Origin of the sequence: Oceanicella sp. SM1341 (assembly GCF_003448965.1) — a bacterium.
In the GTDB taxonomy this organism is placed as follows: domain Bacteria; phylum Pseudomonadota; class Alphaproteobacteria; order Rhodobacterales; family Rhodobacteraceae; genus Paroceanicella.
Genome location: NZ_QRGC01000024.1, coordinates 1 through 55,098 on the forward strand (window position 1 = coordinate 1; position 55,098 = coordinate 55,098).

The 55,098-nt window shown below is 70.0% G+C and carries 55 protein-coding genes and 1 tRNA gene (1 of these 56 only partly in view); 28 read left to right on the forward strand and 28 right to left on the reverse strand.

Annotation, left to right across the window (positions count from 1 at the left end):
• Positions 1 to 301 (reverse strand): hypothetical protein (locus D3P35_RS18625; RefSeq protein ID WP_198670696.1); only part of this gene is annotated, 301 nt, incomplete at its 3' end.
• Positions 302 to 469: 168 nt separating this feature from the next.
• Here D3P35_RS18625 and D3P35_RS18630 point away from each other — a divergent pair.
• Complete coding sequence (locus D3P35_RS18630) at positions 470 to 844, forward strand: hypothetical protein (protein ID WP_118136629.1); 375 nt, start codon at positions 470 to 472, stop codon at positions 842 to 844.
• Positions 845 to 882: 38 nt separating this feature from the next.
• Here D3P35_RS18630 and rnd read toward each other — a convergent pair whose 3' ends face one another.
• Positions 883 to 2,055, reverse strand: a complete 1,173-nt coding sequence (gene rnd, locus D3P35_RS18635) for a ribonuclease D (RefSeq protein WP_118136631.1) — start codon at positions 2,053 to 2,055, stop codon at positions 883 to 885.
• 87 nt (positions 2,056 to 2,142) lie between these two features.
• Between rnd and D3P35_RS18640 the strand changes: the two genes are divergently transcribed.
• On the forward strand, positions 2,143 to 2,775 hold the full coding sequence (locus D3P35_RS18640; protein WP_118136633.1) for a ParA family protein: 633 nt from the start codon (positions 2,143 to 2,145) through the stop codon (positions 2,773 to 2,775).
• 7 nt (positions 2,776 to 2,782) lie between these two features.
• Here D3P35_RS18640 and D3P35_RS18645 read toward each other — a convergent pair whose 3' ends face one another.
• From D3P35_RS18645 to D3P35_RS26260, 4 genes are all read right to left on the reverse strand, one after another.
• On the reverse strand, positions 2,783 to 3,400 hold the full coding sequence (locus tag D3P35_RS18645; RefSeq protein ID WP_118136635.1) for a ferric reductase-like transmembrane domain-containing protein: 618 nt from the start codon (positions 3,398 to 3,400) through the stop codon (positions 2,783 to 2,785).
• Positions 3,401 to 3,419: 19 nt separating this feature from the next.
• Complete coding sequence (locus tag D3P35_RS18650) at positions 3,420 to 3,908, reverse strand: twin-arginine translocation pathway signal (protein WP_118136637.1); 489 nt, start codon at positions 3,906 to 3,908, stop codon at positions 3,420 to 3,422.
• A gap of 348 nt (positions 3,909 to 4,256) precedes the next feature.
• Positions 4,257 to 4,343, reverse strand: a tRNA-Leu gene (locus D3P35_RS18655).
• On the reverse strand, positions 4,308 to 4,529 hold the full coding sequence (locus D3P35_RS26260; RefSeq protein WP_157982209.1) for a hypothetical protein: 222 nt from the start codon (positions 4,527 to 4,529) through the stop codon (positions 4,308 to 4,310). Before D3P35_RS26260 ends, D3P35_RS18655 begins: the two co-directional genes overlap by 36 nt.
• Between D3P35_RS26260 and lipB the strand changes: the two genes are divergently transcribed.
• The 3 genes from lipB (at position 4,528) to D3P35_RS18670 (ending at position 7,662) form a co-directional block, all read left to right on the forward strand.
• The gene (lipB, locus tag D3P35_RS18660) at positions 4,528 to 5,220 is read left to right on the forward strand and encodes a lipoyl(octanoyl) transferase LipB (protein WP_118136639.1); all 693 of its coding nucleotides are present in this window, start codon (positions 4,528 to 4,530) and stop codon (positions 5,218 to 5,220) included. The genes D3P35_RS26260 and lipB overlap by 2 nt on opposite strands.
• 255 nt (positions 5,221 to 5,475) lie before the next feature.
• Positions 5,476 to 7,113, forward strand: coding sequence for a cytochrome c oxidase subunit I (ctaD, locus tag D3P35_RS18665; RefSeq protein WP_118136641.1), 1,638 nt, complete (start codon positions 5,476 to 5,478; stop codon positions 7,111 to 7,113).
• Between the two features lie 9 nt (positions 7,114 to 7,122).
• On the forward strand, positions 7,123 to 7,662 hold the full coding sequence (locus tag D3P35_RS18670; protein WP_118136643.1) for a DUF2244 domain-containing protein: 540 nt from the start codon (positions 7,123 to 7,125) through the stop codon (positions 7,660 to 7,662).
• 113 nt (positions 7,663 to 7,775) lie between these two features.
• On the opposite strand, the gene D3P35_RS18675 is transcribed toward D3P35_RS18670, so the two are convergent.
• Positions 7,776 to 8,231, reverse strand: coding sequence for a GatB/YqeY domain-containing protein (locus tag D3P35_RS18675; protein ID WP_118136645.1), 456 nt, complete (start codon positions 8,229 to 8,231; stop codon positions 7,776 to 7,778).
• A gap of 187 nt (positions 8,232 to 8,418) precedes the next feature.
• Between D3P35_RS18675 and carA the strand changes: the two genes are divergently transcribed.
• A complete protein-coding gene (gene carA / locus D3P35_RS18680; protein ID WP_198670697.1) occupies positions 8,419 to 9,573 on the forward strand; it encodes a glutamine-hydrolyzing carbamoyl-phosphate synthase small subunit in 1,155 nt (384 codons plus the stop codon).
• Positions 9,574 to 9,727: 154 nt separating this feature from the next.
• Positions 9,728 to 11,722 (forward strand): glycosyltransferase, encoded by a 1,995-nt coding sequence (locus D3P35_RS18685; RefSeq protein ID WP_118136649.1) that lies wholly within the window; start codon positions 9,728 to 9,730, stop codon positions 11,720 to 11,722.
• A 6-nt stretch (positions 11,723 to 11,728) separates the two neighbouring features.
• On the opposite strand, the gene D3P35_RS18690 is transcribed toward D3P35_RS18685, so the two are convergent.
• The 8 genes from D3P35_RS18690 to D3P35_RS18725 all read right to left on the reverse strand — a co-directional run bounded on the left by D3P35_RS18690 (position 11,729) and on the right by D3P35_RS18725 (position 19,511).
• Positions 11,729 to 12,487 (reverse strand): 2-keto-4-pentenoate hydratase, encoded by a 759-nt coding sequence (locus D3P35_RS18690; RefSeq protein ID WP_118136651.1) that lies wholly within the window; start codon positions 12,485 to 12,487, stop codon positions 11,729 to 11,731.
• A complete protein-coding gene (locus D3P35_RS18695; RefSeq protein WP_118136785.1) occupies positions 12,484 to 13,146 on the reverse strand; it encodes a GntR family transcriptional regulator in 663 nt (220 codons plus the stop codon). The genes D3P35_RS18690 and D3P35_RS18695 overlap by 4 nt, the downstream gene beginning before the upstream one ends.
• A 65-nt stretch (positions 13,147 to 13,211) precedes the next feature.
• Positions 13,212 to 13,670, reverse strand: a complete 459-nt coding sequence (gene hpaR / locus D3P35_RS18700) for a homoprotocatechuate degradation operon regulator HpaR (RefSeq protein WP_118136653.1) — start codon at positions 13,668 to 13,670, stop codon at positions 13,212 to 13,214.
• On the reverse strand, positions 13,667 to 14,065 hold the full coding sequence (locus D3P35_RS18705; protein WP_118136655.1) for a 5-carboxymethyl-2-hydroxymuconate Delta-isomerase: 399 nt from the start codon (positions 14,063 to 14,065) through the stop codon (positions 13,667 to 13,669). The genes hpaR and D3P35_RS18705 overlap by 4 nt, the downstream gene beginning before the upstream one ends.
• Before the next feature lie 121 nt (positions 14,066 to 14,186).
• Positions 14,187 to 14,942, reverse strand: coding sequence for a class II aldolase and adducin N-terminal domain-containing protein (locus D3P35_RS18710; RefSeq protein WP_118136657.1), 756 nt, complete (start codon positions 14,940 to 14,942; stop codon positions 14,187 to 14,189).
• A gap of 116 nt (positions 14,943 to 15,058) precedes the next feature.
• Positions 15,059 to 16,825, reverse strand: a complete 1,767-nt coding sequence (locus D3P35_RS18715) for an IlvD/Edd family dehydratase (RefSeq protein ID WP_232830557.1) — start codon at positions 16,823 to 16,825, stop codon at positions 15,059 to 15,061.
• An 84-nt stretch (positions 16,826 to 16,909) separates the two neighbouring features.
• A complete protein-coding gene (locus tag D3P35_RS18720) occupies positions 16,910 to 18,340 on the reverse strand; it encodes an aldehyde dehydrogenase family protein (protein WP_118136661.1) in 1,431 nt (476 codons plus the stop codon).
• A 13-nt stretch (positions 18,341 to 18,353) separates the two neighbouring features.
• Positions 18,354 to 19,511, reverse strand: coding sequence for a fumarylacetoacetate hydrolase family protein (locus D3P35_RS18725; RefSeq protein WP_118136663.1), 1,158 nt, complete (start codon positions 19,509 to 19,511; stop codon positions 18,354 to 18,356).
• 418 nt (positions 19,512 to 19,929) lie between these two features.
• Between D3P35_RS18725 and D3P35_RS18730 the strand changes: the two genes are divergently transcribed.
• Positions 19,930 to 21,180, forward strand: a complete 1,251-nt coding sequence (locus D3P35_RS18730) for an ROK family transcriptional regulator (RefSeq protein WP_198670698.1) — start codon at positions 19,930 to 19,932, stop codon at positions 21,178 to 21,180.
• A gap of 105 nt (positions 21,181 to 21,285) precedes the next feature.
• Here the strand turns inward: D3P35_RS18730 and D3P35_RS18735 are convergent, their stop codons facing one another.
• The 7 genes from D3P35_RS18735 to dksA all read right to left on the reverse strand — a co-directional run bounded on the left by D3P35_RS18735 (position 21,286) and on the right by dksA (position 27,958).
• A complete protein-coding gene (locus D3P35_RS18735) occupies positions 21,286 to 22,197 on the reverse strand; it encodes an ABC transporter permease (RefSeq protein WP_118136787.1) in 912 nt (303 codons plus the stop codon).
• A 5-nt stretch (positions 22,198 to 22,202) separates the two neighbouring features.
• Positions 22,203 to 23,456, reverse strand: coding sequence for an ABC transporter permease (locus D3P35_RS18740; RefSeq protein ID WP_118136667.1), 1,254 nt, complete (start codon positions 23,454 to 23,456; stop codon positions 22,203 to 22,205).
• Positions 23,457 to 23,545: 89 nt separating this feature from the next.
• Positions 23,546 to 24,628 carry an ABC transporter substrate-binding protein gene (locus tag D3P35_RS18745; RefSeq protein WP_118136669.1) on the reverse strand — a complete coding sequence of 361 codons (1,083 nt, stop codon included), beginning with the start codon at positions 24,626 to 24,628 and terminating at the stop codon, positions 23,546 to 23,548.
• A gap of 107 nt (positions 24,629 to 24,735) precedes the next feature.
• On the reverse strand, positions 24,736 to 25,842 hold the full coding sequence (locus tag D3P35_RS18750) for an ABC transporter ATP-binding protein (protein WP_118136671.1): 1,107 nt from the start codon (positions 25,840 to 25,842) through the stop codon (positions 24,736 to 24,738).
• Positions 25,843 to 26,105: 263 nt separating this feature from the next.
• Positions 26,106 to 26,876, reverse strand: a complete 771-nt coding sequence (locus D3P35_RS18755; protein WP_118136790.1) for an SDR family NAD(P)-dependent oxidoreductase — start codon at positions 26,874 to 26,876, stop codon at positions 26,106 to 26,108.
• Between the two features lie 31 nt (positions 26,877 to 26,907).
• On the reverse strand, positions 26,908 to 27,312 hold the full coding sequence (locus D3P35_RS18760) for a rhodanese-like domain-containing protein (protein WP_118136673.1): 405 nt from the start codon (positions 27,310 to 27,312) through the stop codon (positions 26,908 to 26,910).
• A 223-nt stretch (positions 27,313 to 27,535) separates the two neighbouring features.
• Positions 27,536 to 27,958, reverse strand: a complete 423-nt coding sequence (gene dksA / locus D3P35_RS18765; protein ID WP_118136675.1) for an RNA polymerase-binding protein DksA — start codon at positions 27,956 to 27,958, stop codon at positions 27,536 to 27,538.
• Between the two features lie 204 nt (positions 27,959 to 28,162).
• On the opposite strand from dksA, the gene D3P35_RS18770 reads away from it, so the two are divergent.
• The 11 genes from D3P35_RS18770 to D3P35_RS18815 all read left to right on the forward strand — a co-directional run bounded on the left by D3P35_RS18770 (position 28,163) and on the right by D3P35_RS18815 (position 38,808).
• A complete protein-coding gene (locus D3P35_RS18770; protein WP_118136792.1) occupies positions 28,163 to 29,002 on the forward strand; it encodes a MoxR family ATPase in 840 nt (279 codons plus the stop codon).
• A complete protein-coding gene (locus tag D3P35_RS18775) occupies positions 28,999 to 29,436 on the forward strand; it encodes a GNAT family N-acetyltransferase (protein WP_118136677.1) in 438 nt (145 codons plus the stop codon). The genes D3P35_RS18770 and D3P35_RS18775 overlap by 4 nt, the downstream gene beginning before the upstream one ends.
• Before the next feature lie 2 nt (positions 29,437 to 29,438).
• The gene (locus tag D3P35_RS18780; RefSeq protein ID WP_118136680.1) at positions 29,439 to 30,803 is read left to right on the forward strand and encodes a DUF2927 domain-containing protein; all 1,365 of its coding nucleotides are present in this window, start codon (positions 29,439 to 29,441) and stop codon (positions 30,801 to 30,803) included.
• Positions 30,804 to 30,823: 20 nt separating this feature from the next.
• Positions 30,824 to 30,994, forward strand: coding sequence for a hypothetical protein (locus tag D3P35_RS26265; protein WP_157982210.1), 171 nt, complete (start codon positions 30,824 to 30,826; stop codon positions 30,992 to 30,994).
• A 3-nt stretch (positions 30,995 to 30,997) separates the two neighbouring features.
• Entirely contained in the window at positions 30,998 to 32,182 is a 1,185-nt protein-coding gene (locus D3P35_RS18785; protein ID WP_118136682.1) for a VWA domain-containing protein, read from the forward strand.
• 300 nt (positions 32,183 to 32,482) lie between these two features.
• A complete protein-coding gene (locus tag D3P35_RS18790) occupies positions 32,483 to 33,193 on the forward strand; it encodes a M48 family metallopeptidase (protein ID WP_118136684.1) in 711 nt (236 codons plus the stop codon).
• 361 nt (positions 33,194 to 33,554) lie between these two features.
• Positions 33,555 to 35,147: an FMN-binding glutamate synthase family protein gene (locus tag D3P35_RS18795; RefSeq protein ID WP_118136686.1), complete on the forward strand. Its 1,593-nt coding sequence runs from the start codon at positions 33,555 to 33,557 to the stop codon at positions 35,145 to 35,147.
• 19 nt (positions 35,148 to 35,166) lie between these two features.
• Entirely contained in the window at positions 35,167 to 36,324 is a 1,158-nt protein-coding gene (locus D3P35_RS18800; RefSeq protein WP_118136688.1) for a Xaa-Pro peptidase family protein, read from the forward strand.
• Positions 36,325 to 36,326: 2 nt separating this feature from the next.
• Positions 36,327 to 37,094, forward strand: a complete 768-nt coding sequence (locus D3P35_RS18805) for an aspartate/glutamate racemase family protein (RefSeq protein ID WP_118136690.1) — start codon at positions 36,327 to 36,329, stop codon at positions 37,092 to 37,094.
• A gap of 122 nt (positions 37,095 to 37,216) precedes the next feature.
• Entirely contained in the window at positions 37,217 to 38,428 is a 1,212-nt protein-coding gene (locus D3P35_RS18810; RefSeq protein WP_118136692.1) for an App1 family protein, read from the forward strand.
• A gap of 110 nt (positions 38,429 to 38,538) precedes the next feature.
• Positions 38,539 to 38,808 carry a hypothetical protein gene (locus tag D3P35_RS18815; RefSeq protein ID WP_118136694.1) on the forward strand — a complete coding sequence of 90 codons (270 nt, stop codon included), beginning with the start codon at positions 38,539 to 38,541 and terminating at the stop codon, positions 38,806 to 38,808.
• On the opposite strand, the gene D3P35_RS18820 is transcribed toward D3P35_RS18815, so the two are convergent.
• Positions 38,772 to 39,731, reverse strand: coding sequence for a hypothetical protein (locus D3P35_RS18820; protein ID WP_118136696.1), 960 nt, complete (start codon positions 39,729 to 39,731; stop codon positions 38,772 to 38,774). The genes D3P35_RS18815 and D3P35_RS18820 overlap by 37 nt on opposite strands.
• A gap of 218 nt (positions 39,732 to 39,949) precedes the next feature.
• On the opposite strand from D3P35_RS18820, the gene D3P35_RS18825 reads away from it, so the two are divergent.
• Complete coding sequence (locus D3P35_RS18825; RefSeq protein WP_118136698.1) at positions 39,950 to 40,294, forward strand: MliC family protein; 345 nt, start codon at positions 39,950 to 39,952, stop codon at positions 40,292 to 40,294.
• Positions 40,295 to 40,438: 144 nt separating this feature from the next.
• On the forward strand, positions 40,439 to 41,194 hold the full coding sequence (locus D3P35_RS18830; protein WP_198670699.1) for a MauE/DoxX family redox-associated membrane protein: 756 nt from the start codon (positions 40,439 to 40,441) through the stop codon (positions 41,192 to 41,194).
• Positions 41,195 to 41,648: 454 nt separating this feature from the next.
• Here D3P35_RS18830 and D3P35_RS18835 read toward each other — a convergent pair whose 3' ends face one another.
• The 3 genes from D3P35_RS18835 to D3P35_RS18845 all read right to left on the reverse strand — a co-directional run bounded on the left by D3P35_RS18835 (position 41,649) and on the right by D3P35_RS18845 (position 45,746).
• Complete coding sequence (locus tag D3P35_RS18835; protein WP_118136700.1) at positions 41,649 to 43,781, reverse strand: methyl-accepting chemotaxis protein; 2,133 nt, start codon at positions 43,779 to 43,781, stop codon at positions 41,649 to 41,651.
• Positions 43,782 to 43,808: 27 nt separating this feature from the next.
• The gene (locus D3P35_RS18840; RefSeq protein WP_157982211.1) at positions 43,809 to 44,738 is read right to left on the reverse strand and encodes a substrate-binding domain-containing protein; all 930 of its coding nucleotides are present in this window, start codon (positions 44,736 to 44,738) and stop codon (positions 43,809 to 43,811) included.
• A gap of 111 nt (positions 44,739 to 44,849) precedes the next feature.
• The gene (locus tag D3P35_RS18845) at positions 44,850 to 45,746 is read right to left on the reverse strand and encodes a LysR family transcriptional regulator (RefSeq protein WP_118136704.1); all 897 of its coding nucleotides are present in this window, start codon (positions 45,744 to 45,746) and stop codon (positions 44,850 to 44,852) included.
• A gap of 98 nt (positions 45,747 to 45,844) precedes the next feature.
• Between D3P35_RS18845 and D3P35_RS18850 the strand changes: the two genes are divergently transcribed.
• The 5 genes from D3P35_RS18850 (at position 45,845) to D3P35_RS18870 (ending at position 51,548) form a co-directional block, all read left to right on the forward strand.
• Positions 45,845 to 46,666 (forward strand): SDR family oxidoreductase, encoded by an 822-nt coding sequence (locus D3P35_RS18850; RefSeq protein WP_198670700.1) that lies wholly within the window; start codon positions 45,845 to 45,847, stop codon positions 46,664 to 46,666.
• 176 nt (positions 46,667 to 46,842) lie between these two features.
• Positions 46,843 to 48,444, forward strand: coding sequence for a calcium-binding protein (locus tag D3P35_RS18855; RefSeq protein WP_118136708.1), 1,602 nt, complete (start codon positions 46,843 to 46,845; stop codon positions 48,442 to 48,444).
• 200 nt (positions 48,445 to 48,644) lie between these two features.
• Entirely contained in the window at positions 48,645 to 48,926 is a 282-nt protein-coding gene (locus D3P35_RS18860; protein ID WP_118136710.1) for a DUF4031 domain-containing protein, read from the forward strand.
• A gap of 581 nt (positions 48,927 to 49,507) precedes the next feature.
• Positions 49,508 to 50,353 (forward strand): hypothetical protein, encoded by an 846-nt coding sequence (locus D3P35_RS18865; RefSeq protein ID WP_118136712.1) that lies wholly within the window; start codon positions 49,508 to 49,510, stop codon positions 50,351 to 50,353.
• Positions 50,354 to 50,552: 199 nt separating this feature from the next.
• Positions 50,553 to 51,548 (forward strand): sulfotransferase family protein, encoded by a 996-nt coding sequence (locus D3P35_RS18870; protein WP_157982212.1) that lies wholly within the window; start codon positions 50,553 to 50,555, stop codon positions 51,546 to 51,548.
• Positions 51,549 to 51,644: 96 nt separating this feature from the next.
• Here D3P35_RS18870 and D3P35_RS18875 read toward each other — a convergent pair whose 3' ends face one another.
• Positions 51,645 to 52,160, reverse strand: coding sequence for a hypothetical protein (locus D3P35_RS18875; protein ID WP_198670701.1), 516 nt, complete (start codon positions 52,158 to 52,160; stop codon positions 51,645 to 51,647).
• A 165-nt stretch (positions 52,161 to 52,325) separates the two neighbouring features.
• On the opposite strand from D3P35_RS18875, the gene D3P35_RS18880 reads away from it, so the two are divergent.
• Positions 52,326 to 53,237, forward strand: a complete 912-nt coding sequence (locus tag D3P35_RS18880) for a LysR family transcriptional regulator (protein WP_118136716.1) — start codon at positions 52,326 to 52,328, stop codon at positions 53,235 to 53,237.
• A 225-nt stretch (positions 53,238 to 53,462) separates the two neighbouring features.
• On the opposite strand, the gene D3P35_RS18885 is transcribed toward D3P35_RS18880, so the two are convergent.
• Positions 53,463 to 54,467: a zinc-dependent alcohol dehydrogenase family protein gene (locus D3P35_RS18885; RefSeq protein WP_118136718.1), complete on the reverse strand. Its 1,005-nt coding sequence runs from the start codon at positions 54,465 to 54,467 to the stop codon at positions 53,463 to 53,465.
• A gap of 415 nt (positions 54,468 to 54,882) precedes the next feature.
• Here D3P35_RS18885 and D3P35_RS18890 point away from each other — a divergent pair, with 415 nt between their 5' ends.
• A protein-coding gene (locus D3P35_RS18890; RefSeq protein ID WP_118136720.1) for a helix-turn-helix domain-containing protein crosses the window boundary here: on the forward strand, positions 54,883 to 55,098 show its 5' portion. It continues 150 nt past the right edge of the window; 216 of the gene's 366 nt are visible here — the first part of the coding sequence; its start codon is at positions 54,883 to 54,885; the stop codon falls past the right edge of the window.

Sequence of the window (55,098 nt, forward strand, 5' to 3'; positions counted from 1 at the left end):
GCAGCAGCCGCAGCGCCGGCAGGCCGTGCCGGGCGGCAAGCGCCAGTGCCGCCGCGGTGCCGGCCGTGTCGAAGGGATGCGTCGCGATCACCGCCGCCACCGCCCGGCCGAGCGCGGCGGGCAGCGCGGGCGCGTCGAAGGCGGAGATCAGCGCGGGTGCCGAAAAGCCGTCGCCGCGCAGGCCCGGCGGGCGCACCAGCAGGGCTGCCCCCGGCGCGCAGGCGGCCAGCGCAGCCGCCAGGACCTCGGCCTCGCGGGCCCCGCCAAGCAGCAGAACACGGCTCTGCGATGTCGCGCTCATGCGCCGTGGCCTTTCATTTGTTGCGATTCCGGTCTATCGCAATCCTCCGATCAAGTCTTTAGCGGGGAACCCATGACACGTGCCGCGTTTGCGATGATACCGGTCGCTCTGATGCTCGCCGGCTGCAGCTTCTCAGTCGGAAATCCGCTCAGCGCGCCGGAAGAGCCGTTGACCCGGGCCGAGGTGCAGGCCGCCAAGGTGCGGCTCGCGACCATCGACACGCTCGAGGTCGGGCGGTCGTTTCGCGGCGTTCTGGTGCAGGTCACGGCGACGGCGCCGCTGCAGGGCTTCTACGAACCGCAGCTCCGCCTGCTCGACAACCGCCCCGCGGCCGACGGCGCCATCGTGCTCGAGGCCGTCGCCCTGCCGCCCGAGGCGAGCCCGGTGGGCGCGGGCCCGGTCTCGGCGCGTTCGATGATCATGGCGCAGTTCGTGGGCGACGACATTCTCGCCGGGGCGACGAAGATCCGTGTCGTGGGCACCGACAGCGGGCTTGAGCGCCCGATCCCGCCGGCGGCGCCGGCTCCCGCCAGCGGCTCCTGAGGCGCGGCGCGCGCGGCCCCGCACGGGGGCCGGGCGCATCAGATCTCGATCAGCCGCACGCCGCCGCGCGAGGCGGAGAGCGCGATGCGCCCCTCGCGCAGGCGCTCGGCATCGCGGCCGAACACCTCGTGGCGCCAGCCGGTCATCGCCGGCACGCCCTCGTCCTCGCCGCTGGCGATACGGTCGAGATCGGCGCTGGAGGCGATGAGCCGCGGCGCCACGCCGGCGGCCTCGGACTTCGCCTTCAGCAGCACGCGCAGCAGGTCTCCCAGCGCCTGCCCGCCCGGCTTGGGCACGAAGGGCTCGGGCACGCTCGGCCGCTTCTCCGGCGGACAGGCGATGCCGGCGGCGACCGCCTTGAGGATGCCGTCCGACATGTCGGACTTGCGCCCCTCGCGCTGCAGCAGCCGCGAGCGGCCGAGCTCCTCGAGGTTGGTGGGCTTGTTGGAGGCGATCTCCAGCAGCGCATCGTCCTTCAGCAGCCGGTTGCGCGGCACGTCGCGCTCGCGCGCCTGCCGCTCGCGCCAGGCGGCGAGTTCGCGCACGATGGCGAGGAACTTCGGCGCCGTGGTGCGGGTCTTGACCCGGCGCCAGGCCTCCTCGGGGTCCATGTCGTAGGTGGCGGGCGAGGTGAGGATGTCCATCTCCTCGTCCACCCAGCCGGTGCGGCCGCTCTCGGCGAGCTGGGCGCTGAGCTGCTCGTAGATCACCCGCAGGTGGGTGACATCGGCCAGCGCGTAGGAGAGCTGCTTCTCGCTCAGCGGGCGGCGCGACCAGTCGGTGAAGCGGGCGGACTTGTCCATCCCCTCGCGCGCCACGCGGCGCACGAGCGACTCGTAGCTCGCCTGGTCGCCCAGCCCGCAGACCATCGCCGCCACCTGGGTGTCGAAGATCGGCTCGGGCACCTCGCCCATCAGCGTGTAGAAGATCTCGAGGTCCTGGCGCGCGGCGTGGAACACCTTCATCACGTCGCGGTTGCGCAGCAGCTCGAACAGCGGGTCGAGCGAGAGGCCCTTCGCCAGCGGGTCGATGATGGCCGCGGTGGTCTCGTCGCTCTCGCCCGCGCCGGCGGGCCGGGCGAGCTGCACCAGGCAGAGCTGGGCATAATAGGTGCGCTCGCGCAGGAATTCCGTGTCGACCGTGACATAGGGAGCCTTGGCGCAATCGGAGCAGAATCGGGCGAGATCCTCGGTTGTGGTGATGATTTGCATTCTACCCCATCAAATTGCATCAATTCCTTGACAGCAATTGCATAGCGGCCCGGATGCTGCAAGCGGGGCCGAGCGGGGAGTGACGCAATGAAAACCATCCTGATCGCCAACCGGAAGGGCGGCTGCGGCAAGACGCTGACCGCGATCACCCTGGCATCTGCCTTCGCACAGGGCGGTGCGCGCGTGGCGCTGGCCGATGCGGACGCGCAGAAATCGGCGCTGCGCTGGCTGAAGCTGCGGCCCTCCGGCCTCGCGCCCATCCGCGGGCTGGACTGGACGGCGCCCGGCGATTTCGGCGCGCGGCCCAAGAAGCTCGACTGGCTGGTGATCGACGCGCCGGGCGCGCTCAACCTCGAGGCCGCCTCCGCCCTCATCGGCGAGGCGAAGGCGGTGGTGATCCCGGTGCTGCCCTCGGTCTTCGACGCCGACAGCACGAAGGGCTTCCTGAAGGAGGTCGAGGACCTCAAGCGGGTGCGCAAGGGCAAGGCGCGGCTGCACCTGCTCGCGATGCGCGTGCGCCCGCAGGCCCGGGCCGCCACCTCGCTCGCCGGGTTCTTCGAGCGGATCGGCCAGCAGCCCTCGGCCTGGGTGACCGAGCGCGCCGCCTACGGCGACCTCGCCGCCGGCGGAGCCGCCCTGCACGACCGGCCCCAGAAGGCCTATGCGGCGATGAAGGCGCAGTGGCAGCCGCTGCTCGACACGCTGGAGCAGAAGGGCTGAGGCCGGCTCAGCCGCGCCGGGCCCGGCGCAGGGGGCGCAGCACCCGCAGGTCGGCCAGCGCCACCAGCGTTGCGGCCAGCGCGGCGAGGCAGAGCCCGGCCTTCGAAAAGGCCTCCATCGCCCCCTCGATCTGCAGCGCGTGCAGCACTGTCGCGACGACGACGAGCAGCGCCAGCGCATTGTGCACCAGCCGCCAGGCCGCCGGCCCGAGCCCGCTGCGCCGGCGCAGCGCCACCAGAAGCACGGTGGCGAACACCCCCCACATCGCGGTGACGCCCCAGACGGAGAAGGGCGTGGGCGCGACCAGCAGCAGGGCGTCGATCACGTCCGGCGGGCTGGCGAGCCAGAGCCCGCCCACATGGAGCACCACGCAGAGCACGATGGCGCCGCCCAGCAGCCTGTGCCACCTGCGGCCCCGGCCGGCGCGCGCACCCGGCAGGTAGCCCGCCGCCAGCAGCGGCTGCAGCGCGAGGAAGGCAAGGCAGAGGATGCCGGCGAAACCGCCCAGGATGTAGTCGCCGCCCCGGTAGCCCAGGAGCGGGCTGAAGGCGGCCAGCACCACCGGCAGGCCGGCGATCACGCCCGCGGCGCCCCAGGCCAGCACGACCCGGAGCGCGGGCGACATGCCCCGCCCGCCCCGCGCCTCAGGCCGGGGCAAGAACGAAATCTGCCGAGACGCTCGTGTCGGAGGCGCTGCCCATCACCGGGCGCAGGAACACGGTGCGATAGGCGCCGTCGTCATAGGCGAGATGGGCGTGCGGCTGGCCGAAGTTCGGCACGATCTGCTCGGTTTCCAGCCGGAAGGTGCCGTCGGGTCCGGTGAGCACGCTGCCGTGGTTGCGCGGGTCGCGCTCGCCGCCGAGCACGGTCGCGGCCCAGATCTGCACGCGCACGCCCTCGAGCGGCGCGCCGTCGCCCGCCCTGCGCACGGTTCCGGACACGAGAAAGCCGGTGCCCAGCCGCTCGACGAGCGGCGCTCCGGGGCGGTAGTTGTTGCTGCCGCCGCGCATCGTCTGCGTGGGGGCGAGGTCCGAGGCGCGCGCGGGCGACAGGAGCCCGCCCTGCGCCAGCACGGCGCCGGCCGCCCCCGCACCTGCGAGGAAGAAGCGTCGGTCGAGGAGAGGCAGGGACATATCGGCTGCTCCTTCGTGTCGCGCTCTCGCGGGTGCGGGCCCCGCCGGGCCACGCTCCCGCCAGAACGGTCGGATTTCGGCTTGCGTGACAGAGAGCCTAGCAAGCTTCGGCGCTCCGGGCACCGGGGTCTGCCGGCACATTCACGTGAACGGGCGCGTGAACGGGGCCGCGTGAACGTCGCGGCCGCGGGCCGGTCGTCCCGGCGCGATGCGCAGGCGGGCCGCGCCGTGGCGGTCTTCGCGAAACTTCGGTGGGGAGCTTGCTTCGGGGGCAGTCGCCCCCCGGAACGCGTTGCGCGCCGGGCCCTTTCGGACCCGGCGCGCATCACGTGCAACTGTGTGCAAGTCTGGTGCGGTCGAGAAGACTCGAACTTCCACGGGAGTTACCCCACAGCGACCTCAACGCTGCGCGTCTACCAATTCCGCCACGACCGCTCCGTGACGAGGGGGCTTATAGACGGCGATTCCGGAGATGGAAAGAGGCGTTTCGCATCTTGATGAAGTTTTTTTGCGCCGGCCGGCAAAACCCCAGCAGAACAAGGGCATGGCCGGCATTCCCGAGATTGCATTCCCGGCCCGGGGGCAGGAGAATGGCGCTCCCCAGCCGAAGGTCAGCGCCATGAGCCAATCTCCCCTCACGCCCGGTTTCGCCCCCCAGCCCGAATGGCGCATCGAGGACGGGCTCGTGGGCTATCCCGAGGCGCTCGGGACGATGGAGACGCGGGTGGAGGCCATTCTCGCCGGCACCGCGCCGGAGCTGGTCTGGCTGCTCGAGCACCCGCCGCTCTACACCGCCGGCACCTCCGCCCGGCCCGAGGACCTCACCGATCCCGGGCGCTTCCCGGTCTACCCCGCGCGGCGCGGCGGCGAGTACACCTACCACGGGCCCGGCCAGCGCGTGGCCTACGTGATGCTCGACCTCGGCCAGCGCGGCCGCGATGTGCGCCGCTTCGTGTGGATGCTCGAGGAATGGGTGATCGAGACCCTCGCCAGCTTCGGGGTGCGCGGCGAGCGGCGGCAGGGGCGCGTGGGCATCTGGGTGGTCCGCCCCGACCGCCCTCCCCTGCCCGACGGCAGCCCGGCGGAAGACAAGATCGCCGCCATCGGCCTGCGCCTGCGCCGCTGGGTGAGTTTCCACGGCATCTCGGTGAACCTCGAGCCGGACCTCTCCCATTTTGACGGAATCGTGCCCTGCGGCATCCGCGACCGCGGGGTGACCAGCCTCGCCGACCTCGGCATCCCCGCCAGCATGCCCGACCTCGACCTCGCGCTGCAGGCCGCTTTCCTGCGCGTGTTCGGCCCCGCCGGGTGACCCGGCCGGCGTTTGCGCCACGCCGCTGCACCCGGCATCACCTTCCTGCAGGCGGCCCCGCGGCCGAGACTTCGGCGCCGCCACCTGATGTGTTAGTGTTTCCGCGAACATGTTAACCCCGGATCAACCGGCATGCGGCGAACGTGCCAATTGAGCCGGCGGACGGACCGGAGTAGATGTCGGACCAAGTTGTGGACTTGCGCACGTGCAGCGGGTGCGAGTCGGCAGGCAGAGCAACGTGGCAGGGAGTGAATGATGGCCGACGCAGCCGTACATGCCCACGAGGACAACAGGGGGTTCTTCACCCGCTGGTTCATGTCCACAAATCACAAGGATATCGGGATCCTGTACCTTTTCACCGCGGGCGTGATCGGGTTCATCTCGGTTGCCTTCACGGTCTACATGCGGCTGGAGCTGATGCAGCCGGGCGTGCAGTACATGACCTTCGAGGACGGCACGCCCAACGGCCACCTCTGGAACGTGCTGATCACCGCGCATGGCATCCTGATGATGTTCTTCGTGGTGATTCCCGCGCTCTTCGGCGGTTTCGGCAACTATTTCATGCCGCTGATGATCGGCGCGCCGGACATGGCGTTCCCGCGGCTGAACAACCTCTCCTACTGGCTCTACGTCTGCGGCTGCACGCTGGCGGTGCTCTCGGTGGTCTCGCCGGGCGGCAACGGGCAGATGGGCTCGGGCATCGGCTGGGTGCTCTACGCGCCGCTGTCGACCCAGGAGGGCGGCTATTCGACCGATCTCGCGATCTTCGCGGTGCATGTCTCCGGCGCCTCCTCCATCCTCGGCGCCATCAACATCATCACCACTTTCCTGAACATGCGCGCGCCGGGCATGACCATCTTCAAGGCGCCGCTGTTCGCCTGGTCGATCCTGGTCACGGCGTTCCTGATCCTGTTCTCCCTGCCCGTGCTGGCCGGCGCCATCACCATGCTGCTGACCGACCGGAACTTCGGCACCACCTTCTTCCAGCCCGACGGCGGCGGCGACCCGGTGCTCTACCAGCACCTGCTGTGGTTCTTCGGTCACCCGGAAGTGTACATGATCATCGTGCCGGGCTTCGGCATCATCAGCCACGTGATCTCGACCTTCTCGAAGAAACCGATCTTCGGCTACCTGCCGATGGTCTGGGCGATGGTGGGCATCGGCGTGCTGGGCTTCGTCGTGTGGGCGCACCACATGTACACGGTGGGCATGTCCGTCACCCAGCAGAGCTACTTCATGATGGCGACCATGGTGATCGCGGTGCCCACCGGCATCAAGATCTTCTCCTGGATCGCGACCATGTGGGGCGGCTCCATCGAGTTCAAGACCCCCATGCTCTGGGCCTTCGGCTTCCTGTTCCTGTTCACCGTGGGCGGCGTGACCGGCGTGGTGCTCTCCCAGGCCGCCATCGACCGTGCGATGCATGACACCTACTACGTGGTGGCGCATTTCCACTACGTGATGAGCCTCGGCGCGGTGTTCTGCATCTTCGCCGGCATCTACTACTGGATCGGCAAGATGTCGGGCCGCCAGTACCCGGAATTCTGGGGCAAGGTGCATTTCTGGATGATGTTCGTGGGCGCCAACCTCACCTTCTTCCCGCAGCACTTCCTCGGCTACCAGGGCATGCCGCGCCGCTACATCGACTATCCGGAGCAGTTCGCGCTCTGGAACATGGTCTCGTCGATCGGCGCCTTCATCTCCTTCGCCTCCTTCCTGCTGTTCATCGGGATCGTGTACTACACGCTCACCCGCGGCGCGCGCGTGACCGAGAAATCCTACTGGGGCCCCTCGGCCGACACGCTGGAATGGACCCTGTCCAACCCGCCGCCGGAGCACACGTTCGAGACGCTCCCCACGCCGGACATGTGGGACCACCAGAAGCACCATTGAGGCGCGGCGGTGGTCGACACCACCCGCAACATCCCTGCCGGAGCCCCCGGGGCTCCGGCCCCCCCCGAGCGCGACGGCGCACCGCAGTACACCGTCACCCTCTGGCCGCACCGCTCCCTCAGCCAGCGCGGCTTCCACCTCCTCATCCTGCTCACGTCGCTGGTCTACCTGGTGCCGCTCACCGCCCTCGTGGGCACGCGCGCCCTATGGGTCATGCTGCCCTTCGCCGGGCTGCATGTCGGCCTCCTCTGGCTCTTCATGCGCCGCAACTACCGTGACGCGCGCATAACGGAGGAAGTGAAGCTCTGGCCGGACCTCATGACCGTGGAGCGGCGCGACCCCGGTGGCCGGGTCCGGCACTGGCACGCCAACCCCTACTGGGTGCGGCTCGAGATCGCGCGGGAAGGCCGGCCGGAAAACTACCTCACCCTCACCGGCAACGGCCGGCGCATCGAGCTCGGCGCCTTCCTCTCGCCCGAGGAGCGGCTCACGCTCCACGACGAGCTCAGCCTCGCCATCGCCCGAAGCCGCGCCACGCCCCGCGCCTGAGCGCGCCCCCCGCGCAACCGGGCCGGGCAGCCCCCGCAACGCAACGGGGCCGCGAAGCTTCTGCTCCGCGGCCCCCTTCCCGTGTCTCTGCATGTGGCGCCGGGCGCCGGTGGTCAGCCCAGGGCCGCCCGCACCGCGGCACCCGCCTTGGCGAAATCCATCTGACCGGCATACTGCGACTTCAGGATGCCCATCACCTTGCCCATGTCGCGGATGGAATGGGCCTTGGTCTCGGCCACGGCCTGGCGCACCGCCGCTTCCACTTCCGCGTCGTCGAGCCGGCGCGGCAGGAATTCCTCGATCACCGCGATCTCCTGGCGCTCCTGCTCGGCCAGCTCCAGCCGGCCGCCCTCCTCGTAGAGGCGGGCGCTTTCCTGGCGCTGCTTGATCATCCGGCCGAGAATGCCCAGGATCTCGGCGTCCGAGACCCCCTGCTCCGAACCATCGCCCGTGCGGGCCGCAATGTCCCGGTCCTTGATGGCCGCGTTGATCAGCCGGATCGTCGAGAGCCGGGTGGCGTCCTTGGACACCATCGCCTCCTTCATTGCCTTGGTAAGACGCTCGCGCATCGTGTTCCTCGTTCCCTCTGACGGCGTGCCGTCCCCAGAAGCCGAGGATTTTACAGGAATCGCTCAGGAGCCACAATGGCATTGCACCGCAGCAAGTAACTGTAAACAAAAGGTAAAATATATTCGGAGTCCGGTGTTGACCTTCGCCCCGTGCCTCAATAGGTTCCGCCGAATCCGCGCGAAAGGTATGCACATGACCCGCCCAGGCCCCATCGGAAAACCCACCGCCTGTCTCGTTCTCGCCGATGGCTCGATCTTCTACGGCCGAGGCTTCGGGGCGACAGGCACGACGGTGGCGGAACTGTGCTTCAACACCGCGATGACCGGCTACCAGGAAATCATGACCGATCCCTCCTATGCCGGGCAGATCGTCACCTTCACCTTCCCGCATGTCGGCAATGTCGGCGTGAACGACGAGGATGACGAGACGGCCGAGCCCGTCGCTGCCGGCATGGTGGTGAAATGGGATCCCACCGAGCCCTCGAACTGGCGCGCCGCCGGCGACCTGCCCGACTGGCTGGCCCGGCGCGGCCGCATCGCCATCGGTGGCATCGACACCCGCCGCCTCACCCGGCTCATCCGCCTGCAGGGCGTGCCGCACGTCGCGCTGCAGCACAACCCCGACGGCGAGTTCGACGTCGAGGACCTGCTGCAGAAAGCCCGCTCCTTCAAGGGCCTGGTCGGCGCCGACCTCGCCCGCGAGGTCACCTGCGCCCAGTCCTACCGCTGGAACGAGATGCGCTGGTCCTGGCCCGAAGGCCACCGCCCGCGCGAGGGTGAGGGCCGGCGCGTCGTCGCCATCGACTACGGCGCGAAGCGCAACATCCTGCGCTGCCTCGCCTCCTCGGGCTGCGACGTGACCGTGCTGCCGGCCACCGCCACCGCCGAGGACGTGCTCGCCCATGAGCCCGAGGGCCTGTTCCTCTCCAACGGCCCGGGCGACCCCGCCGCCACCGGCGAATACGCCGTGCCGATGATCCGCTCGATCCTCGACAAGAGCGCCATGCCGGTGTTCGGCATCTGCCTCGGCCACCAGATGCTGGCCCTCGCCCTCGGCGCGCGCACGGTGAAGATGAATCACGGCCACCACGGTGCGAATCATCCGGTGAAGGACCTCGAGACCGGCAAGGTCGAGATCACCTCGATGAACCACGGCTTCACCGTCGACAGCCAGACCCTGCCCCAGGGCGTGATGGAAACCCATGTCTCGCTGTTCGACGGCTCGAACTGCGGCATCCGCATGCGCGACCGGCCGGTGTTCTCGGTGCAGTACCACCCCGAGGCCAGCCCCGGCCCGCAGGACAGCACTTATCTCTTCGAGCGCTTCGTCGCCGCGATGTGACGCTGCTCCGGCCGGCCCCCTCGGGCCGGCCGCTCCGTCTCGGCGCCCGCGCCGTCTTCGGGCCGCTCCGTCTCTGGGCCGCTCGCGCGGTTAAGCCCCCGTTAAGCAAGATTGCGCATCCTCCCGGAGTCCGGTTGAGGAGCGTGCGTTCACCTTGGTCTCCGAGTCTCCAGTCCCCGCCGCCGGGTTTGCCTCGGCACGCGCCCAGAGCGAGGCGGAGCGTTTCGGCGCCTATCTCGCGTCCCGCGGGCTGATCGATCCCGGCCTGCTCGCCCGTGCGCTGGCCCGCCAGCGCCGCAGCCGCCGGCCGCTGGGCGAGGTGCTGGTGGCCCATGGCCAGCTCTCCCGCCGCGACATGGTGCGCGCGCTGGGCGCCTTCCACGGCATCATGGAGGTCGATCTCGCGGCGGCCCCGGCCGACCCCGCGCTGCTGGCACGCTGCTCGGCCGCCGCCTGTCTCGACGCCGGGTGCATCCCCTGGCGGCGGGTGGGCAGCACGGTGATCGTCGTGCTGGCCGACCCCACGCCCGAGCGCCTGCGCGAGGCGGAGCAGGCCTGCGGCCTCACTCCGGGCACCGCAGCCGTGGCCCTGGCCGACCGGCAGGAGATCGAGGCCGCTCTTGCCCTCGCCTTCCGCGACCACCTGGCCCTGCGCGCGGGCCGGCGCACCCGGGAGGAACTCTCCTGCCGGAGCTGGGGCCGCCACACCCGCACCGTGGCCGCGGCCGGCGTGGCGCTGGCACTGCTGTGCTTCGCGCTCTTCGGCATAGCCCCCTGCCTCGCGGTGATCTTCTGCCTCGCGGTGCTCTCGAACGCCGCGACCACCGCGCTGCGCCTCACCTCGCTGGTGATGTCCTGGGTGATCGAGGACCGCGCACCGCCACACGAGCTGCCCCGGCTCAGCCGTTTCCGCACCCTGCCCCAGGTCTCGATCCTCGTGCCCCTGTTCCGCGAGACCGAGGTGCTCGACCGGTTGCTCGCGGCCCTCGGGCGCCTCGACTATCCCGCGGAACTGCTCGACATCATCCTCGTGCTCGAGGAGGACGACACCCGCATGGTGGAGGCGGTGCAGGCCCGCAGCCTGCCGCCCACCTGCCGCGCGCTGACCGTGCCGGCCGACAGCCTGCGCACCAAGCCGCGGGCGATGAACTACGCGCTCGACTTCTGTCGCGGCGAGATCCTCGGCATCTACGACGCCGAGGACCAGCCGGACCCGAAGCAGGTCGCCACCGTCGTCGAGGCCTTCGCGGAGAGCCCGGCGCGCGTGGCCTGCATCCAGGCGCGGCTGTCCTATTTCAACGCCGGCGAGAACTGGATCTCGCGCTGCTTCGCCGTCGAATACGCCACCTGGTTCAACGTCCTGCTCAAGGGCGTGCAGCGGGTGCGCTTCCCGGTGCCGCTGGGCGGCACCTCGGTGTTCTTCCGCCGCTCCGCGCTGGAGGCCGTGGGGGCCTGGGACGCGCACAACGTCACCGAGGACGCCGACCTCGGGATGCGCCTCGCCCGCTTCGGCCTGCGCACGAGGGTGATCGACTCGATCACGCTGGAGGAAGCGAACTGCCGGGCCTGGCCCTGGGTAAAGCAGCGCTCGCGCTGGCAGAAGGGCTACATGGTGACCTGGATCACCCACATGCTGCAGCCGCTGCAGCTCTGGCGTGATCTCGGGGTCTACGGCTTCATCGGCTTCCAGGTGCTGATGCTGGGCGGCGCCGCGGCGCAGCTCTCGCTGCCGTTGCTGTGGCTCGGCTGGCTGATGTCTTCCCTCGGCTTCGTGCCGAGCTGGATCGCCGCCGTGCCCGCGCCGCTGATGCCGGCGATCGCGGTGAGCCTGCTCGTCGGGCAGGTCGTGCTCTTCGCCACCAGCATCCGCGCACTGGTGAACACCGGCCAGGCGCGGCTGATCCCCTGGCTCGCGATCCTGCCGCTCTACTGGCCGCTGGGCGCCGCGGCGGCCTACAAGGCGCTGTTCGAGCTCGTGTTCAAGCCCTTCTACTGGGACAAGACCGACCATGGCGTGAGCGTGGTCGATCCCTATGGCGGCCAGCCCCTGCCCGGCTTCCGTCCGGCCGACCACCCCGGGATCGGGCCGGAGGAGGCTGTCGTGGTGGAGGAAGCGGCCCATGCGGCCCGGGTGGTTGCCCGGGCCTGACGGGGCTCAGCGCATGGAGAAGCGCACCTCGCCCAGGCCGGTGACCGACATCACCGCCTCGGCGCCGGCCGGCACCGGGGTGACCGGCATGTGCGTGCCGCACAGCACGATGTCGCCCGCGCGCAGGGTGATGCCGCGGGCGTTGAAGCGGTCGGCGATGAAGGCCAGCGCTTCGGCGGGGGGCTGCGGCGCGGCGCCCGCTTGGCGCAGCAGTTCCTCGCCGCCCACGCTCACCACCGTCTCGAGCGCGGAGAAATCCGTGTCGGCCGGGGCGCCGGGACCGCCGAGCACGGCGCCGTCGTTGAAGATGTTGCCGGCGAGGATGGTGGGCACATGCGGCACCGCTCCGCCGCCGCGCCGGTCGAGCAGCTCGAAGGCCGGCACCCAGCGCGCCACGTGGGCGAGCACGCTGGCCGCGTCCCATCCGCCCGCGCGCGGGGCCATGTCGGCGCCGATCACCGCCGCGATCTCGGGCTCCATCATGAACTCGCGGTAGGCGGCGGCCTCCAGCACGGCGCCGCTCTCGCGGATGCCCTCGGCGAGCACCCGGCCGTAGCCCGGATGCGGCAAGCCCATGCGGGCCATCGCGGCCCCGGTGTTCCACGAGATCTTGTAGCCGGCCACGCCCCCGGCGGCGGGCGCGAGCAGCCCGGTCACCAGGTCCTGCGCGGCGAGCCCGGCCTCGATGTCCGCGAGCTCCGGCTCGGCCGCGAAGGGGGCACGGGCGGTGCGGGCGGCGGCGATGCGGGCGGCGATGTCCTTCATTCGATCTTTCCTGCGTCGAGTTTCAGCCGGGTCTCGTAGGCCTGCGAGAGATGGGCGTGCATGGCGGCATCCGCCTCGTCTGGCCTGCGGGCGGCGATAGCCTCGAGGATGGCCTCGTGCTCGGCCAGCGCCTGCTCGCCCCGGCCCTCGGCGGCGAGCGAGGTGGTGGCGACCAGCGCCATCGCCTGGTGCACGGCCACGAGCTGCTGGATGAGGTAGCGGTTGTGGCTGGCGAGGTGGATCTGGTGATGGAAGCGCTTGTTGGCCCGTGCAAGTGCCGCCGCGTCGTTCACCAGCCCGTGGTCGCGCTGCAGCAGCTCGCGCAGCACCGAGATCTCCTCGGGCGCTGCATGCATGGCGGCAAGCCGCGCCGCCAGCCCCTCGAGCGTGGCGCGCACCACGTAGAGCTCGCCGAGCTGGTCATGGTCGAGGCTGGAGACGATGAGGCTGCGCCCGTCGCGCGTCACGACACCCTGTGTCTCCAGGCGCTTGAGCGCCTCGCGGATCGGGGTGCGCGACACGCCGAAGCGCTCGGCCAGCTCGCTCTCGACCAGCCGGCCGCCGGGGCCGATGAGCCCGTCATCGATGATTTTGAGGATCAGCTCGTATGCATCACCGGGATTCTGCACCGCGCCGCCTGCCGTGACCTTCTTGTTCATGGAGCGCAAGATAGGCCGCACAAAGGCCGAGGGAAAGCGCATTCGCGCGCCCGCCCCCGGGCGGGTCAGTCGTCATGCGGCTTGAGGCGGGTCGCGGTCTCGCGCAGTTCCTCGAGCATGTTCAGCAGCACTTCCAGCCGCTCGGAGCCGAACTCGGACTCGAGCTCGCGGTAGATACGCTCGGATTCCGGCACCATGCGGCGGAACAGCTCCGCCCCCTCCTCGGTGAGCATCACCACCCGGCGCCGCGCATCGCGCGCCGGCGCCTCCGAGGGCGCGGTGAGGCCCCGCTCCTCCAGCGCGCGCAGGATGCGGGTGAGACTGGGGCCCAGGATGGCGCAGCGGTCGGAAAGCTCGGTCGCGTCGAGCGGGCCCATCTCGGCCAGGGCGCGCAGCACGCGCCATTGCGGCAGGCTGAGGTTGTTCGCGTCGACATGCGGCTTGAACAGCCGCATCGTCGCCTCGCGGGCACGCAGCAGCGCGATGGGCAGGGCGCGCTCGAAGCGCCTCGGGTGCCCGCTCATGCGCCGGCGCGCGCCGCGATGGCGCCATGCACGGTGCTGTAGCTGCGGATGGAGAAGGCCGCGACGATCTCGCGGATCTCCAGGCTCAGCATGAAGGGCAGCCCCTCCAGCCGCGGGCGCAGGAAGGCTTCGGCGGCGTCATAGACATGGCCGGCGGCACGCTGGCGCTCCTCCGCGCTGCGGCCCTCGCCGAGGCGCAGGCTCATGTCGATGAAGCCGTAGGGCTCCGCCCCGTCGGCGATCTCGACCACCGCGCAGCGCAGGCCGCGCACGCGGATGCCGCCGAGCGGGAACAGCCCGGTCTCCACCATCGCGTCGCGCAGGGCGCGCGCGAAGGCCTGCAGGTCGAGGCGGCTGTCCAGGTCGGGTGAATATTCGAAACTCAGATGCGGCATCCGGCCCCCGCAGTCCTTTAACAGGTTAACCTTCCTAGAGAGGTCGGGGGCAGGTGTCAATCGGCAGAAGGGGCCGAGCCGCGGGGCGTGTGGCGGGCCGCGCGGGCCCGCCGCCGGTGCGTCAGAGGCGGAAGTCCTCGCCGTCGCGCTCGAGGATCTGCCGGATGGCGATCATCAGCTTGTCGCCCTGCTCGGGGTAGCTCTCGATCTCGCGGGCGGTCTTCTCGGCCACCTCGTCGGAGAGGCGGCGCAGGGGCTTGCCGGTCCAGAGCGCCTTCACGTAGGTCTCGGCGGCGCGCTCGAAATAGTAGAGGCGGTTGAAGGTGTCGGCCACGGTGGCGCCCACCACCATGATGCCGTGGTTGCCCATCACCAGCACCTGCTTGGAGGGGTCGGCGAGCAGCTGACAGCAGCGCTGCGCCTCTTCCTCGAAGGCAAGGCCGCCATACTCGGTGTCGATCGCGACGCGGTTGAAGAACATCGCCGAGTTCTGGTCGAAGGGCGGCAGCGAGCTGTCCTCCATCATGGCGATGACGGTGGCGTAGATCGAGTGGACGTGCATGGCGCAGCGCGCATGCGGCAGGTGGCGGTGGATGGTGCCGTGCAGGCCCCAGGCGGTGGGGTCCGGCGCGTCGGGACCTTCCATCGACGAGGGGTCGTTCGCGTCGAGCAGCAGCAGGTCGGAGGCCTTGATCAGGCTGAAATGCATCTGGTTGGGGTTCATGAGGAACTGGGTGCCGTCCTCGTTCACCGCGAGCGAGTAGTGGTTGGCCACCCCCTCGTGCATGTTGAGCCTGGCGGTCCAGCGGAAGGTGGCTGCGAGATCCTCGCGCTCCTGCTGGAGGTTGTGTTTCGGGCTGAGCTGGGCAACGGACATCGCGGTTCTCCTGTCGGGCGGCGTATTGTCGACAATGTTACCTGCGGCCGGCAGGGTCAAGCCCCCTGCCCCGGCGAGCGGTCCCCGGCCCCCCCAGGAGGGGCCGGGGCGCTGCTTCAGTGGTTGTGGCGCGGCACCACGTCGGACACGCGCTGGTATTTCACCGCAAGGTCCATGCAGCCGCCCTGGGCGAGCTGGCCCACGGTCTGGCGGGCGAGCTCCTGCCACGGCGTCTGCGAGGCGGGGAATTCCGGCAGGCCCTCGGCCTTGCGCGCTTCCCAGACCGCCTCGTCGACCAGCGCGTCGCAGCGGCCCTGGTTGAGGTCGATGCGGATGATGTCATCGGTGCGCAGCCAGGCGAGCCCGCCGCCCACCGCCGCTTCCGGCGAGGCGTTGAGGATCGAGGGGCTGTCCGCGGTGCCGGACTGGCGCCCGTCGCCGATGGTGGGCAGCGAGGTGATGCCCTGGCGCAGCAGCGCGTCGGGCGGCTGCATGTTCACCACCTCGGCCGAGCCGGGCCAGCCCACCGGGCCGCAACCGCGGATCACCAGGATGCAGCTGTCGTCGATGTTCAGCGCGGGGTCGTTGATGCGGTCGTGGTAGTCCTCCGAGCCGTCGAAGACGATGGCGCGACCCTCGTAGACACCCTCGTTGCCGGGGGTCGAGAGGTAGCGGGCGCGGAACTCCGGCGAGATGACGGAGGTCTTCATGATCGCGGTGTCGAAGAGATTGCCGGTCATCACCACGAAACCGGCCTTCTCGGAGAGCGGCTTGGCGAAGGGGAAGATCACCTCGCGGCCCTCGGCCTCGTGGCCCTCGAGGTTCTCGAACATGCCCTTGCCGGTGGCGGTGATCGTGTCGCGCAGCAGGCCCGCCTCGCGCAGCTCCCACATCACCGACGGAACACCGCCGGCGCGGTAGAAGCCCTCGCCGAGGTATTTGCCAGCGGGCTGCATGTTCACGAGCAGCGGCACGTCATGGCCGTAGAGCTGCCAGTCCGAGGGCTTGAGCTCGACGCCGACATGCGCGGCGATGGCCTGCAGGTGCGGCTGGGCGTTGGTCGAGCCGCCGAGCGCCGAGTTGGTGGCGATGGCGTTGAGGAAGGCGTCGCGGGTGAGGATGTCGGAGGGTTTGAGGTCCTCGTGGGCCATCTCGACGATGCGCAGGCCGGTGCGGTAGGCCATGGTCGAGCGGTCGGCATAGGGCGCGGGGATCGCGGCGCAGCCGGTGAGCGACATGCCGAGCGCCTCGGCGAGCCCGTTCATCGTGCTCGCGGTGCCCATGGTGTTGCAATGGCCCATGGAGGGCACCGAGCCTGCGCAGGCGCGGAAGAACTGCTCCTCGGTGATCTCGCCGCGGGCGAGCTTGCGGCGCATCCGCCACACGATGGTGCCGGCCCCCACCAGGTCGTCGCCCTCGAAATAGCCGTCGAGCGAGGGGCCGCCGGAGAGCACGATCGCCGGGATGTCGACCGTCGCCGCCGCCATCAGGCAGGCAGGCGTGGTCTTGTCGCAGCCGGTGGTGAGCACCACCGCGTCGATCGGGTAGCCGAAGAGCAGCTCCACGAGGCCCATGTAGGCGAGGTTGCGGTCGAGCGCCGCCGTGGGCCGCTTGCCGGTTTCCTGGATCGGGTGGACCGGGAATTCGAGCGGGATGCCGCCTGCCTCGCGGATGCCTTCACGCACGCGGTCGGCGAGCTGGATATGCACGCGGTTGCAGGGGGAGAGGTCGGAGCCGGTCTGGGCGATGCCGATGATCGGCTTGCCGGAGCGCAGCTCCTCGTAGGAATAGCGCCAGCCGAGGTACTTCTCCATGTAGAGGGCGACCTGGTCGGGGCGGTGGGGGTCGTCGAACCACTCGCGCGAGCGGAATCTGCGGGTCATCATCTCTCTCCCTCGGGGCCCGGGGCCCCCGGTTGTCGAAAGGTCCGACGCCCCGGGGAGCTTCCCCCGGGGCGCCGTGCCGGATCAGGGCAGCGTGTAGGCGGTCTTCACCGTGGTGAAGAACTCGGCTGCGTATTTCCCCTGCTCGCGCGGGCCGAAGGACGAGCCCTTCCGGCCGCCGAAGGGAACGTGATAGTCGACCCCCGCCGTGGGCAGGTTGACCATCACCATGCCCGCTTCCGCGTTGCGGCGGAAATGCGTGGCGTATTTCAGCGAGGTGGTGCAGATGCCCGAGGACAGGCCGAAGGCGGTGTCATTCGCCGCGAAGAGCGCTTCCTCGTAGTCCTTCACCCGCACCACGGAGGCAACGGGACCGAAGACCTCCTCGCGGTTGATGGTCATCTCCTGCGTGGTCTCGGTGAAGAGCGCGGGCGCGAGGTAGAAGCCCTCGGTGTCGCATTTCACCCGGCCGCCGCCGAACACGAGCTTGCCACCCTCGTCCTTTGCCTTGGCGATGTAGCCCTCGTCGACCGCGAGCTGGCTCTCGTCGACCACCGGGCCGATATGGGTGCCGGCGGCGCGGGCGTCGCCGATCTTCAGGCTCTCCAGCTTCGCCACCACCGCGTCGATGAAGCGGTCATGGATGCCGTCGGTGACGATGAGCCGCGAGGAGGCGGTGCAGCGCTGGCCGGTGGAGAAGAAGGCGCCGTTCACGCAGGCGTCGACCGCCACCGAGATGTCGGCGTCATCGAGCACCACCATCGGGTTCTTGCCGCCCATCTCGAGCTGGAACTTGCGCATGTGCTCCACGCACTTGGCCGCGACATGCTTGCCGGTGTTCACCGAGCCGGTGAAGGTCACCGCCGCCACGCGCTTGTCCGAGAGGATGGTCTCGCCGACGACCGAGCCGCGGCCCATCACCAGGTTGAACACGCCCTCCGGCACGCCGGCGCGCACCAGGATGTCGGCCAGCGCCCAGGCCGAGCCGGGCACGAGGTCGGCCGGCTTGAACACCACCGTGTTGCCGTAGCAGAGCGCCGGGGCGATCTTCCAGGCCGGGATGGCGATGGGGAAGTTCCACGGTGTGATGATGCCCACCACGCCCATCGGCTCGCGCGTGATCTCCACGCCCACGCCGGGGCGCACGGAAGGAACGGTCTCGCCGGTGAGGCGCAGCGCCTCGCCGGAGAAGAAGCGGAAGATCTGGGCGGCGCGCAGCACCTCGCCCTTGGCCTCCGGCAGGGTCTTGCCCTCCTCGCGGGCGAGCAGGTCACCCAGCTCGTCGGCCCGCGCGGTGATCTCGTCGGCCACGCGCTGCAGGATGTCGTAGCGCTGCTGCGGCCCGGAATGCGACCAGGAGGGGAAGGCGGCGGCGGCGGCGGAGATCGCCTGCTCGGTCATCGCGGCATCGGCCTGGGCGTAGGTGTCGATGATGTCCGAGAGGTCGGAGGGGTTCACGTTTGGCCGCTCGGATGTGCCCGCGGTCCAGGCGCCACCGATGTAGAGTTGCTTCATGATCTCGGGTCCTTCAGATCAGGTTCCGTTTCGAGAGATACTGCATGAGAGCCGTCACGCCGTACTTCCATGGCGGACAGTTGCCCGAGAGGTCAACCCAATTGACCAATGCGCCGAGTTCCGGGGCGGAGATTTCCACCCGGTCGCCCACCTTGTGGGTGAAGCCGGCGCCCGGCGCGCCGCGGTCCTGGGTGGGGGCGAAGAGCGTGCCGAGGTAGAGCATGAAGCCGTCGGGATACTGGTGATCGGCGTTCAGCGTCTGGTTCACGATGTCCTGCGGGCGGCGCGAGATCTCGGTCATCGGCGAGATGCCGTCCATCACGAAACCGTCATCGGCGCCCTGCACGTTGAGCCGGACGGAGACCTTCTCGGCCTGCTCCATGCCGAAGCGGCCGTCGAACAGGCGGATGAACGGGCCGATGGAGGCGGAGGCGTTGTTGTCCTTCGCCTTGGAGAGCAGCAGCGCCGAGCGGCCCTCGAAATCGCGCAGGTTCACGTCGTTGCCCAGCGTCACGCCGCGCACGGTGCCGCGGCTGTCGACCGCGAGCACCAGCTCGGGCTCGGGGTTGTTCCAGTGCGATTTCGGGTGCACGCCGATGCGCGCGCCGCAGCCCACGCCCGAGAGCACCGGCGCCTTGGTGAACACCTCCGCGTCCGGCCCGATGCCGACCTCGAGGTATTGCGACCACATGCCCATCTCCACGAGCACGCGCTTCACCTCCATCGCCTTGTCCGAGCCCGGCGCGAGGCCGCGCAGGCTGTCGCCCAGCACGGGCGCGAGCCGGGCGCGGATCTCCTCCGCCGCGGCGGGGTCGCCCTTGGCCTGCTCCTCCACCACGCGCTCGATCATCGAGGAGGCGAAGGTGACACCGGCGGCTTTCAGCACCTGAAGGTCGCAGGGCGCGAGCAGCCGGTCACCGCCCTCGGCCAGCGCACCGTCGAGGAAGTGCTGCACCGGCCCGAGGGCCGGGAAGTCCCCCGCCAGCGCGGTGGCGAGATCGTCGCGCTCCAGCAGCTGCGAGACGGTGGGGGCCAGGGCGCTGATGTCATGCAGCACCCCCTCGCGCACCAGCACCGGCACCGGGCCGCCCGCGGCCTCCAGGTGCACGCGCCCGATCAGCAGCGCGCCGGCATCCTTCGGCAGAATTTCGTCAGTCGTAAGGCTTCGCATGAATTCCCCCCTTGCATGTGGCTTATTGCTTAGCGTCTTTATTCGGGCCGCGTCACCCCCTCTTCGGTTGCGCCGGAGGCGCCGCATGCCGGCGCCTCCCGCACAGCCGGACGGGGGGCTGCGCACGAACAAGAGGTTTGATTTTGACCGGCAAAGCCAACCCCCCTATCCTCCCCCGAAATATAGAGTCGGCCACCCCGGTGGCGCACAAAGCGTATGTTGCAGCGCAATTTCCGCACTTTCGGCCACGCGAGGGGGCGTGAGAACGTATGAAGCTCCGGATACCTGGAAATACCTACGCAAACACTCAGAATTACTCCCCGGCCGGGCCGCGCATATTGCAGCGCATCACCGCGACTCCGCTGCACTGCACCCGGGCCAGGGCCGGCGGAGGCGCCGCAACACCCGTGGAGGCCGCATGCTGAAGAGGGTCGACAGCGACTGGCTGCGCGACATCAACCGCCGCCGCGTGCTGCGCGAGGTGCGCAAGATGGGCGCCGTGGCGCGGGTGGACATCGCGGACGCCACCGGCCTCAGCCCGGCCACCGTCACCGTGGTGGCCAACGAGCTGATCGAGCACGGGCTGCTCGAGGAGGCCCGCGCCGAGACCGAGGGCGACCAGCGCCGCCGCGGCCGGCCGCGCGTGTTGCTGCGCCTCGCGCCCGGCGCGCTGCGGGTGGCGGGAGTGAAGCTCGCCGAGCACCGGATCTCGGTGATCATCGTCGATTTCGCCGGCGAGACCGTGGGCGAGGCCGAGACCGCGGTGCGCACCCGCGCCGAGCCGCTCGACGCGCTGATCAACCTCATCGAGGAGAACATCCGCGCCGCCGCCCGCCAGGCGAGGGTGCGCCCGCGCGACCTCGCGGGCATCGGCATCGCCCTGCCCGGCTATGTCGACGCGATGAGCGGCACCGCCTGGTGGTCGCCGGTGCTGGCCGAGCCGGAGGTGCATCTCACCACCCTGCTGGAGCGACGCTTCACCTGCCCGGTCTTCGCCGACAACGACGCGAACATCGCCACCCTGGCCGAGCTGTGGTTCGGCGTGGGCCAGGGGGTGCGCAACTTCGCGGTGGTGACGGTGGAACACGGCGTGGGCATGGGCATGGTGCTCGACGGGCGCATCCGCCGCGGTGCGCGCGGGCTGGGCGCCGAGCTCGGGCACATGAAGGTCGCACTCGACGGCGCGCCCTGCCGCTGCGGCCAGCGCGGCTGCCTCGAGGCCTATGTGGCGGATTACGCGCTGCTGCGCCGCGCCTCCTCCATCCTGCCGGATGTCGACCTCTCCGACCCCGCGCGGCGGCGCGAGGGGCTCACGGCGCTCACCGCCCTCGCCCATGACGGCTCGAACGAGGCGAACGCCATCTTCCGCGAGGCCGCCGCCATGCTCGGCCTCGGCATGGCGAACCTGGTGAACATCGTCGACCCCGGCATGATCATCCTCTCGGGCACGCGCTTTCGCAACGAGCTGCTGTTCTCCGACATCATGGCCCAGACCCTGCGGGAAAACTCCATCCCCTTCGGCCCGCCGGGCCCGGAGATCCGCACCCATGTCTGGGGCGACCTGCTCTGGACCCGCGGCGCCGCGGCCCTCGCCCTCGAGGGGCTGACCGACGACACGCTCTTCGGCCTGCAGACCACGCGTACCGGCGCCGCCCTCGCCGGCGCCTGAGGCCACCCGCTCCGGCGCGGCGCTCGCCGGCGCCTGAGGCCACCCGCGCAGCGAAAAGGGGCGCCCCGCGGGGCGCCCCTTCGCATGTCCGGCGGCCGGCTCCGCTCAGCTCTGCTTGATGCCGCGCAGGCGTTCGGAGCGGCGGCGCAGCAGTTCCACCGTGGTGAGCAGGATGATCGAGAAGATCACCAGCAGCGTGGCCGCGGCGAGGATGGCCGGCGAGATCTGCTCGCGGATGCCGTTCCACATCTGCCGCGGGATGGTCTGCTGGTCATGGGCGGCGACGAAGAGCACGACCACCACCTCGTCGAAGGAAGTGACGAAGGCGAAGAGCGCGCCCGAGACCACGCCCGGCAGGATCAGCGGCATGATGATCCTGAAGAACACCCGCGGCGGCGAGGCGCCGAGGTTCATCGCCGCACGGGTGAGCGAGTGGTCGAACCCCACCAGCGTCGCCGTGACGGTGATGATCACGAAGGGAATGCCCAGCGTGGCATGCGCGAGGATGATGCCGGCATAGGAATTCGCCAGCCCCGTGGCCGAGTAGAAGAAGTAGAGCCCGGTGGCGGTGATGATCACCGGCACGATCATCGGCGAGATCAGCACCGCCATGATGGTGCGGCGAAACGGCATCTCGGGCCGCGACAGGCCGAGGGCTGCGATGGTGCCCAGAAGCGTGGCGAGCAGCGTGGCCGAGACACCGATGATGATCGAGTTCTTCGCCGCCTGCACCCAGGCCGCGTTGTGCCACACGTCCGCCCACCAGGCGGCACCGCCCGGCGCGTCGGGCCGGTTCATGCCGAAGGTGAGCAGCGTCTCGTACCAGCGCATCGAGTAGCCGGCGGGGTCGAACGAGAGCATCGCGTCGGTGAAGGTGAAGTAGGGCTCGGCGTTGAAGCTGAGCGGAATGATGATCAGGATCGGCGCGATCAGGAACAGGAAGATCAGCCCGCAGCCGATGCGGTAGGCCCAGGTCCAGGCGCGCTCCAGCGGGGTGGCGTATACGGGAATGGCCATCTGCGTCACCCCAGCTTCATGTTGTCGATGCCCACCAGCCGGTCATAGAGCCAGTAGAGCAGCAGGACCGCGGCGAGCAGGATGCCGGCCAGCGCCGCGGCGAGCGACCAGTTGTGCGATTCCTGCATGTGGAAGGCGATGAGATTGGAGATCAGCGTGCCCGTGGTGCCGCCGACGAGGGCGGGCGTGATGTAGTAGCCCACGGCGAGGATGAACACGAGCAGGATGCCCGCGCCCATGCCCGGCACCGTCTGCGGCAGGTAGATGCGGCGGAAGGTGGTCCAGCTCGTGGCGCCCAGGCTGCGCGCGGCGCGCGCGTAGGAGGGCGGGATGGTGCGCATCACCGAGTAGAGCGGCAGGATCATGAAGGGCAGCAGGATATGCGTCATCGCGATCACCGTGCCGGCCTGGTTGTACATCATCTGGATGCGACCGTCCTCGCCGATGATGCCGATCCACACCAGAACGTCGTTCACAACGCCCTGGCTTTGCAGCAGCACCATCCAGCTGGTGGTGCGCACCAGCAGCGAGGTCCAGAACGGCAGCAGAACGAGGATCATCAGCAGGTTGGAATAGCGCATCGGCAGCGTGGCCAGCAGGTGGGCGATCGGGTAGCCCAGCAGCAGGCAGAGCAGCGCGATGGTCACCGAGAGCACCAGCGTGCGCCAGAAGATCGCGACATAGACCTGCCGGTTCTCGTCGACCATCTCCACCGAGCCCGTGGCATCGCGCGTGCGGTCGACGGCGGCGAGGTAGAAGGCGTCGGTATAGGGCGAGGAGGCCCGGCGCATCACGCCCCAGAGCTCGGGGTCGGCCCAGTCCTCGTCGGCGTCGAGCAGCGCCTCGCGGTAGGGCGGCTCCATGTCCTCGGCCTTGCGCGCCGTGGAGGTGAAGAGCGAGCGGGTGCCGGAGAGTTCGTAGTTCACCCGCGTGCCGATGAGGCCGATGGTCCGGTCCTCCCGGGCCTGGCGCAGGTCGAGCACCAGCGCCTCCCAGGCGGCGTCATCGGGCTCGGCATCGCCGTTCTCGGCGAACCAGGCCACCATGTGCGGCATGTGGGAGGAGAACTCGTCGTTCGAGACCGAGCGGAACAGCATCTGCCCGATCGGGATCACGAAGGAGGCGAGGATGAAGAGCAGGAGCGGCAGCACCAGCCCGGCCGCCCGCCATTTCGCCCGGCGCTGGGCGCGGGCGAGCGCGGTCTTGAGCGGAACGCCGTCGGCGGTCCGGAGCGGGGCGGCGGTGCGCGCCTCTGGCATGGCGCCTGCGGTAATGTCTGTCACGGAACCTCGGCCCTCCCGGGGTCAGGCGTCCGGGGCGCGCGAGACTGCGCGCCCCGGACGGGTCATCAGCTGGAGGCGAGCCAGGCGTTGAAGCGCTCGGAGAGCTCCGTGTCCCGGTCGGCCCAGAACTCGAAGTCGTTCACGAGGGCATTGCCCATGTTCGCCTCGGCGGTCGGCATGTGCGGCGCCATCTCGGTCTTGCCGTCCATGAAGGTGCCCACCAGCGCCCCGGAGGACTTGCGCGCCGGGCCGTAGGAGATCCAGGAGGCCTGGTCCGCCAGCGGCTTGGTGCCGGTGGAGAACTTCAGGAAGTCCATGGCGAGTTCCTTGTTCGGCGCGCCCTTCGGGATCACGAACAGGTCGAAGTCCATGATCTGGCCGTCCCAGACGATCTGGAAGGGCTTGTCCTCGCCCACGGCGGCGTTGAAGATGCGGCCGTTGTAGGCGGTGGTCATCACCACCTCGCCATCGGCGAGCAGCTGCGGCGGCTGGGCGCCGGCTTCCCACCACACGACACTGTCCTTGATGGTGTCGAGCTTGGCGAAGGCGCGGTCGACGCCCTCGTCGGTCTCCAGCAGGTCATAGACCTCCTCGGCCGGCACGCCGTCGGCCATCAGCGCCATCTCGAGATTGGCCTTGGCCGCCTTGCGCATGCCGCGCTTGCCCGGGAATTTCTCCAGGTCGAAGAAATCGGCCATGGTGGTCGGCGGGCTGTCGGGGAACTTGGTGGTGTCGTAGGCGTAGATGGTCGACCAGACGATGTTGGCCACGGCGCAATCGGTCAGCGCGCCGTCGATGAAGTCTTCCTCGGCCGGGGTGCCATCGGGCGCCGGCGGCAGGGCGGAGGCGTCGATCTCCTCCAGCAGGCCCTCGTCGCACAGGCGCACGGCGTCGGAATATTCCACGTCGGCAATGTCGATGGTCACGTTGCCAGCCTCGACCTGCGGCTTGATCGGGGTGGCGGGGTTGTCCGCGTCCACCGAGACCACCTTGTTGCCGGTCGCCTCCATCCAGGGCTTCTGGTAGGCCTCGACCTGGCTCTTGGTGTAGGCGCCGCCCCAGGACATCACGGTGATCTCGCCGGCCTGGGCGCCGGCGGCCCCCAGGGCGACCAGCGCCGAAGTTGCGAGAAGTTTCTTCAGAAACATACAGTTATCTCCCTGTTATATGGCCGCGCGGGCAAGCCCCCCGCGGCCCTGAACACGTGGCCTCCCGGGGCGGGAGGCCTGCGTCCGCCTGCCTGCCCCGGAAGGGCTCAGGCGGACATCGGGTCAAGTGCCCGGCAGTCCGCCGGGTCCCACCCCACCTTGACCGTGCTCCCCTCGGCAAGCGGCTGGTGCCCCTGCCGGTTGGTCACCTTCACGACGAAATTCGGGTTGCCCGCCACGCTCATGCGCACGCGGATATGGTCGCCGTGGTAGATCAGTTCCTCGATGCGCCCGTCGATCGCGCCGGGCACCGGCTGGTCACCCGCCGACATCAGCACCCGCTCGGGGCGGATGGAGAGCGTGGTGGGCGCGCCGGCCCCCGCCCCCTGCACATGGGTGGCCTGCACCGTGAGCCCGCCGGGGATCTCGACCGCGCAGGCATTGCCGTGGATCTCGCGGATCTTGCCGTCGATGCGGTTGTTCTCGCCGATGAACTGGGCCACGAAGGAGTTCTCCGGCCGCTCGTAGAGCGCCTCGGGGGTGGAGAGCTGCTGGATGCGGCCGTCGTTGAACACCGCGATGCGGTCCGACATGGTCAGCGCCTCCGACTGGTCATGCGTGACATAGACCACCGTGACGCCGAGGCTCTCGTGGATGTGCTTGATCTCGTACTGCATCTGCTCGCGCAGCTGCTTGTCGAGCGCGCCGAGCGGCTCGTCCATCAGCACCAGGTCGGGCTCGAAGACCAGCGCCCGCGCCACCGCCACGCGCTGCTGCTGGCCGCCCGAGAGCTGGGCCGGCCGCCGGCCGCCCATGGCCGAGAGCTCCACCATGTCGAGGGCGCGCTGCACCTTGGCCTGCTGGTCGGCCTTGGAGAGGCCGCGCACCTGCAGCGGGAAGGCGAGGTTTTCCGCCACCGTCATGTGCGGGAAGAGCGCGTAGTTCTGGAACACCATGCCGATGCCGCGCTTGTGCGGTGCGACATTGTTGATCGGTTTGCGGTTGAGATAGATCTCGCCGTTGGTGGCGGTCTCGAAGCCGGCCAGCATCATCAGGCAGGTGGTCTTGCCCGAGCCGGAGGGTCCGAGCATGGTGAGGAATTCGCCCTTGCCGATGCGGAGCTGAAGGTCCTTCACCACAAGGGTTTCGCCATCATAGCTCTTCTGCACGTGGTCGAACTCGACGAACGCGTCCTGCGCCGAAGTATTGGCCAAATCGATGTCTCCCTGTCGGCTTGAGCCGATCCCTGTGCCGCCCGGCGGCCTCTTGGAAACAAGCCTAGCAGGTCGATTTCATGGCGCAACAGCCGAGTGCTCGAAATTCGCGCAGCAGGCCCGGGCCATGACGCAATGCAGCACAAACGCGCGAACGCCGCCCGTATTTTAGGCACGTTGAAAGCGGTCGAGGGATATTGAACAGAGAATCAGCAAAACGGCGCGCGCCCGGGGCAATACGGTACCGCCCCGGGGCCGGTCCGTTACTTCGGCGCCATGCGGATGGCGCCGTCGAGGCGGATCACCGCGGCGTTGAGCATGCCGTTCTCGATGAACTGGCGCACGAGCATCGCGTATTCCGCCGGGTCTCCCAGCCGGGCGGGAAACGGCACCTGCTGGCCGAGGCTCACCTGGGCCTCTTCCGGCAGGCCCTTGAGCATGGGTGTGAGGAACAGGCCCGGGGCGATGGTGTTCACCCTGATGCCGGCGCGCGAGAGGTCACGGGCCATCGGCAGGGTCATCCCGGCCACGCCCGCCTTGGAGGCGGCATAGCCAGCCTGGCCGATCTGCCCGTCGAAGGCGGCGACGGAAGCGGTCATCACGATGAGCCCGCGGGTGCCGTCCGCATCGAGCGGCTCGAGCGCCTGGATGCCGGCGGCGGCCCGGGAGGCCACGTTGAACGTGCCGACGAGGTTGATGCCCACGATCTTCGCGAACAGTGCGGGGTCGTGCGGCGCGCCTTCCCGGTTCACCGTGCGCGCGGCCCAGCCCACGCCGGCGCAGTTCACGCAGATGCGCTCCTGCCCCTGCGCGGCGCGCACGGCGTCAAAGCCCGCCGCCACGCTTTCGTGATCGGCCACGTCCACCTTCGCGAAGGTGCCGCCGATATCGGCGGCCACCGCCTGCCCCGCCTCCTCGTTCATGTCGAAGATCGCCACGCGCGCGCCGCCCTCCGCCAGCATCCGCGCCGTGGCCTCGCCCAGCCCGCTCGCGCCGCCGGTCACCACGGCGGCGATGTCCCCAGACAGTTTCATGTCCTCACCTCTCTCGGTCTTGTTGATGTCGTCAGCGCGCGCCCGGGGCACCCTTCGCCGGCCTGGCGACCACGGGATGGCCCGCCGCCTTCCAGCCGGTGAACCCGTCGGAGATATGCGCCACGCGCAGCCCCATCTCCTGCGCCACCTTCGCGGAAAGCGCCGAGCGCCAGCCGGAGGCGCAGTAGAAGACGAAGCGCCTGTCCTCGGCGAACTCGGGCTTCGCGTAGGGGCTCTCGGGGTCGATCCAGAATTCCAGCATGCCGCGCGGGCAGTGGAAGGCGCCGGGGATCATCCCCTCGCGCTCCAGCTCGCGCACGTCGCGCAGGTCGACCATTCGCACCGTGGGGTCGTCGGGCAGGCCCGCCGCCTCCGCCGCCGGAATGCAGTCGAGCACCGCGTTCGCCTCGCGGACCATGTCTCGGACGTGTTTCATGCAGGTCTCCTCCCCGGGATGTCGCCGCGCGGGCCGTGAGCGCGCGCCCTCTCTGGCGGAGGGCTGCGGTCATCCTGCGCGCCGGGCGGCCCGCGTCAAGTCGCGAAGCCGCCGCAGCGCGCGGAGGAAGGGAGGATGGTGGTGAGGGAGGGGGGTCTCTTAACGCAGGCGCCCCGGCCGTTGCCGGCCGGGGCGTTTTCACTTGGCCGTGGGCTCTGCCCCGTCAGTCGTCGCGGTAGACCCGCTCCTTGCGCTCGTGGCGCTCCTGCGCCTCGAGCGAGAGGGTCGCGATCGGCCGCGCGTCGAGACGCTTGAGGCTGATCGGCTCGCCGGTTTCCTCGCAGTAGCCGTAGGAGCCGTCCTCGAGGCGCCGCAGGGCGCTGTCGATCTTGGCGACCAGCTTGCGCTGGCGGTCGCGGGTGCGCAGCTCGAGAGCCCTGTCGGTCTCTTCCGACGCACGATCCGCGAGATCCGGAATGTTGCGTGTCGAGTTCTGCATACCCGTCACGGTTTCCTTGGATTCGGCGAGCAGAGAAGCCTTCCAGTCGAGAAGCTTGCGGCGGAAATATTCCCGCTGGCGCGCGTTCATGAAGGGCTCGTCTTCAGCCGGCGTGTATTCCGCACTCAGTACTACTTCAGATTTCATCCCCAGCACCTCACCACCTGACCTTTCTATCGATCTGGCTGCGGTCCCTGCGTCGAGCACTGCAGCAGAGCGATTTCCCTGGCCGCTGAGTTACCTAAAAATCCGTTGATTGTCACGCATTACATGGCTGAACTTGTCTCGCGGCTGCAGCCTGATAGGATCGAAGCCCGTGCAATGCAACATAAACGGACAGGGATGGGCCGCATGCAATTTTCCGGAACAGCCGAGTATGTCGCCACCGGAGATCTCGCAATCGCGGTAAACGCGGCGATTCGCCTGGAGCGGCCCCTGCTCGTCAAAGGCGAGCCGGGAACCGGCAAGACCGAGCTGGCGTTGCAGGTGGCCCGATCGTTGGGCCTGCCGCTGATCGAGTGGTCGATCAAGTCGACCACAAGGGCCCAGCAGGGGCTCTACGAATACGACGCGGTGAGCCGGCTGCGCGACAGCCAGCTCGGCGACGAGCGGGTGCACGACATCTCCAACTACATCCGGCGCGGCAAGCTCTGGCAGGCCTTCGCGGCGGAGGAGCGCGTGGTGCTGCTGATCGACGAGATCGACAAGGCCGACATAGAGTTTCCCAACGACCTGCTGCAGGAACTCGACCGGATGGAATTCCATGTCTACGAGACCGGCGAGACCGTGCGCGCCCGCCAGCGCCCCATCGTGATCATCACCTCCAACAACGAGAAGGACCTGCCGGACGCCTTCCTGCGCCGCTGCTTCTTCCACTACATCCGCTTCCCCGATGCAGAGACGCTGGCGCGCATCGTCGACGTGCATTTCCCCGGCATCAAGCCCGAGCTGGTGCGCGCCGCCCTCACCCGCTTCTTCGAGGTGCGCGACACGCCGGGGCTGAAGAAGAAACCCTCCACCTCCGAGGTGCTCGACTGGCTCAAGCTGCTGGTGGCCGAGGACATGGCCCCCGCCGACCTGCAGGCAAACCCGCGCGATGCCCTGCCGAAGCTGCACGGCGCCCTGCTGAAGAACGAGCAGGACGTGCACCTGTTCGAGCGGCTCGCCTTCATGGCGCGGAGGAACGGATGAGCGCAGCCGTCCGGCCGCTCGGCCCCGATGACCACGCCGCCTGGCGCGGGCTGTTCACCGATTACCTCACCTTCTACCGCACCACCCGGCCGGAGGAGGTCTACACCACCACCTGGGCGCGGCTGATGGACCCGGAGGTGCGCATGCACGGGGCACTGGCCGTGGCCGGCGGCCGGCCGGTGGGGCTGGTGCAATGGCTCTACCACCTGAGCACCTGGGAGGTGCCGGCGCGCGCCTATCTCAACGATCTCTACGTGAGCGAGGCCGCCCGCGGCACCGGCGCGGGCCGTGCGCTCATCGAGCATGTCTACGCCGATGCCGATGCCCATGGCGCGGCCACCGTGTACTGGACGACGGAGGAGGACAACGCCACCGCCCGGCGGCTCTACGACCGCATCGGCACCCGCACTCCGTTCATCAAGTACGGGCGGTGAGCATGCGCCTCCTGCCCCATCTCCTGGGCGGGCTCGCGGCACTCGTGCTGGCGGGGTGCGAGCGCTCGGTGCCCTATGCGCCCACCGCCGCGCCGGAGATCGCGGGGCTGGGCAGCGCGCTCGCGCCCGGGCCGGTGCGCCAGGCAAACCGCGATATCGCCGACGATCTCGTCGACCTCGTGTTCCACCCTGAGAACGGGCCCGAGCTGGAGCACCTGCTGCGCTTCGAGAGCCCGGTGCGGGTGGCGATGATCGGCGCCGGGCTCGACCAGTTCGGCCCCGATCTCGACCGGCTGATCGCGCGGATGCGCAACGAGTCGCGCCTCGACATCGCCCGCACCGAGAGCCGCGAGACCTCCAACATCCGTGTCACCCTCGCGCCAAAGCGGCGCATGCTCGAGGTGTTTCCCGGCGCGCAGTGCTTCATCGTGCCCGGCCTGTTCACCTGGTCGGAGTTCGACATCGCGCTCAACCGCAACACCCTGCCGCGCTGGGAGGAGCTCGACACCCTCACCGGGGCGACGATCTTCATCCCCTCCACCTCGACCCCCAACGAGATCCGCGAGTGTTTCGAGGAGGAGATCGCCCAGGCCATGGGCCCGGCGAACGACCTGTTCCGCCTGCCCGAGACCGTGTTCAACGACGACAACGTCTACGCCACCCTCACCCGGTTCGACCTGCTGATCCTGCGCGTGCTTTACGACCCCGCGCTGCGCTCGGGCATGACCCGCGACGAGGCGCGCCGGGCCGCCCTCGCGGTGCTCGACGAGGTCAACCCCGAGGGCCGCCGCCTGCCCCGACGCCGCTCCATGGGCCCCGAGCCGGACTGGACCGTGCTCATCACCTCGATCTTCGAGGGCGGCATGACGCGGGACATGAAGCGCTTCACCCTGCGCGCGGCGCTTGGCCTCGCGGTGGACTTCCCCCAGCCCGACCACCGGCTGGCCTACACGCTCGACCTGCTCGCCTCGCTCGAATACCCCGACCGCCCGGCGCTGGCCGACGGGCTGCTGCGCCGCGCGCTCGAGAGCCTGGAGGCGAACTTCCCCGACGACGACCTGCGCACCGCGACGATCCGCCTCTACCTCGCCCAGACCCGGCTCACCCTCGACCATCCGGCCGAGGCGCTGGCGCTCGCGGACCGCGCACTGCCCGTGTTCGCGGCCTATGCCATCCCGCTCAACATCTCCCACGCGCTGCACGTGCGCGCCGGCGCCCTCACCGCGCTGGGCCGCTCGGACGAGGCGGTGACGAACGCCATCGACTCGGTGCGCTGGGCCCGCTATGCGCAGGGGGCCGACTACAGCAACCTCGACGCGCTTCAGCAGCGTCTGGAAAACATGAGACCGCCCGGCCCCCCCGGCTGAGCGGCGGAGGAGACGCGCCGATGATCCTGCCTGCAGCCTTCATCCTGGGCTTCATCTTCGGCTGGGTGCGCGCCGCGCGACGCGGCGGAAACCGCATGGACCGGGCGCAATACGGCTTCGGGCATGGTATGGTGGTGATGCTGGTCACGCTGGTGGCCACGCTGCTGATCGACTCCACGCTGACAGGCTGAGCCATGTTCATCCCCTTCTTCCTCGCCCTGCGGGAGGCCCGCGTTCCCGTCTCGCTGCGGGAATTCCTGGCCCTGCTGGAGGCGATGCAGGAGGAGGTGGTGATGTATGACGTGGAGGGGTTCTACCACCTCTCCCGCGCCATCCTGGTGAAGGACGAGCGGAACATCGACCGGTTCGACCGCGCCTTCGCCGAGGCTTTCCGCGGCATGGAGGCCATCGCGGCCGAGGACCTGATCTCCGGCCATGCCATCCCCGAGGAATGGCTGCGCAAGCTGGTGGAGAAGCACCTCACCGAGGAGGAGAAGGCGCAGGTCGAGGGGCTCGGCGGCTTCGACAGGCTGATGGAGACCCTGCGCCGGCGCCTCGCCGAGCAGAAGGAGCGCCACCAGGGCGGCAACAAGTGGCTGGGCATCGGCGGCACCTCGCCCTTCGGCGCGCATGGCTACAACCCCGAGGGGGTGCGCATCGGCCAGGACGAGAGCCGCCACGGCCGCGCCGTGAAGGTCTGGGACCGGCGCGAGTTCCGCAACCTCGACGACACGGTCGAGCTCGGCACCCGCAACATCAAGGTGGCGCTCAAGCGCCTGCGCCGCTGGGCGCGCGACAGCGCCCATGAGGAGCTCGACCTCGACGGCACCATCCGCTCCACCGCCCGCCAGGGCTGGCTCGACGTGCGCACCCGCCCCGAGCGGCGCAACGCGGTGAAGGTGCTGCTGTTCCTCGACGCCGGCGGCTCGATGGACCCGCATGTGAAGGTGGTGGAGGAGCTGTTCTCCGCCGCCCGCTCCGCCTTCAAGCATTTCGAGCACTACTACTTCCACAACTGCCTCTACGAGGGCGTATGGAAGGACAACCGCCGCCGCTGGACCGAGCAGATCCCCACCACAGACCTGCTGCGCACCATCCCGAAGGACTGGAAATGCGTCTTCGTGGGCGATGCCTCGATGAGCCCCTACGAGATCGCGGCCAGGGGCGGCGCCTCCGAGCACTGGAACGAGGAGGCCGGCCATGTCTGGCTCACCCGCGCGCGCGAGGCCTGGCCCTCCGCCATCTGGGTCAACCCCGTGCCCGAGGCGCACTGGCGCTACACCCAGTCCATCGGCATGGTGCGCGAGCTCTTCGCCGGCCGGATGTATCCCATGACCCTCGCCGGTCTCGAGGCGGGCATGAAGGAGCTGGGCCGCTGAGGCCCCCGGCCGGCCGGGCCCCACGCTCCGCCTGTCCCGCCGGCCGCACCGTCGCGTCCGCCCCGCCGGCGCGGCCGGCCGGCCGGACACGGTTGCCCTCGCCGGCAGCCGGGCCCCGCCCGGCCGCGCCGGCGCCTGCCCCCGCCCGGCAAGCCCCGCCGCTTGAACTTCGGCCGGTCGCGACCGACATCAAGGCTGCCGGCACCGCCGGCGCGTAAGCTTCGCGGCAAACGACCCCGCCGGCGCCGCCCGGCACAGGACCCGGCGCCGCCCGGCACAGGACAAGGACCCGCGCCCCGCATGCTCCGCCTGCTTCCCCTCGTTGTGGCCCTCGTGATGGCCTGGCTCTGGTGGCAGGGCTCGTCCTGGCACACCCGGCGCAGCCTGCTCAAGCATTCGAAGCCGCTGTCCGACCCCGTGCTCGCCGCGCATGTCGCCTGCATGGCCGACACGCTGGGCACCGGACCGGTCGAGGTGCGGGTCTACGACCATACCGCCATCAACGGCCTCGCCAGCCCCGACGGCCGGGTCTATGTCACCAGCGGCCTGATCCGGCGCTACCGCGCGGGCGAGATCGGCTCCGCCGAGGTCGCCTCCGTCATCGCCCACGAGATCGGTCATCTCGCCCTCGGCCACGCGCCGCGCCGGCGGCTCGACTTTCTCGGCCAGAACGCCATGCGCCTGGTGCTCGGCCTCGTCATCGGCCGGTTCATCCCCTTCATCGGCCCGCTGATCGCCACGAAGGCGGCCGCCCTGCTCGCCTCGCTGCTCGCCGCCCGGCTTTCGCGGCGCGACGAGTTCGAGGCCGATGCCTACGGCGCCGCGCTCATGCACCGCATCGGCCTCGGCCACGCGCCGCAGGTGGCCCTGCTGCGCAAGCTCGACGCAGACGCCGGCCGGCGCGGCTCCGGCATGGTCGCCTGGCTCGCCAGCCACCCGCCGGTGCCCGACCGCATCGCCGCCATCGAAACCCTCGCGAAGGACTGGCCGGCCCCCAGCCTGCCCGACTGACCCCACCCGGGAGGCCGCGCCGGAAGGCCTGCTCTCCCGGCGGGGCCCGACCGGCTGTCCCGATCCCCCTCGCGCACCCGGCCCCCGCTGCGCCCGCCCGGCCGGCATCCCGGCAGGCTGCACCGCCCGGCGGCGATCTGCTCCGGGAGCACCGCCTCCGAGCCGGGGCGCGGCCCCGCGCCACCGCGCCCGCCCGCGCCGCGCCGGGGCTGCCGCGCACGGCCCGAGGGGGCTCGATGCCCCCGAGGGACGTCCCTCCCCGCTCCCCTCCCCGTGCACGGTCTCTTCATCACGCGCCGGGTAGCATCGCCGGCTGTCATGCGGCATCATCGCCGCGATCCGACGGGAGGGGACATCCGGAATGCATCGTTACTCGGCTTTCGTGGCACTGTGTCTCGCCACGCTCATCACGCTCGCGCTCATCCCGGCCTGGGAAGGTTTCGCGGTCATCGCCCTCGTCTGCCTGCTGCTCTCGCTGCTGGGCGTGCGCGACCTCATCCAGCCGCGCCATTCCATCCAGCGCAACTACCCGGTCATCGGCCATATCCGCTGGATCTTCGAGAGCATCCGCCCCGAGCTGCGCCAGTACCTCATCGAGAGCGACCATGACGAGGAGCCCTTCTCCCGCGAGATCCGCTCCCTCGTCTACCAGCGCGCCAAGGGCGAGGAGGACAAGCGCCCCTTCGGTACCCGCGAACATGTCTACGACGCGGGCTTCTCCTGGCTCACCCATTCCATGGTCCCCTCCCATGTCGAGGATTGGGACTTCCGCGTGCGCATCGGCGGGCCGGACTGCGCCCAGCCCTACGACGCCTCGCTCTACAACATCTCCGCCATGAGCTTCGGCGCGCTCAGCGCCAATGCCATCCTCGCGCTCAACACCGGCGCGCGCATGGGCAATTTCGCCCAGGACACCGGCGAGGGCGGCATCTCGCGCTACCACCGCCAGGGCGGCGGCGACCTGATCTACGAGATCGGCACCGGCTATTTCGGTTGCCGCACCCCCGAGGGCGGCTTCGACCCGGAGGCCTTCGCCCGCCAGGCGCAGGACCCCCAGGTGAAGATGGTCGAGGTGAAGCTCTCGCAGGGTGCGAAGCCCGGCCACGGCGGCGTGCTGCCCGCCGCCAAGATCACCCCCGAGATCGCCGAGGCCCGCGGCATCCCGATGGGCGAGGATTGCGTCTCCCCCGCCGGCCACTCCGCCTTCTCCACCCCGCTCGAATTCGTGCGGTTCCTGGGTGAGCTGCGCCGGCTCTCGGGCGGCAAGCCGGTGGGCTTCAAGCTGTGCATCGGCCACCGGCGCGAGTTCATGTGCGCGGTGAAGGCGATGGTCGAGACCGGCATCGTGCCCGATTTCATCGTGGTCGACGGCAAGGAGGGCGGCACCGGCGCCGCCCCGCTCGAGTTCACCAACCACATCGGCATGCCGCTCGTCGAGGGGCTCACCTTCGTGCACAACACCCTGCGCGGCGCAGGCCTGCGGAACCGGGTGCGCATCGGGGCGGCGGGCAAGCTCGTCACCGCCTTCGACATCGCCCGCACCTGCGCGCTCGGCGCCGACTGGTGCAATTCCGCCCGCGGCTTCATGTTCTCGGTCGGCTGCATCCAGGGCCAGGCCTGCCACACCAACCGCTGCCCCTCCGGCGTCGCCACCCAGGACCCGCTGCGCCAGCGCGCGCTCGATGTCACCGACAAGTCGCGCCGCGTCGCCACCTTCCACCGCAACACCCTGCGCGCGGTGGCCGACATGGTGGGCGCCACCGGCCTTTCCCACCCCGATGACCTGCGCCCCCGGCACTTCAACATCCGCCAGAAGAACGGCGAGACCGTGACCGGCGACAGGGCCTTCCCCGAGATCCCCGAGGGCTCGCTCATCGCCGGCACCTGCCAGGACCCCAACTACGCCGACCGCTGGCACCGCGCCGCCACCCACAGCTTCGCCCCACCGGACTGACCCCGCTTCAGGAGCCACGATGCCGCCACGAGGCTTCCCGCCCGAGGAATTCCGCGCCCGCACCGACCGCGCGCAGCGGTTGATGGCGCGCGAAGGCATCGATGCCCTGCTGCTCACCTCCGAGCCGGACGTGCGCTGGTTCACCGGCTTCCTCACCCGGTTCTGGGAGAGCCCCACACGCCCGTGGTTCGTGGTGGTGCCGGCGGCGGGCGCGCCCGTCGCGGTCATCCCGGCCATCGGGGCGGCCCTGATGGCGCAGACCTGGGTGGAGGACATCCGCACCTGGGCCGCGCCCGCGCCGGAGGATGACGGGGTCACCCTGCTCGCCGACACGCTTGCCGAGCTTGCCGGGCGGCAAGCGCGCATCGGCCTTGCCATGGGTCGCGAGAGCGCCCTGCGCATGCCGCTCGCCGACTACGCGCGGCTGCAATCCGCCCTGCCCGCCGCGGGGTTCGTCGACGCGACCAGCCTGCTCCACGCGCTCCAGCAGGTGAAATCGGAGGCCGAGATCGGGCGCATCCGCACCGCCTGCGCCATCGCCGGCCGCGCCTTCGCCCGGGTGCCCGGGATCGCCCGCAGCGGCACGCCGCTCGAGACCGTGTTCCGCCGCTTCCAGATGCTGCTGCTCGAGGAGGGGGCGGACTGGGTGCCCTATCTCGCCGGCGGCGCCGCACCGGGCGGCTATGCCGACGTGATCTCGCCCGCCGGCCCGCGGCCGCTTGCGCGCGGCGACGTGCTGATGCTCGACACCGGGGCTGTATTCGACGGCTATTTCTGCGACTATGACCGCAACTTCTCCCTCGGCCCCCCGGCGCCGGAGACCGCCGCCGCGCAGGCCGTGCTGCATGATGCCACCGAGGCCGGGCTCGCCGCCGCCCGCCCCGGCGCCACCGCGGCCGATGTGCACGACGCGATGCACGCGGTGATCGCGGCGGCGGGAGACCCCGGGGCCGGCGGCCGGCTCGGCCACGGCCTGGGCATGCGCCTCACCGAATGGCCCTCGCTCACCGCGAGCGACCGCACGGTGCTGGAGCCGGGCATGGTGCTCACCCTCGAGCCCGCGCTCGAAATCGGCCCCGGCCGCATGATGGTGCACGAGGAGAACATCGTCATCCGCGCCGGCGCGGCGGAGCTCCTCTCCCCCCGCGCCCCGCGCGCGCTGCCTGAACTGGAGTAGCCATGCCCGCCCTGCCCTACCGCCTCGACGCGCCCCTCGGCCACCGCGCCTGCCTCGGCCTCGTCGTGCTGCAGTCCGACGAGACCATCGAGCAGGAATTCCGCCGCCTGCTGCCCGTGGACGGCACGGCGCTCTATGCCACGCGCATCCCCAGCGCCGCGGAGGTGAGCGCCGGGACACTGGCGCGGATGGAGGCGCACCTGCCGGCCGCCGCCGCCCTCCTGCCGCCGTCGATCGACTTCGACGTGGTGGGCTACGGCTGCACCTCCGGCGCCACGGTGATCGGGCCGGCGCGGGTGGCCGAACTGGTGCGCGGCAGTTCCACCGCGAGGCAGGTCACCAACCCGATCAGCGCGGTGATGGCCGCCTGCGACGCGCTCGGCGTGCGCCGGCTGGGGTTCGTCACGCCCTACGTGGCCGAGGTTTCCGCCGCCATGCGCGCGGCCCTCGAGGCCCACGGGCTCGCCATCGCGGGGTTCGGCTCCTTCGAGGAGGCGGAGGAAGCGAAAGTGGCGCGCATCCACCCCGCCTCCGTGCTCGAGGCGGCCATCGCCACCGGCGGGGCGCAGAGCTGCGATGCGGTGTTCCTCTCCTGCACCAACCTGCGCACGATCGACGTGATCGCCGCCGCAGAGGCCACCCTCGGGGTGCCGGTCATCTCGTCGAACCTGGCGCTGGCGTGGCACATGGCACGGCTCGCCGGGCTCGACACGACGCCGGCCGCCGGCTTCGGCCGGTTGATGCAGGCCGGGCTTCCCGCCACCGCCTGAACCCTTAAGTGCTTGAACTGCGCGCCGTGACGGGCGAAACGGGGGGCCGGCCCCGACGGGGCCGCGCGCGGCGCACCCCGGGGCCGCCACGCGCCCGCAACCTCAGGAGAGCCCACCGCGCAATGATCTTCTCGAAGCTGATGCACGCCCTGCGCGAGGCCCTCTACCTGCTCGGCCGCCCTGCCCGGCGCGCCCGGGCCCGGCGCGGCCTCGTCATCCAGGCCTACCGCGGCTGCGGCACGGCGGAGCGGGTGCTGCTCATCGGCCGCGTCTTCCGCCAGTCCTCGGGGCGCACGGCGCGCGGCAGCTGGGATCTCTGGGGAAACCTGCGCGACGTGGCCCGCCGCCTCATGCGCCGCTCGGTGCCCGGCGCCACGGTCCGGGGCAGCTTCTACGGCGCCGAGACGCTGGTGGAAACCGACGCCGACGGCTACTTCCACCTCGAGATCGCCCCCGCCACCCCCCTGCCCGAGGGCCGGCTCTGGCACACGCTCGACCTCGCGCTCGAGGGCCCGCAGGGCGCCGAGGCGGTCGCCGATGTCTTCGTGCCCCCGGCTCAGGCGCGCTTCGCCGTGGTCTCGGACATCGACGACACGGTGATGCATACCGGTGTCGCCAACAAGGTGGCGATGATGTGGCGGCTCTTCGTTCAGGACGCCGAGAGCCGCACCGCCTTCCCCGGCGTTTCCGTGCTGTACCGCGCCTTCCACGCCGGGCCGGGCGGCACCGAGGCCAACCCGATGCTCTATGTCTCGCGCGCGCCCTGGGGGATCTACGACATCCTCGACACCTTCTTCCGCCGCCACCGCATCCCGGTGGGCCCGATCCTGTTCCTGCGCGAATGGGGCATCACCTGGCGCAGCCCGCTGCCGCGCCGGGCGGAGGATCACAAGCGCGAGGTGATCGAGCGCATGATGGCGCTCTACCCGAAGCTGCCCTTCATCCTGATCGGTGACAGCGGCCAGCACGACCCCGAGGTCTATGCCGACATCGTGGCCGAGCATGGCGACCGGGTGCTCGCGGTCTACATCCGCGACGTCTCGCCCGGCCACGCCGGCCGGGCCTCCGAGATCGGCCGTCTCGGCGCCGCGATCCGGGAGGCAGGCTCGCACCTGGTGCTCGCCGCCGATACCGTGACCATGGCCGAGGATGCCGCGGCGCGGGGCTGGCTGCCGGCGGGCACCGCCGAGGCGGTGCGCCGACGCATCGCCGGCCTGCCGCGGCGCGGCACCCGTATCCCGGAGGACGAGCTCGGCTCCGGTCCCGCTGCACCCGCCAGCATGCTGGGCCAGCGCGAATACGACCGCACCGCGGTGCCCGAAGACCACAGCTGAGCCTCGCCCGGGGGGCGCCGGCTTGACGGGCCGCGCCCGCGTCCCGATGTGCAGTCCCGCACGGCGCCGCGCGCAACCGCGGCCCGATTGCGCTGGGGAGGCGCTTGCGCATGGCAGACCTGATCTCCGCCCTCGCGGCGTTGCTCGACGGCATTCTGGCGGCGACCGGCTTCGTCTTCGGCCTTCTCTCGGTGCTCGCCGCGCCGGGGAAGGCGGTGGGCGGGGTCTCCGGGCTCGCAGGCGCGCATCCGGTGCTCGCGGGCCTCGGCCTCGCCGCGTCGGCACTCGTCCTCGTGCTGCTGCTGCGCCGCCGGCGCAGGCGGCGGCGGCGGTCTCCTCCCGCTCAGAACTCCAGCGACAGACCCAGGCTCCAGCCGTAGACACCGTTGCCCAGCAGGCCCGAGCCGCGCAGGCTCACGCCCTCGACGCCGCTCACCATGTCCGGGTCGACCAGCTCCAACCCGCCGCCGAGCTCGACGAAATAGTTGAAGCCCAGCGCGTCGCTGCGCCCGGGCAGGAAGGTGCCGGTCGTGAAGCCGATCCAGCGCAGCTGCCGGCCGACGACGTTCAGCCCCGTGGGGCCGTCGAGCTCCGCCGCGCCCACCAGCACGCCGAAGTCGCGTGTGCCGACCAGGACGCTGTCCGTGGCCGAGAAGCTGCGCGCGACGTAGTGGGTGTAGCGCATGCGCGCCTGCAGGTTCAGGTCGCCGGCGAAGCTCTCGTCATGCTGCAGGGCGAGCGCGCCGCCGAAGATGAAATTGTGCAGGTGCGCGTCCCACAGGATGCCCTTGCCGGCGGCGCTGAGCAGGCCGGCCTCCGGGCCGCTGAACTCGGCGTCGACATCGGTGTAGGAGTAGCCGGCGAGCAGGATGGGCCGCAGCACGGTGCCCTGCGCAAGGTCGAATTCCAGCCCGGCCCCGCCCAGCGCGCTGAAGGTGGTGAAGTCGAAGCCCACCCGCGTGGGTTCGGCCACTTCTATGGAGATGTCCTCGCCCTGCCCGCCGGCGAGATAGCCCAGGCTGCCCTCGAGATAGACCCGCGCGCCGGTGAAGCCGGCGTCGAAGGCGCGCGAGGGCGAGATGCGGTAGGTGCTGAACTCGTCGCCGTCGTCGACATCGAAGGTCGCGGTGCTGATGCCCGGCGTGGCACCGAACACGGTGAGCGCGAGCAGGCCGCTCACCAGGTCGGTCTCGCGCGCCGCATTCCGGAAGGCCTCGCGCAGCTCCGGCACCGTCACCTGCGCGGCGGCCGGGCCGGCGAAGAGCGACGCACCGAGAAGGACAGGGCCCAGGTGTCTCAACATCGCCGTTCCCCTTCCGTCGTCGCGGCCCACCCGCCGGTGGGCCGTTCGGGCCGCATTGTGCCCATTAAGCCGCAGGGCGGGCGGGGCTCAAAGCCTTTTCTGCGCCGCCCGCCGAACCTGCCGGGCCGGGCTGGCCAGCGCCGGCGGGTCGTCTATGCTTGGCCCGCGGCGCCCCACCCCCGGGCGGCGCGCCGGACCCGTGACCCGTGGAGCCCCAGATGCGTTTTCCTCCCCTCGCCTGCCTGTCGCTCGCCGCGGCGCTCACCGTCGCTGCCTGTGCCGACGAGCAGAAGCCCGACACCAGCCCGCCGAAGGTGCCCGCCACCCTCGCCGTCACCTTTTCCTGCGCCGATGGCGTCACCCGGCACGCGCGCTTCGAGACCGGGCCGAACCTTGCCTGGCTCCGCCTGCCCGACGGGGGCGAGGCGCGGATGCGCGGGGTGCGCGTCGCCTCCGGCATCCATTACGCCGGCAGCGGCTACGAGCTGCGCGGCAAGGGCGAAGAGGCGGTGATCGCCGCCGAAGGCCAGCGGCCGGTGCGCTGCCGGGCGAGGCCGCTCTGACGCCCGCCGGCCCTCACCCGGCCGGGGAACCGCTGCAGGAGGCGATGCATTGACCGGGTGAGGGGCCGGGAGCACGCGCAGCCATGCCCTCGAGGTCGCAGACGCCTCCCCCGGCCCGGAACCGACAGGCGAAGGGAGCTCCGCATGACCGACGACACATCCCGCGTGGCCGAGCTTCACCGCATGGTGATGCCCGACCATCTCTGCCCTTTCGGCCTGAAGGCGCGCGCGCTGCTGCGCCGCAAGGGTTTCAGGGTGGAGGACCACCACCTCACCACGCGCCGCGAAACCGAGGAGTTCCAGCGTGAGCACGGGGTGGAGACCACCCCGCAGGTGTTCATCGGCGGGGAGCGCATCGGCGGCTACGACGCCTTGCGCGAGCATTTCGGCGAGCACGTCCCGGACCCGGACGAGACCAGCTACAGGCCGGTGATCGTGATCTTCGGCGTGGCGCTCCTGATGGCTCTCGCGGCGAGCTGGGAGGCCTTCGGCACGCCCCTCACCCTGCGGGCGGCGGAATGGTTCATCGCCATCTCCATGTGTTTTCTCGGGGTGCAGAAGCTGCAGGACGTGGAGAGCTTTTCCACCATGTTCCTCAACTACGACCTGCTGGCCCGCCGCTGGGTGCGCTACGGCTATGTCTACCCCTATGCCGAGACCGGGGCCGGTATCCTGATGATCGCCGGCCTGCTCACCTGGCTCTCCGCCCCGGTCGCGCTGTTCATCGGCGCGGTGGGCGCGATCTCGGTCTTCAAGGCGGTCTATGTCGACAAGCGGGAGATCCGATGCGCCTGCGTGGGCGGCAGCAGCCGGGTGCCGCTCGGCTTCGTCTCCCTCACCGAGAACCTGATGATGGTGGCGATGGGGATATGGATGCCGCTGCGCCTCTGGGTGTTGTGAGCGCCGGAGCTCCCACCTACCCGCCACCGGCATCGCACCGGCTGAGAGGTCCGCGCACCGGCCCGCGTGCCTGCAGCCCGGGCCGGAGGCCCCCATCGATGGTGGCAGGCTCACCGCGCGGGAAGCCCTCGGATGAGCTTTTCTCCCCCCACATTCGCCATTGGCTGCCACCGCTCATGCAAGCATTCGCCTGATGCACTCGATCCGGGCTGCTGCGGATCCCGGCCAGCCTCGCAGTGCGTGTCGCCCCCCCGCAGCGACGCCCGCCGACCAGGACATGTGCAACCGTCCGCGCCGCCGCCTTGCCATGGCCGTCACGCCCGCCCTTGCGTTCCGGGAACACCGGATGGGCCGGTTCATCCTGTGCGCCTCCCCGTCGCGACCCTGCTCGCACGTTCGGGCGCGATACGGGCCGCGGCGGGCGACCGTGCCGGAGGAGCTTGCGGCCCCGGGGTCAGGCCGCCTCGTGCCGGGTCGCGCCGGGGGCGTGCACGGTAAAGTAGGCCATCAGCTTTCCCAGTTCGTCGGCATCGGCGCCGAGGCTGCGGGCATCTGCGGCGCTCTGCTCGGCAAGGGCCGAGTTCTGCTGGGTGAGCGAGTCGAGATGCGTCACCGTGGTGGTGATCTCCTCCACCCCGGCGGACTGTTCGCGCGCCGCGGAACTGATGTCGGCCACCCGCGTGGCCACGGTCTCGATGGCCTCGCGGATCTCGAGCAGCGCATCCCCCGCTTCCCGCACCAGCTTGGCCCCGACCGAGACATGACCCGAACTGTCACGGATCAGGCCCGCGATGTCCTTGGCGGCCTCGGCCGCGCGTTGGGCGAGAGTGCGCACCTCGGAGGCGACGACGGCGAAGCCCTTGCCGGCCTCCCCTGCCCGCGCGGCCTCCACAGCCGCGTTGAGCGCCAGCAGATTGGTCTGGAAGGCGATGGAATCGATCGCGTCGATGATGTTGGTGACCTTGGCCGAGCTCTCCTCGATGCGTCCCATCGCCTGCACCGCCTCGGAGACCACGCCGCTGCCGCGCCGGGCGCGGCCGGCGGCTTCGAGAGCGGCGCCCTTGACCTGCTCGGCGCTCTCCGCCGTGGTCTTCACGCTGGCGGACATCTCTTCCATCGTGGCGGCGGTCTCCTCCAGCGAGGAGGCCTGGCTCTCGGCCCGGGACGACAGTTCCTGCGCACTGTCCACGATCCCCGCGGTCGAACCGAGCATCGATGTGCTGGAGGACTTGATCCGGCCCATCGTGTCCTCGAGCCGTACCATGGTCTCGTTGAAGGCGCGCCGCATCGCATCGTAGGAGCTGTCGATAGCGCCGATGCGCACGGTGAGGTCGCCGCGCGACAGCCGTTCCAGCGCCGCGGCGATGGTCTCGAGCGCATCGCGGGTCACGGCAGCGGCGTGGGCGCGCTCTTCCTCCTGGCGGGCGCGGTCCTCTTCCTGGCGAAGGCGGGTGGCCTCGGCGGCGTCCCGGGCGCGCTGCGACTCCTCCTCGGCGGCTGCGCGGGCGCGCGCGTTCTCCTGGAACACGATGAGCGAGCGGGCCATGGCCCCGAGCTGGTGCTGGTGCTCGGCGCCGCGAACCGTGACCGCGGTGTTGCCGTCGGCGATCTCGCGCATGGTGTCGGCCATGTCGCCCACGGCACGGGCGATCCAGCGGCCGATAAGCCAGGAGAGCAGCAGCGAGCCCGCCAGCACGCCCACGGTGATCAGCGTGACCCGGGTGCCGATCGCGTTCGCGGTGGCGACGGTCTGGCTGCCGAGCGTCTCCTGCGTGCGGCCCAGCGCGGTCTTGATGTCGAGGAACTGGGTGCGGAGGGCGGGCGCGAGGGTATCGAGCACGCGGTCGCGCGCGGCGATCTCCTGCTCCATCAGCGCGCGAGCCTCGCCGAGCCGGGCGCGGTAGTTTTCGATCAGCGTGCCCACGATCGCGAGGCGCGCGCCCTGCAGCCCGGGGCCCAGCGCCCCGGAGAGCTGCTCCAGCGCGGCGGCCGCGGCTGCGATGCGCGCCTGAGCGGCGGTTTCGGCGCCCAGGTCCTCGGCGCGCAGGAAGCGCTCGACCAGCGTGAGCGAGCGGTTCAGCTCGTTGCCCATGCCGGTGGCGGCCAGCATCGCCGCGGCATTGCCGTTCCGGTAGGCGGTCCGGATGATGTCCTGCAGCGCGACACCGGCCCAGGGTCCGAAATCCAGCGCCTTGTCGCGCACGAGCGACTTGCGGGCATCGAGCGCCACGAAGCGGGCAAAGGCTTCCTCGTAGGCGGCGAGATCGGTCTCCAGCGCGGCGGTGCTGTCGTCCGTAAGCTGCGCGCGATACTCGCGGATGCAGGCGACATTGCGGCCGAATTCATCCGCGTAGCCGGCCGTCCTGTGCCGGTCGAACAGCAGCACGGCGGCATTGGCGCCGGCCAGGCAGTCTCCCATGCGGGAGACCTCGAGCTGATCTCCGGCCGCCTCGAGATACTTCCCGGTGGCGGTGTTGATGCTCGTGACCCCGGCATAGGCCACGAGCGCGAGGATGAGCATCATCACCAGCGGCGGCGCGAAGCCGATCGCGATGCGCGCCTGCATGCCCAGACTGCTCAGTTTCATGGCATTCCTTTCAGCACGAGCCCGCGCTCAGCGCGGATCATATCGGTCGATGTTCGCGGGGGTGACGAGTTCGAAGGGGACGTAGCTGACCTGCTCCACCTCTTCGCCCGCGGCGAGGCGGCGCGCCATCGCCACCGAGGTGGTGCCCAGCACCAGGGCGTTCTGCAGAACGGTCACGTCGAGCGTGCCGGCGCGCATCGCCTCCAGCGCGGGGGCGGTCGCGTCGACCCCGGCGACGACGATATCGTCCGGGTGGACCTGCGCCTCCTGCAGCGCGAGGATCGCGCCGAGGGCCATCTCGTCGTTGTTGGCGATGACAGCATCGAGGGTGATCCCCGCCGCCAGCCATTCGCGCATCACCTCGGCGCCATAATCGCGTGACCACAGGGCAGATTGCTGCTCCACCAGTTCGAGCCCGGCGCAATCCGCGCCGGCAACCACCTCGTGCACGTCGACGGTGCGCTGCCGCGCCGCGGGATGGGTGAGCTCGCCGGTCATCAGGCCGACGCGCCCCTTCCCCCCGAGCAGGCGGCACACCTCCTGCGCCTGGAGCGTGCCCGAAACCCGCTCGTCGGACCCCACGTAGACCTGCGACGAGGGCAGGTCGCGCAGGTTCGCGGGCTCGCTGTTGGCGAAGACCACGGGCGTGCCCCGCGCCTGCGCGAGCTCGGTCACCCGGGGCCCGGTGTCGCTGTCGGTGAGCACGACGATCAGCACGTCGATCCCGCTGTCGAGCTGACGGCCCACCTGCTCGAGCAGCGTCTCGCTGCTCAGTTCGGCGTTGCTGACACTGACGCTGGCGCCCGCCTCCGCCGCGGCGGTCTCGACCCCCTCGACGAGCCGGGCCTGAAACGTGTCGATATTGCCCATCGCAAGGCCGATGGACACCTGCGCCCCCGCGGGCAGCGCGCCCAGCGCAAGGAACGGCAGCAGAAGCAGGGCAGGCAAGCTGGGCACCGGAACATCTCCTGGAACAGGGCAAATCATCAGGAGCCAGCTATGACGCCACGGCCCTGAAGATTCCCCTAACCCACCGGCAGTTTTCCCCTTCTTCCCGCCTCGCGGGGCTCACTCTGCCCGCGGCTGCCGGCGCAGGCAGGCGACGAAGGCCGAGAGCGTTGCCGAGCCCACCCTGTGGCGCGGGTAGTAGAGGCGCAGGCCCTCGAAGGGCGGGCACCAGTCGCAGAGCAGCTCCTCCAGCGCGCCGGAGGCGAGATCTGCGGCGGCGGAGCTGTCGTTGACATAGGCCAGGCCGAGCCCTTCACGCGCAGCCTGGCACGCGAGATCGGTGCTGCCGAGCGTGAGCCGCCCCGTGACCGCCAGGCTGAGCGGGCGCCCGGCCACGGCGAATTCCCAGGCCAGCACCCGCCCCGAGGGCAGGCGCGAGCGGATGCAGTCATGCGCCGCGAGATCGCCCGGCACCGCGGGCCGGCCCCGCCGGGCGAGATAGCCCGGCGCCCCCACCACGACGAAGCGCTGCGCCGGGCCGACGGGCACGGCGACCATGTCCTGGGGCACCGCCTCGGCCAGGCGCAACCCGGCATCGAACCCGCCCGCGACGATGTCGGAGAGCAGCCCGTCGATGACGAGATCCAGCTCGACCTGCGGATGGAGCTCCAGGAAGGTGCGGACGGCGGGCATGAGCAGGCGGAACCCCGGCTCGGTGCCGTTGATGCGCAGCAGCCCGCCGGGCACGTCGCGCGCTTCCGCCGCGCCGCGCACCGCCGCCTCGATGTCGCGCAGGGCCGGCAGCACGCGGCCCAGAAAGCCCAGCCCCTCGGGTGTCGGGGACAGGCTGCGCGTGGTGCGGCGGAACATGCGCAGGCCCAGCCGCCGCTCCAGCCCGGACACCCGCCGGCTCAGCGTGGAGGGCGGCAGGTCGAGCCGCTGCGCCGCGCCGCGGAAACTGCCCTCCTGCAGGATGGCTTCCAGCAGCCGCAGGTCGGCCAGGGAGATATCGGACATTGTTCCACCATATGCACTTGGGAATGCCATCTTGATGCACTTATCGGCACACCGGCCCGGCATACATGAGGCGCAGGCTGCATTCAAAGGAGGTTGCCGTGAAAACCGTACTGATCACCGGATGTTCCTCGGGCTTCGGCGAGGCCGCCGTGCGCCGCTTCGCCGCCGAGGGCTGGAGCGTCATCGCCACCCTGCGCCGCCCGGAGGCGGCACCGGAGTTTCCCGCCGGGGTGATGGTCACCCGTCTCGACGTGGAGGACCCCGAGAGCATCTCCGCCGCCATTGCCGCCGGCATCGAGCGCTTCGGCGCCATCGACGCCGTGGTCAACAACGCGGGCTACGGCCTGCACGGCTTCTTCGAGGAGAGCACCGAGGCGCAGATGCGCCGGCAGTTCGAGGTGAACGTCTTCGGCCTGATGGCCGTCACCCGGGCGATCCTGCCGCACATGCGCGCGCGCCGCTCCGGCTGCATCGTGAACGTCACGTCCGGCGGCGGGGTGTTCGGCCTGCCGCTGATCCCGCTCTACGCCGCATCGAAATTCGCCGTGGAGGGATTTTCGGAGGCGCTCATGCACGAGGTCGAGCCCTTCGGCATCCGGGTGCGGCTGGTCGAGCCCGGCGGTGTCACCTCCACGCGCTTCGGTGAGCGGGCCGCGACCGAGGCGCAGGGAAGCCGGCCGATCGAGGACTACGCTCCCCTGCACGAGCGCGCCGCACAGGTGTTCCGGGCCATCGCGCAGAGCCGCAGCCAGGGCACCCCGGACGAGGTGGCGGAGGTGATCCTGCAGGCCGCGACCGACCCCACGGGCCGGCTGCGCTATGTCGCGACCGAGGGCATCCGCGCTTGGGTGACGGCGCGGCGCGAGAGCTCGGAGGAGCGCTATCTCGCGATGATGCGCGAGGCCGTCTCGCTCACCTGACCGGCGACGCCCGCCCCGGCGCAGCACCTGGCACCGGGGCGGGTGACCGGCAACCTGTTGACTTTCCTCATTCTTCCAAATCGAATTAATTTTTCTGAACCCATCGCCCCCCGGCGCGGACCAAACACCGTCAGCACCATGACGGGGCTGGCCGGATTTCTCGATGGAGCCCAGACATGACCAAGAAGCAAATTTTCGGTACCGATGCTGCGGAGGTTCTCGCAGGTGATGGCAGTGACGAGCGGCTCGACGCCCTGGCCGGCGACGACGTCGTGCTCGGCGGTGGCGGCGACGACGATCTCTTCGGCGGTGCGGGTGACGATGTCCTCGCGGGCGAGGACGGCAACGACAGGCTCGTGGGCGACACCGGCAACGACGTGATGCTGGGCGGCCGTGGCAATGACCGGATGGTCTGGAACAACGGCGACGGCTCCGACGTGATGGAGGGCGGCGAGGGCTACGACACCGCCGAGGCCAACGGCTCCTCCACCGGCGGCGACGAATTCCACATCACCACCGTGGGGGACCGCGTGCTGTTCGAACGGGTCAATTTCGGCCCCTTCTCGCTCGACATCGGCAGCACCGAGCGGATGATCGTGAACGGGCTGGGCGGCGACGACATCATCGACGCGAGCGGCCTGGAAGCCGGGTCCATCAAGCTCCTCGCCTACGGCGGCGAGGGCAACGACACGCTCATCGGCGGCGCGGGCGCCGACCTGCTCTACGGCGGCTCGGGCGACGACCACCTCGAGGGCGAGGTCGGCAACGACGAGATGTACGGCGGCAACGGCCGCGACACGATGGAGTGGGACAACGGCGACGGCTCCGACCTGATGGACGGCGGCAACGGCTTCGACACCGCCGTGGTCGAGGGTGCCGAGGGCGCCGGCGACATCTTCGAGATCGCCACCGACGGTGCGAATGTCGACTTCGCCCGCACCAACCTCGGCCAGTTCACCCTCGACATCCGCAACACCGAGAAACTGGTGGTCGACGGGCTCGGCGGCGACGACGTGATCGACGCGAGCGGCCTCGCGGCCGGGTCCATCAAGCTTGTCGCCCTCGGCGGCGAGGGCAACGACACCATCATCGGCGGCGCCGGAGACGACGTGCTCAAGGGCGGGGCCGGCAACGACCATCTCGAGGGCGAGGTCGGCAACGACGAGATGTACGGCGGCAACGGCCGCGACACGATGGAATGGGACAACGGCGACGGCTCCGACCTGATGGACGGCGGCAACGGCTTCGACACCGCCGTGGTCGAGGGCGCCGAGGGCGCCGGCGACATCTTCGAGATCGCCACGGACGGTGCGAATGTCGATTTCGCCCGCACCAACCTCGGCCAGTTCACCCTCGACATCCGCAACACCGAGAAACTGGTGGTGAACGGCCTCGGCGGTGACGACGTGATCGACGCGAGCGATCTCTACGCAGGTTCCATCAAGCTGGTGGCGCTCGGCGGCAAGGGCGACGACACGCTCATCGGCGGCGCGGGAGACGACGTGCTCAAGGGCGGCGTGGGCGACGACCTGATGACCGGCGGCGCGGGAGCGGACGTGTTCCACTTCAACGCGGGCCATGACCGGATCACCGATTTCGAGGCCGGCACCGATGTCATCCGCCTCGACGTCCCGGGTGGCTACGACAGCTACGCCGATGTCTACGCCGCCGCCGAGCAGGTGGGCTACGACGTGGTGATCGACTTCGGCCACGGCAACAGCCTGACGCTGGAGAACACCCAGCTGGGCGCCCTCGACAGCTACGACTTCATCGTCTGACCCGGGCCCGCCCCTGGCGGCCCCCGGCGCGGCGCATCCCTCCGGTGCGCCGCGCATCCGCCTGGGTGTTTGCCCCGGCACGCCCGATCCCCATATCAGCGCCAGCGGCGGCGGCGGGCCCGCGCGCCCGGAGCCGGTTCGTCCCGGCCCCGGGGCGGGCCGCCACCGCCCGGTACGATCTGTCCGGACAGGGGAGGCCGATGGCCGTCTACGTCGATGACATGCGCGCCCGGGTGGGGCGGTTCACGCTGTGCCACATGCTGGCCGACAGCACGGAGGAGCTGCTCGCCATGGCGACGCTGATCGGGCTGGACGCGGGCCGGATCCAGAAGCCCGGAACGTACCAGGAACATTTCGACATCTCCCGGTCCCGGCGCCGCCTCGCGCTGCGCGCCGGCGCGGTGGAGATCGACCGCGTGTACCTCGGGCGGCTGCTGCGGCTGCGCCGGGCCGCCGCCCCCCCGCCGGCCGCCGGGAGATAGCCCCCCGGGCCGGGGAGCCGCCGCCCGGCGGCACGGCACGCTGTCTTCGGGGAGGGTGCGCCCCCTGCCGGGAATGGGGCCGGCCTCGCGAACCCGGCCCCGGCGCGACGGCGGGCACAGCTGTCGGGGCGGGCCGGTGCGGGCGAGGATCTGCCCCGGAGCCGCGCAGGCCTGGCCGCGGCGGAAGCTCCGCCGTCCACCCAGAAGGTCAAATGCCCTGCAAACGCGAATGCTCATCGCGGGATCGGGCATTGCCGGCATGTACGCGGCACTCCCGGCAGCGCGCCTGCGCGAGCAGAGCCCGGCCGGCGCGGCATGGAGGCGAAGGCGCTCAGGCAGCAGGCCAACGCCCGCGGCGGAGCGCGCCGCCGCGCTCGCCTCTGCCTGCCCCGAGCGGGGGCACGACCTCCAGGCCTGACCGGCGGGCGCACCGCGCCACAAGGATGCGGCGCGCCGCCCGGGCATTCCCCCCGCGTCCGAACCTTTTCTCCGCGCAGCGGCACCTACCCCGCGAAGGACCGCGCAGCCAGGCGCCCGCACCCCTGCCCGGTGCCGGCGCTTATCCCGGAGGAGAGACGAGAATGGCGATGAAGATCGAAGGCATCAGCTACAAGGACAAGATCGCAGAGATGCTGCGCGACCGCGAACTTCTCGATGTGCTCATCGAGGACATCCAGAAGTTCGAGATTTTCAAGAACATGCTGCGCTTTCTCATCAGCCCGCCCCGGCCCTCGGAAGTCTACGTGCAATATCTCAGCCCACAGGCCGACTACCCCGTCAATGCCGGCAACCGCATCGACGCCCATGTGCGCGACCTGCTGCGGAACGGCGGCAGCGACGACCCGCGCCTCTGGGGCGGCATCATCCAGCTGCTCACCGTGAAGCTGAAGCGGGATTTCGACGACAGCATCATCCCGGCGTTCTTCAAGCGCCCCGCCTTTCTCGCCCATCACGAGAAGAAGGCGCGGGCGCTGGCCAGGAGCAAGATGGGCTCGCCCCGCACCGTGGCAAGGAACCTCGGGGTGAAGAACGTGGCGAAGCTGGAGGAGCTGATGATCGCCGCCTTCCTCAAGCGCGATTCCGTGGCGGAGGGCCTCGCGCGGGAGCTCTCGAGGGCCGAGCGCATGCAGCTGGACGGCCCTGCCCTCGTGAAGTCGCTGCGCGGCGGCGGCACGCCCGCGCCGCGCAAGCAGCCGGACACCTCCGATCGCAAGCTGGAGAAATGCGGCTTCACCCGAACCTCCGATCCCAGGCTGAAGGACCTGGTGGCGGATCTCGCCGAGTCCTACATGGCCCGCGACCGCGTGCTGGTGACCGCCGCCTTCAAGCGCATCACGGCGATCGAGGCGCCCAAGACCAGCGCCGGCAAGGCCATGGGGCTCGACGCCCTGCTCAAGGCGATGAAAACCGCGAAGGTGATCGGCTGAGCCGGCACGCCCCCTTCGCCGGGCGGCAGGGATTTCACGCGTCGACCGCCAGCCCGGCAGATGCTAATAGTTTGTCAATCGGAACGAACAGAATCAGAAATCCGAGCGGCTTTCACTGTCCGACCCCGGCGGGGGCATGAAATTCGCACGGGACGTGCCGCTCATGCGCAGGCAGGCGGCAGAAAACAGGGAGAATGGCATGCTGAAAGATTTCAGCCGCCGGACCATCCGGGCCAACAAGCGCAAGAATATCATTTACCTCAACAATCCGAAGGTCGGCTGCAGCACCATCAAGTCCAACCTCTGGCAAGCGATCTCCCCCCGGACCTATGATCGCGAGACGGATGTCCACGATCTCGAAGCATCGCCGTTCAGGACGGCGATCAGGTATCTCGGCTGGGCGGAAGCGGCCAACATATTCACCTTTGTCCGAAACCCCTACACGCGCCTCGTGTCCGGGTATCTCGACAAGATCGCGGGAAACCGCAAGGACGTCTGGCGCTGGTTTTCAAAGCGTTACGGCCTTTCCGACGATGCCGAGGTGAGCTTCGACGCGTTCGTGGAGCTCATTCACGCCGATCGCCCCGAGCGCCTCGATCCGCACTGGAAGCCTCAGCATCTCAACCTGATGTATCCGTTCATCCGGCCCAACTTCGTCGGTCATCTGGAAAGCATGGACCAGGACCTGCCGAAGGTTTTCGCCCGCTTCCTGGAGGTCGAGGGCGGCGAGATCGAGAAGCGCGCGCCCCACGGCACGGGCGCGAGGAAAAAGGCATCCTCCTTCTTCGACAACTCCGAAACGGTGTCGAGGGTCCGGGAACTCTACGCGACCGACTTCGACTATTTCGGCTATTCCCGCGACCTGGATCAGATGAAGCGCGCGGGCACGATGTCGGAGTTCCACCAGCACCCCCACACCCGGCTCGGCCTGCTCGTCAGGCTTCGCAACGCCGACGACAGGGACGAGAAGCTCGGGATCATCGACGAGATCGAGAAGCTCTCGGGCCCGGGGCAAGACAAGTTCACGCAGAACTGGATACTGTTCGAGAAACTCCGCCTTTCCCGAGGCGACCGTTCCGCGTTCGCCAGACTGAAGGAAGAGAACCTGGAGCATATAGAAGACGGCTTCGGATTTCTGCGCAGGATGTCAGGAGATCTCCCGGCCGCGCGGCCGGCGGGGGCAATGGCCCGGTAGCCCTGCAGCCGGGGCTCCGGGGGCCCGCTCTCCTCCCGGGCGCCGGGGCACACCGGCACATCGGTGAGCCCCGTGGTCTTGCCGCGGCGCTGCCCGTCAGACGCTGATGTCCGGTCCGTCCGGGCTCGCCTTGATGAGATAGGCGCCGCTTTCCCTGAAACTGCGGGCGGTGGCAAAGGTGTCTTCCATGAACTGGACGTAGGAAAGCCTGCCGTTTCCACCGCGCGCCAGAACCGAGAAGGGCGATGTCACCGTCTTCCCCAGGACACTCGACGTATAGGTGAAGAAGCCGAAGATCGCCGCGCCGTCCGCGTTCTCGAAGCTGTCCTGGATCCGGAAGTCGTCCACCCTCCAGTAGCGGCCGACGTCGATAAAGGTCCGGACCAGCCCCTCGGTGCCCTCGTTCGTTCCGGCCCAGGGCATGATCCGCTTCAGGTCGGGATGATCGTAGTTGAGCGACACGTAGACGAAATCTTCGGTCGTGAACTGCCTGACGAACTCCAGGTCGGTCGGGTTCGACAGGATCGACCGCAGCACCGCCAGGGGCGATGTCGTCGAGGCGGGTTCGACCGTGGAAAATTCCCGGGCAAGGGCGTGTGCACTGATGGACAAGGCTGGTTCCTCCTTCTGGTCGGTTCGGGAATCCGGGCCGCCCCTCCCCCCGGAAGCCGGGCTCGACGATGCGGCGCCGGTCTGCGTCAGCGCAGTCCCGGACATGTCTTGGAGGATCGCGGTGATTGACGGAATGGGGATGTCCGTCGCAACATACCGGACATAATGTCCGCAATCCTCACGATTGAATCGCTCGGCGGCCTCGTCGCGTTCTCCACCGCCGTGGAAACCGGCAGCTTCGCGGCCGCGGGGAGAAGGCTCGGGCTCTCCGCATCGGCCGTCGGCAAGGCGGTGGACCGGCTCGAAGCCACCCTGGGCCTGCGGCTGCTGAACCGCACCACCCGGTCCCTGGCCGTGACCGGCGAGGGCGACGTGCTCTATCGCCATGTCGCGCAGGTGCTGAAGCACCTCCAGGACGCAGAGCAGGAACTTCACCTTCTGCAGAAGTCGCCGCGAGGCCGTCTCAGGATAAGCGTGCCGACCGTGATCGGACGCAGGATCATCATGCCCGCGCTGCGCGACTTCCAGGCCTGCTTCCCTGACGTGACGATCGACATCAGTCTCGACGACATGAAGGTCGATATCGTCGCGGGCGGGTATGACGTGGTCCTGCGCCTCGGGGAACTCGACGATTCGGCCCTGCGCGCGCGGCGGATCGGGCCCCACACCTTCACCACCTGTGCCTCGCCCGACTATCTCGCCCGGCACGGCGTGCCCCGGACGCCGGCGGATCTCCATGCGCATTGCTGCGTGCACTACCGCTTTCCCACCACCGGCCGGCCGGAGATATGGGCGTTCGGCGGATCGCACGAGGCGAGGCCGATCAAGCCCGCCATCCTGCTGAACGACGGCGAGGCGCTCGCCTCCGCGGCGCTCGGGGGACTGGGGATCATCCAGGCGCCGAGCTATCTCGTGCGCGAGGACATCGCCGCGGGGAGGCTGCAGGCCGTCCTCGCGGACTACACGGAAGCGCGCGGCAGCGTTTCGCTTGTCTGGCCGCCCATGTCGGCGCCGGTTCCGAAAGTGCGTGCCTTCATCGACTTCATCGCAGAGCGGGTCCGCGAGGAACTGTACTGAGCCGCCCCGCCGGGGGCCCGCCTCCCTGCCGGCGACAGGGGGGCCGAAGCTGCCGCTTCGCCCGCGCATGCCGGGCCGGCGCGGCGGGCATGAGGGCGCATCGCGCGATGTGCCCCGGGCGGCACGCGCTCATGCGCGCCGCCCGGGACGGCGGGCCGGAGCCGGCATGTCGATCGCTGGCCGTGCAGGCTCGGGGGACATGCCGGACCGCAGCCCGGCCGGCGCTCAGGACGGGTCCGGCAGCTTGACTGTCCCGCCCGAAACGTCGATCGCCACCTTGCCGCGAAGCCCGCGCGCGCGGCCGTTCTCGAGCAGCTCGTGCGCCTCGCCGATGCGCGCCAGCGGCAGCACAGCCCCGATCACGGGCCTGATCAGGCCGCGCTCCACGAGGTTGGTCAGCGCATCGAGCTTGCCCCGGTTCTGGCGCGTGAACACGAAGTGATAGCTCGCGTTCCTGCCCCAGGCCTCGATCAGGTTCTGGGGCACCGCGATGTCGACGATGCTGACCACCCGCCCGGCATCCGCCAGCGTGAGCGGGCTCCTGCTCAGCGCATCGCCGCCGATCGTGTCGAGCACCACGTTCACGCCCCGGCCCTTCGTGAGCTCCGCCACGGCCTCGACGTAATCCTCCTCGACGTAATCGATCACCTCATCCGCCCCGAGCGCGCGCACGAAGTCGCGCTGGCTGCCGCGCGCCGTGGTGATGACCCGGGCCCCGATCGCCTTCGCGAGCTGGATCGCCACGCTGCCCACGCCGCCGGCGCCGCCATGGATCAGGATGGTTTCCTGAACCTCGAGCCGGGCCCGCCCGACCAGGGCCTCCCACACCGTGCCGCCCACGAGCGTCAGGCTGGCCGCCTCGACATGGCTGATGTTGGCGGGCTTGCGCGCCACCAGCTCGACATCGGCGATATGCTGTTCGGCATAGGAACCGGCACCGCCGAAGATCTTCGGCGTGTAGTACACCTCGTCGCCGAGCTCGAACTCGGTCACGTGGCTTCCCCTCTCCTCGATGACACCGGAGACATCGTGGCCGATGATGGCGGGAAGCGGCACGTATCCGGCATAGTCGCCACGGCGGATCTGGTAATCCAGCGGATTGATCGCGGTGGCATGCACGCGCACCCGCACCTGCCGGGGGCCGACGGCCCCCACCGGGACGTCACGCAGCCTGAACGCGTCATAGCTGCCGAATTTCTCGAGAACGATCGCCTTCATCATGTCGGTCATGATCCTGTCCCTTCCTTGCTCGGGTGATGGTGACAGGCATCTGGGGAGCACATGCGAATGCGGAAACACGCACAAGATTCACCCTCAGTGCATTGCAGGATACCACCCTCTCCGCCCCTGCTCCGCGAGGCGGCGCGCGGCAGGACGCCCCGGGGCCGGCATGGCGGCTCCCCCTTCCCGGGTGATCGGTTGCCGGCTGACAGGTTTTCGGGTGAGGATCCGGCCCCGCGGAGCATGAACGGGGCAAGGCCCGGAGGCATCGGTCGGGGCATCCGGTTCCTTCGCAACACCCCCTGCCCGGCCGCACTCGGCGCGACGCCCGGCTGCCTCAGGTCTTGTGGGAGGCACCCCGCGGCGTATCTTCAGGTGCCGGCACAGCACATGATGCTCCTCGACGGCATGAAAGGATACCGACATGGCAAAGCGTCGCCACACCAGTCTCGACAGCAACCCCGGCTGCGCCGTCGAGGCGGCGATCAGCCTGATCGACGGGAAATGGAAATGCGTCGCGCTGTGGTACCTTCACGACCGCGGCACTGTCCGCTTCAACGAGCTGATGCGGCTCATGTCGGACGTGACCCAGCGGACACTGACCAACCAGTTGCGCGAGCTCGAGGCCGACGGGCTCATC

Coding starts and splice junctions, on each gene's coding strand:
- rnd (WP_118136631.1), bottom strand. CDS start 2,055: ATGCAAATCATCACCACAACCGAGGATCTCGCCCGATTCTGCTCCGAT.
- D3P35_RS18640 (WP_118136633.1), top strand. CDS start 2,143: ATGAAAACCATCCTGATCGCCAACCGGAAGGGCGGCTGCGGCAAGACG.
- D3P35_RS18645 (WP_118136635.1), bottom strand. CDS start 3,400: ATGTCGCCCGCGCTCCGGGTCGTGCTGGCCTGGGGCGCCGCGGGCGTG.
- D3P35_RS18650 (WP_118136637.1), bottom strand. CDS start 3,908: ATGTCCCTGCCTCTCCTCGACCGACGCTTCTTCCTCGCAGGTGCGGGG.
- lipB (WP_118136639.1), top strand. CDS start 4,528: ATGAGCCAATCTCCCCTCACGCCCGGTTTCGCCCCCCAGCCCGAATGG.
- D3P35_RS26260 (WP_157982209.1), bottom strand. CDS start 4,529: ATGGCGCTGACCTTCGGCTGGGGAGCGCCATTCTCCTGCCCCCGGGCC.
- ctaD (WP_118136641.1), top strand. CDS start 5,476: ATGGCCGACGCAGCCGTACATGCCCACGAGGACAACAGGGGGTTCTTC.
- D3P35_RS18675 (WP_118136645.1), bottom strand. CDS start 8,231: ATGCGCGAGCGTCTTACCAAGGCAATGAAGGAGGCGATGGTGTCCAAG.
- carA (WP_198670697.1), top strand. CDS start 8,419: ATGCACATGACCCGCCCAGGCCCCATCGGAAAACCCACCGCCTGTCTC.
- D3P35_RS18690 (WP_118136651.1), bottom strand. CDS start 12,487: ATGAAGGACATCGCCGCCCGCATCGCCGCCGCCCGCACCGCCCGTGCC.
- D3P35_RS18695 (WP_118136785.1), bottom strand. CDS start 13,146: ATGAACAAGAAGGTCACGGCAGGCGGCGCGGTGCAGAATCCCGGTGAT.
- hpaR (WP_118136653.1), bottom strand. CDS start 13,670: ATGAGCGGGCACCCGAGGCGCTTCGAGCGCGCCCTGCCCATCGCGCTG.
- D3P35_RS18705 (WP_118136655.1), bottom strand. CDS start 14,065: ATGCCGCATCTGAGTTTCGAATATTCACCCGACCTGGACAGCCGCCTC.
- D3P35_RS18710 (WP_118136657.1), bottom strand. CDS start 14,942: ATGTCCGTTGCCCAGCTCAGCCCGAAACACAACCTCCAGCAGGAGCGC.
- D3P35_RS18715 (WP_232830557.1), bottom strand. CDS start 16,825: ATGACCCGCAGATTCCGCTCGCGCGAGTGGTTCGACGACCCCCACCGC.
- D3P35_RS18720 (WP_118136661.1), bottom strand. CDS start 18,340: ATGAAGCAACTCTACATCGGTGGCGCCTGGACCGCGGGCACATCCGAG.
- D3P35_RS18725 (WP_118136663.1), bottom strand. CDS start 19,511: ATGCGAAGCCTTACGACTGACGAAATTCTGCCGAAGGATGCCGGCGCG.
- D3P35_RS18730 (WP_198670698.1), top strand. CDS start 19,930: ATGCTGAAGAGGGTCGACAGCGACTGGCTGCGCGACATCAACCGCCGC.
- D3P35_RS18735 (WP_118136787.1), bottom strand. CDS start 22,197: ATGGCCATTCCCGTATACGCCACCCCGCTGGAGCGCGCCTGGACCTGG.
- D3P35_RS18740 (WP_118136667.1), bottom strand. CDS start 23,456: ATGCCAGAGGCGCGCACCGCCGCCCCGCTCCGGACCGCCGACGGCGTT.
- D3P35_RS18745 (WP_118136669.1), bottom strand. CDS start 24,628: ATGTTTCTGAAGAAACTTCTCGCAACTTCGGCGCTGGTCGCCCTGGGG.
- D3P35_RS18755 (WP_118136790.1), bottom strand. CDS start 26,876: ATGAAACTGTCTGGGGACATCGCCGCCGTGGTGACCGGCGGCGCGAGC.
- D3P35_RS18760 (WP_118136673.1), bottom strand. CDS start 27,312: ATGAAACACGTCCGAGACATGGTCCGCGAGGCGAACGCGGTGCTCGAC.
- dksA (WP_118136675.1), bottom strand. CDS start 27,958: ATGAAATCTGAAGTAGTACTGAGTGCGGAATACACGCCGGCTGAAGAC.
- D3P35_RS18770 (WP_118136792.1), top strand. CDS start 28,163: ATGCAATTTTCCGGAACAGCCGAGTATGTCGCCACCGGAGATCTCGCA.
- D3P35_RS18775 (WP_118136677.1), top strand. CDS start 28,999: ATGAGCGCAGCCGTCCGGCCGCTCGGCCCCGATGACCACGCCGCCTGG.
- D3P35_RS18780 (WP_118136680.1), top strand. CDS start 29,439: ATGCGCCTCCTGCCCCATCTCCTGGGCGGGCTCGCGGCACTCGTGCTG.
- D3P35_RS26265 (WP_157982210.1), top strand. CDS start 30,824: ATGATCCTGCCTGCAGCCTTCATCCTGGGCTTCATCTTCGGCTGGGTG.
- D3P35_RS18785 (WP_118136682.1), top strand. CDS start 30,998: ATGTTCATCCCCTTCTTCCTCGCCCTGCGGGAGGCCCGCGTTCCCGTC.
- D3P35_RS18790 (WP_118136684.1), top strand. CDS start 32,483: ATGCTCCGCCTGCTTCCCCTCGTTGTGGCCCTCGTGATGGCCTGGCTC.
- D3P35_RS18795 (WP_118136686.1), top strand. CDS start 33,555: ATGCATCGTTACTCGGCTTTCGTGGCACTGTGTCTCGCCACGCTCATC.
- D3P35_RS18800 (WP_118136688.1), top strand. CDS start 35,167: ATGCCGCCACGAGGCTTCCCGCCCGAGGAATTCCGCGCCCGCACCGAC.
- D3P35_RS18805 (WP_118136690.1), top strand. CDS start 36,327: ATGCCCGCCCTGCCCTACCGCCTCGACGCGCCCCTCGGCCACCGCGCC.
- D3P35_RS18810 (WP_118136692.1), top strand. CDS start 37,217: ATGATCTTCTCGAAGCTGATGCACGCCCTGCGCGAGGCCCTCTACCTG.
- D3P35_RS18815 (WP_118136694.1), top strand. CDS start 38,539: ATGGCAGACCTGATCTCCGCCCTCGCGGCGTTGCTCGACGGCATTCTG.
- D3P35_RS18820 (WP_118136696.1), bottom strand. CDS start 39,731: ATGTTGAGACACCTGGGCCCTGTCCTTCTCGGTGCGTCGCTCTTCGCC.
- D3P35_RS18825 (WP_118136698.1), top strand. CDS start 39,950: ATGCGTTTTCCTCCCCTCGCCTGCCTGTCGCTCGCCGCGGCGCTCACC.
- D3P35_RS18830 (WP_198670699.1), top strand. CDS start 40,439: ATGACCGACGACACATCCCGCGTGGCCGAGCTTCACCGCATGGTGATG.
- D3P35_RS18835 (WP_118136700.1), bottom strand. CDS start 43,781: ATGAAACTGAGCAGTCTGGGCATGCAGGCGCGCATCGCGATCGGCTTC.
- D3P35_RS18845 (WP_118136704.1), bottom strand. CDS start 45,746: ATGTCCGATATCTCCCTGGCCGACCTGCGGCTGCTGGAAGCCATCCTG.
- D3P35_RS18855 (WP_118136708.1), top strand. CDS start 46,843: ATGACCAAGAAGCAAATTTTCGGTACCGATGCTGCGGAGGTTCTCGCA.
- D3P35_RS18860 (WP_118136710.1), top strand. CDS start 48,645: ATGGCCGTCTACGTCGATGACATGCGCGCCCGGGTGGGGCGGTTCACG.
- D3P35_RS18865 (WP_118136712.1), top strand. CDS start 49,508: ATGGCGATGAAGATCGAAGGCATCAGCTACAAGGACAAGATCGCAGAG.
- D3P35_RS18870 (WP_157982212.1), top strand. CDS start 50,553: ATGCTGAAAGATTTCAGCCGCCGGACCATCCGGGCCAACAAGCGCAAG.
- D3P35_RS18880 (WP_118136716.1), top strand. CDS start 52,326: ATGTCCGCAATCCTCACGATTGAATCGCTCGGCGGCCTCGTCGCGTTC.
- D3P35_RS18885 (WP_118136718.1), bottom strand. CDS start 54,467: ATGACCGACATGATGAAGGCGATCGTTCTCGAGAAATTCGGCAGCTAT.